This is a genomic window from Sphingomonas sp. 3-13AW (assembly GCF_049311085.1).
Classification (GTDB): domain Bacteria; phylum Pseudomonadota; class Alphaproteobacteria; order Sphingomonadales; family Sphingomonadaceae; genus Sphingomonas.
Genome location: NZ_JASNVZ010000019.1, coordinates 1 through 57671 on the forward strand (window position 1 = coordinate 1; position 57671 = coordinate 57671).

At 64.6% G+C, this 57671-nt stretch carries 47 protein-coding genes and 1 pseudogene (1 of these 48 running past the window's edge); 26 read left to right on the top strand and 22 right to left on the bottom strand.

The window, feature by feature from the left end; translation table 11 throughout:
- The first annotated feature begins 1127 nt into the window (after positions 1–1127).
- A complete protein-coding gene (locus QP045_RS16285; protein WP_422516052.1) occupies positions 1128–2144 on the top strand; it encodes an ABC transporter substrate-binding protein in 1017 nt (338 codons plus the stop codon).
- On the opposite strand, the gene QP045_RS16290 is transcribed toward QP045_RS16285, so the two are convergent.
- Positions 2113–4821 carry a TonB-dependent receptor domain-containing protein gene (locus tag QP045_RS16290; RefSeq protein ID WP_422516053.1) on the bottom strand — a complete coding sequence of 903 codons (2709 nt, stop codon included), beginning with the start codon at positions 4819–4821 and terminating at the stop codon, positions 2113–2115. The genes QP045_RS16285 and QP045_RS16290 overlap by 32 nt on opposite strands.
- 384 nt (positions 4822–5205) lie before the next feature.
- On the opposite strand from QP045_RS16290, the gene QP045_RS16295 reads away from it, so the two are divergent.
- Positions 5206–5676, top strand: coding sequence for a YkgJ family cysteine cluster protein (locus QP045_RS16295; protein WP_422516054.1), 471 nt, complete (start codon positions 5206–5208; stop codon positions 5674–5676).
- 39 nt (positions 5677–5715) lie between these two features.
- On the opposite strand, the gene QP045_RS16300 is transcribed toward QP045_RS16295, so the two are convergent.
- Positions 5716–8610 carry a TonB-dependent receptor domain-containing protein gene (locus QP045_RS16300; RefSeq protein ID WP_422516055.1) on the bottom strand — a complete coding sequence of 965 codons (2895 nt, stop codon included), beginning with the start codon at positions 8608–8610 and terminating at the stop codon, positions 5716–5718.
- 285 nt (positions 8611–8895) lie between these two features.
- Here QP045_RS16300 and QP045_RS16305 point away from each other — a divergent pair, with 285 nt between their 5' ends.
- A complete protein-coding gene (locus QP045_RS16305; protein WP_422516056.1) occupies positions 8896–9885 on the top strand; it encodes an ABC transporter substrate-binding protein in 990 nt (329 codons plus the stop codon).
- Between the two features lie 203 nt (positions 9886–10088).
- Entirely contained in the window at positions 10089–12992 is a 2904-nt protein-coding gene (locus QP045_RS16310; protein ID WP_422516057.1) for a TonB-dependent receptor plug domain-containing protein, read from the top strand.
- A gap of 44 nt (positions 12993–13036) precedes the next feature.
- On the opposite strand, the gene QP045_RS16315 is transcribed toward QP045_RS16310, so the two are convergent.
- Genes QP045_RS16315 through QP045_RS16325 form a run of 3 tightly spaced genes read right to left on the bottom strand, consistent with a single transcriptional unit; the run spans position 13037 to position 15634 of the window.
- Complete coding sequence (locus QP045_RS16315) at positions 13037–13483, bottom strand: hypothetical protein (RefSeq protein WP_422516058.1); 447 nt, start codon at positions 13481–13483, stop codon at positions 13037–13039.
- Positions 13480–14292 carry an amidohydrolase family protein gene (locus tag QP045_RS16320; RefSeq protein ID WP_422516059.1) on the bottom strand — a complete coding sequence of 271 codons (813 nt, stop codon included), beginning with the start codon at positions 14290–14292 and terminating at the stop codon, positions 13480–13482. Before QP045_RS16320 ends, QP045_RS16315 begins: the two co-directional genes overlap by 4 nt.
- Positions 14285–15634, bottom strand: a complete 1350-nt coding sequence (locus QP045_RS16325) for an MFS transporter (RefSeq protein ID WP_422516060.1) — start codon at positions 15632–15634, stop codon at positions 14285–14287. The genes QP045_RS16320 and QP045_RS16325 overlap by 8 nt, the downstream gene beginning before the upstream one ends.
- 181 nt (positions 15635–15815) lie before the next feature.
- On the opposite strand from QP045_RS16325, the gene QP045_RS16330 reads away from it, so the two are divergent.
- The gene (locus QP045_RS16330; protein ID WP_422516061.1) at positions 15816–16337 is read left to right on the top strand and encodes a MarR family winged helix-turn-helix transcriptional regulator; all 522 of its coding nucleotides are present in this window, start codon (positions 15816–15818) and stop codon (positions 16335–16337) included.
- A 9-nt stretch (positions 16338–16346) separates the two neighbouring features.
- Here the strand turns inward: QP045_RS16330 and QP045_RS16335 are convergent, their stop codons facing one another.
- From QP045_RS16335 to QP045_RS16345, 3 genes are all read right to left on the bottom strand, one after another.
- The gene (locus QP045_RS16335; RefSeq protein WP_422516062.1) at positions 16347–17156 is read right to left on the bottom strand and encodes an IclR family transcriptional regulator; all 810 of its coding nucleotides are present in this window, start codon (positions 17154–17156) and stop codon (positions 16347–16349) included.
- A gap of 93 nt (positions 17157–17249) precedes the next feature.
- On the bottom strand, positions 17250–17756 hold the full coding sequence (locus tag QP045_RS16340; protein WP_422516063.1) for a VOC family protein: 507 nt from the start codon (positions 17754–17756) through the stop codon (positions 17250–17252).
- A 71-nt stretch (positions 17757–17827) separates the two neighbouring features.
- A complete protein-coding gene (locus QP045_RS16345) occupies positions 17828–18733 on the bottom strand; it encodes a LysR family transcriptional regulator (protein ID WP_422516064.1) in 906 nt (301 codons plus the stop codon).
- Positions 18734–18837: 104 nt separating this feature from the next.
- On the opposite strand from QP045_RS16345, the gene QP045_RS16350 reads away from it, so the two are divergent.
- The 8 genes from QP045_RS16350 to QP045_RS16385 all read left to right on the top strand — a co-directional run bounded on the left by QP045_RS16350 (position 18838) and on the right by QP045_RS16385 (position 25924).
- On the top strand, positions 18838–19653 hold the full coding sequence (locus tag QP045_RS16350) for an alpha/beta fold hydrolase (RefSeq protein ID WP_422516065.1): 816 nt from the start codon (positions 18838–18840) through the stop codon (positions 19651–19653).
- 19 nt (positions 19654–19672) lie between these two features.
- A complete protein-coding gene (locus tag QP045_RS16355) occupies positions 19673–20863 on the top strand; it encodes an LLM class flavin-dependent oxidoreductase (RefSeq protein ID WP_422516066.1) in 1191 nt (396 codons plus the stop codon).
- Between the two features lie 7 nt (positions 20864–20870).
- Positions 20871–21788, top strand: a complete 918-nt coding sequence (locus tag QP045_RS16360) for an alpha/beta hydrolase (protein ID WP_422516067.1) — start codon at positions 20871–20873, stop codon at positions 21786–21788.
- Positions 21785–22165 carry a carboxymuconolactone decarboxylase family protein gene (locus QP045_RS16365; RefSeq protein ID WP_422516068.1) on the top strand — a complete coding sequence of 127 codons (381 nt, stop codon included), beginning with the start codon at positions 21785–21787 and terminating at the stop codon, positions 22163–22165. The genes QP045_RS16360 and QP045_RS16365 overlap by 4 nt, the downstream gene beginning before the upstream one ends.
- Positions 22155–23297: a 3,4-dihydroxy-2-butanone-4-phosphate synthase gene (ribB, locus tag QP045_RS16370; RefSeq protein ID WP_422516069.1), complete on the top strand. Its 1143-nt coding sequence runs from the start codon at positions 22155–22157 to the stop codon at positions 23295–23297. Before QP045_RS16365 ends, ribB begins: the two co-directional genes overlap by 11 nt.
- Positions 23290–23799, top strand: coding sequence for a flavin reductase family protein (locus QP045_RS16375; RefSeq protein ID WP_422516070.1), 510 nt, complete (start codon positions 23290–23292; stop codon positions 23797–23799). The genes ribB and QP045_RS16375 overlap by 8 nt, the downstream gene beginning before the upstream one ends.
- A gap of 92 nt (positions 23800–23891) precedes the next feature.
- Positions 23892–25199 (top strand): LLM class flavin-dependent oxidoreductase, encoded by a 1308-nt coding sequence (locus tag QP045_RS16380; RefSeq protein WP_422516071.1) that lies wholly within the window; start codon positions 23892–23894, stop codon positions 25197–25199.
- Positions 25196–25924: an SDR family oxidoreductase gene (locus tag QP045_RS16385; RefSeq protein WP_422516072.1), complete on the top strand. Its 729-nt coding sequence runs from the start codon at positions 25196–25198 to the stop codon at positions 25922–25924. The genes QP045_RS16380 and QP045_RS16385 overlap by 4 nt, the downstream gene beginning before the upstream one ends.
- Before the next feature lie 3 nt (positions 25925–25927).
- Here QP045_RS16385 and QP045_RS16390 read toward each other — a convergent pair whose 3' ends face one another.
- Positions 25928–26260: a carboxymuconolactone decarboxylase family protein gene (locus QP045_RS16390; RefSeq protein ID WP_422516073.1), complete on the bottom strand. Its 333-nt coding sequence runs from the start codon at positions 26258–26260 to the stop codon at positions 25928–25930.
- A complete protein-coding gene (locus tag QP045_RS16395; protein WP_422516074.1) occupies positions 26257–27030 on the bottom strand; it encodes an HpcH/HpaI aldolase family protein in 774 nt (257 codons plus the stop codon). Before QP045_RS16395 ends, QP045_RS16390 begins: the two co-directional genes overlap by 4 nt.
- A 114-nt stretch (positions 27031–27144) precedes the next feature.
- On the opposite strand from QP045_RS16395, the gene QP045_RS16400 reads away from it, so the two are divergent.
- Both QP045_RS16400 and QP045_RS16405 read left to right on the top strand, forming a co-directional pair.
- Positions 27145–28101: an alpha/beta hydrolase gene (locus QP045_RS16400; protein ID WP_422516075.1), complete on the top strand. Its 957-nt coding sequence runs from the start codon at positions 27145–27147 to the stop codon at positions 28099–28101.
- A complete protein-coding gene (locus QP045_RS16405) occupies positions 28101–28490 on the top strand; it encodes a carboxymuconolactone decarboxylase family protein (RefSeq protein WP_422516076.1) in 390 nt (129 codons plus the stop codon). The genes QP045_RS16400 and QP045_RS16405 overlap by 1 nt, the downstream gene beginning before the upstream one ends.
- Here QP045_RS16405 and QP045_RS16410 read toward each other — a convergent pair.
- Positions 28484–28963: a heme-binding protein gene (locus QP045_RS16410; protein ID WP_422516077.1), complete on the bottom strand. Its 480-nt coding sequence runs from the start codon at positions 28961–28963 to the stop codon at positions 28484–28486. The two genes, QP045_RS16405 and QP045_RS16410, sit on opposite strands and share 7 nt — an antisense overlap.
- 286 nt (positions 28964–29249) lie before the next feature.
- Positions 29250–29381, bottom strand: a complete 132-nt coding sequence (locus QP045_RS16415) for a hypothetical protein (RefSeq protein ID WP_422516078.1) — start codon at positions 29379–29381, stop codon at positions 29250–29252.
- A gap of 235 nt (positions 29382–29616) precedes the next feature.
- Between QP045_RS16415 and QP045_RS16420 the strand changes: the two genes are divergently transcribed.
- The 3 genes from QP045_RS16420 to QP045_RS16430 are packed head-to-tail and all read left to right on the top strand — an operon-like array spanning position 29617 to position 32619.
- Positions 29617–30942, top strand: a complete 1326-nt coding sequence (locus QP045_RS16420) for an MFS transporter (protein ID WP_422516079.1) — start codon at positions 29617–29619, stop codon at positions 30940–30942.
- Positions 30923–31819, top strand: a complete 897-nt coding sequence (locus QP045_RS16425) for an amidohydrolase family protein (protein ID WP_422516080.1) — start codon at positions 30923–30925, stop codon at positions 31817–31819. The genes QP045_RS16420 and QP045_RS16425 overlap by 20 nt, the downstream gene beginning before the upstream one ends.
- Complete coding sequence (locus QP045_RS16430) at positions 31816–32619, top strand: amidohydrolase family protein (RefSeq protein ID WP_422516081.1); 804 nt, start codon at positions 31816–31818, stop codon at positions 32617–32619. The genes QP045_RS16425 and QP045_RS16430 overlap by 4 nt, the downstream gene beginning before the upstream one ends.
- Here QP045_RS16430 and QP045_RS16435 read toward each other — a convergent pair.
- From QP045_RS16435 to QP045_RS16445, 3 genes are read right to left on the bottom strand one after another with little or no spacing between them, the layout of a single operon-like run.
- Entirely contained in the window at positions 32616–34031 is a 1416-nt protein-coding gene (locus tag QP045_RS16435) for an aldehyde dehydrogenase family protein (RefSeq protein ID WP_422516106.1), read from the bottom strand. The genes QP045_RS16430 and QP045_RS16435 overlap by 4 nt on opposite strands.
- Positions 34032–34033: 2 nt before the next feature.
- The gene (locus tag QP045_RS16440) at positions 34034–34966 is read right to left on the bottom strand and encodes a DUF6282 family protein (protein ID WP_422516082.1); all 933 of its coding nucleotides are present in this window, start codon (positions 34964–34966) and stop codon (positions 34034–34036) included.
- Positions 34966–35880, bottom strand: a complete 915-nt coding sequence (locus QP045_RS16445; protein WP_422516083.1) for a hypothetical protein — start codon at positions 35878–35880, stop codon at positions 34966–34968. The genes QP045_RS16440 and QP045_RS16445 overlap by 1 nt, the downstream gene beginning before the upstream one ends.
- Positions 35881–36118: 238 nt before the next feature.
- Between QP045_RS16445 and QP045_RS16450 the strand changes: the two genes are divergently transcribed.
- The 3 genes from QP045_RS16450 to QP045_RS16460 are packed head-to-tail and all read left to right on the top strand — an operon-like array spanning position 36119 to position 39479.
- Positions 36119–38269: an acetate--CoA ligase family protein gene (locus QP045_RS16450; RefSeq protein WP_422516084.1), complete on the top strand. Its 2151-nt coding sequence runs from the start codon at positions 36119–36121 to the stop codon at positions 38267–38269.
- A gap of 29 nt (positions 38270–38298) precedes the next feature.
- Positions 38299–39150: a p-hydroxycinnamoyl CoA hydratase/lyase gene (locus tag QP045_RS16455; RefSeq protein WP_422516085.1), complete on the top strand. Its 852-nt coding sequence runs from the start codon at positions 38299–38301 to the stop codon at positions 39148–39150.
- 2 nt (positions 39151–39152) lie between these two features.
- On the top strand, positions 39153–39479 hold the full coding sequence (locus tag QP045_RS16460) for a carboxymuconolactone decarboxylase family protein (RefSeq protein ID WP_422516086.1): 327 nt from the start codon (positions 39153–39155) through the stop codon (positions 39477–39479).
- 4 nt (positions 39480–39483) lie between these two features.
- Here QP045_RS16460 and QP045_RS16465 read toward each other — a convergent pair whose 3' ends face one another.
- From QP045_RS16465 to QP045_RS16475, 3 genes are read right to left on the bottom strand one after another with little or no spacing between them, the layout of a single operon-like run.
- Positions 39484–40551, bottom strand: coding sequence for an acyl-CoA dehydrogenase family protein (locus QP045_RS16465; RefSeq protein ID WP_422516087.1), 1068 nt, complete (start codon positions 40549–40551; stop codon positions 39484–39486).
- Positions 40548–41738, bottom strand: a complete 1191-nt coding sequence (locus QP045_RS16470; protein ID WP_422516088.1) for an acyl-CoA dehydrogenase family protein — start codon at positions 41736–41738, stop codon at positions 40548–40550. Before QP045_RS16470 ends, QP045_RS16465 begins: the two co-directional genes overlap by 4 nt.
- Complete coding sequence (locus tag QP045_RS16475) at positions 41735–43339, bottom strand: GMC family oxidoreductase (protein ID WP_422516089.1); 1605 nt, start codon at positions 43337–43339, stop codon at positions 41735–41737. The genes QP045_RS16470 and QP045_RS16475 overlap by 4 nt, the downstream gene beginning before the upstream one ends.
- 202 nt (positions 43340–43541) lie before the next feature.
- Between QP045_RS16475 and QP045_RS16480 the strand changes: the two genes are divergently transcribed.
- The 5 genes from QP045_RS16480 to QP045_RS16500 all read left to right on the top strand — a co-directional run bounded on the left by QP045_RS16480 (position 43542) and on the right by QP045_RS16500 (position 50495).
- Positions 43542–45050: an aldehyde dehydrogenase family protein gene (locus QP045_RS16480; RefSeq protein ID WP_422516090.1), complete on the top strand. Its 1509-nt coding sequence runs from the start codon at positions 43542–43544 to the stop codon at positions 45048–45050.
- A 117-nt stretch (positions 45051–45167) separates the two neighbouring features.
- Positions 45168–46397 carry an FAD-dependent monooxygenase gene (locus QP045_RS16485; RefSeq protein WP_422516091.1) on the top strand — a complete coding sequence of 410 codons (1230 nt, stop codon included), beginning with the start codon at positions 45168–45170 and terminating at the stop codon, positions 46395–46397.
- Entirely contained in the window at positions 46394–47572 is a 1179-nt protein-coding gene (locus QP045_RS16490) for an alpha/beta hydrolase (RefSeq protein WP_422516092.1), read from the top strand. The genes QP045_RS16485 and QP045_RS16490 overlap by 4 nt, the downstream gene beginning before the upstream one ends.
- Positions 47569–48387 (top strand): helix-turn-helix transcriptional regulator, encoded by an 819-nt coding sequence (locus tag QP045_RS16495; protein WP_422516093.1) that lies wholly within the window; start codon positions 47569–47571, stop codon positions 48385–48387. Before QP045_RS16490 ends, QP045_RS16495 begins: the two co-directional genes overlap by 4 nt.
- 11 nt (positions 48388–48398) lie before the next feature.
- Positions 48399–50495, top strand: coding sequence for a PQQ-dependent dehydrogenase, methanol/ethanol family (locus tag QP045_RS16500; protein ID WP_422516094.1), 2097 nt, complete (start codon positions 48399–48401; stop codon positions 50493–50495).
- 546 nt (positions 50496–51041) lie between these two features.
- On the opposite strand, the gene fumC is transcribed toward QP045_RS16500, so the two are convergent.
- From fumC to QP045_RS16520, 4 genes and pseudogenes are all read right to left on the bottom strand, one after another.
- A complete protein-coding gene (gene fumC / locus QP045_RS16505) occupies positions 51042–52472 on the bottom strand; it encodes a class II fumarate hydratase (protein WP_422516107.1) in 1431 nt (476 codons plus the stop codon).
- Positions 52473–52571: 99 nt separating this feature from the next.
- Positions 52572–54176 (bottom strand): annotated as a pseudogene (locus tag QP045_RS16510) (NAD-dependent malic enzyme); the annotation flags it as partial.
- Between the two features lie 547 nt (positions 54177–54723).
- Positions 54724–56952: a xanthine dehydrogenase family protein molybdopterin-binding subunit gene (locus QP045_RS16515; RefSeq protein WP_422516095.1), complete on the bottom strand. Its 2229-nt coding sequence runs from the start codon at positions 56950–56952 to the stop codon at positions 54724–54726.
- A protein-coding gene (locus QP045_RS16520) for an FAD binding domain-containing protein (RefSeq protein ID WP_422516096.1) crosses the window boundary here: on the bottom strand, positions 56949–57671 show its 3' portion. Its footprint extends 165 nt past the window's final position; 723 of the gene's 888 nt are visible here — the last part of the coding sequence; its start codon lies off the right edge, out of view; the stop codon is at positions 56949–56951. The genes QP045_RS16515 and QP045_RS16520 overlap by 4 nt, the downstream gene beginning before the upstream one ends.

Consider the following 57671-nt stretch of genomic DNA (forward strand, 5'->3'; position numbering starts at 1 on the left):
ATCCCAGCCTGCCAGCAGTGCGCCAGGCCATCCTTGACCGCCTGTTCCGCTCACCGCCGCACCACTGCCCTCACTGTGGATGCAGCCTCAACAGACCTCCCCACGCTCTTCTGCCAAAGTAGTGCTAGCAGGTCTGATCTGAGGGCACGGGCTGCGTGAAGCGCTCGGGGTTCCGATGTAGTTGGCGCACATACTATTCGACAAAGACCAGTTCACACCGCGCGGGCTGAACGGCTGACGCCGGGAGGCTCAGGCGACGTGCACCGGTGCAACGAAATTTATCTCTGAAAGCCCGATGTACTAGAGAGAAAACGCTCCCTCCCTCGGTTCCGCCACTGCGCTATTGCAGGTGAGGGCACATGCGATACCTTTAGGACTTCTTCCGCAAGCTCCTTCACCATTAACCTTTCGGTTAAGTAGCGGCATAAGCCCGATAGCCGCGCGCCGCACCGCTTGCTCTTCGTCAGGTGCCGCGGCCACCGGAGCACATCGGGAAGTGTTGGCGCGCCAGCGACGTCAGGTTGCGCGACACCGAAGACATTGGTTCAGTCAGCACGGGCGGACAAGCCGCCGGGAGGTGCTAGCCTAATATGTAAATTCAGCGAGCTACAGTGAGGAAAGCCGCTTGCCTCAAGTAGGCCACCACAAGCATCCGCTAGTCCCCGGCGAAAGCCGCGCCGGCCCGGATATCGCCAGGAATGCATTGTGAAGGGAGATTTGCTCCCGCCCGAGAATGTAGTTGAAGCCATATGCTCGCCGCGGCTGTCCGCCAGCGCCAGCGATCTCTTGACGGAATCGTGGGGCGCAGTGTTATTGGCATCATCGCGCACAAAATGCGGTTAGTGTCTTCGCCAGAGCTGGAATAAGAAGATGTGGCAGTGACTTCCTCCGGAAATGTGCGGCCACGTCGCGTGCATGAAACGTTCGGAAGGTGGCCTCGTTCGCTTTGCATGCTCGCCAGGCCCCGGGCTCGGGCGGGACTTCTCTTGTAAGCGACCTCGGCTGCTCAGAGTGACTCGGTTGATCTGTCACAGAGTTGAATGCCGTTGCGTATTGGCAATCATTTAGCCTAGCATCATTACGGAGAGGGTGATCACCGCCCGAGGTGAGGCCAAGGGGTTATGATCGTGAGCCGTCGAACTGTCGTGACATCCGGCTTGGTCGTCGCAGCGGCTGCCTGTGCTCCACATGTCTCGCGAAATGGTGCCGGGCCAATGACGGTGGAGGCGGCGCTTCGCGTTGCTGCGCGGCCCGACGTGATCGAAGTTGGACCGATCCTTCACGCTGCGGCACAATTGGGCCTAGAGCGAGTTCTTGCGGCCGGCGGCGGGATCCCCAACCTGTTCGCCGGCCGCGTGATCGGTGCCATGGACGGTTTTCCAGGTTTAGCGGACGCGGCCGGGCAGGCGGAAACGCAGTTGCTCAGGCTCTCGGTGACGAACCCGGACCTTCGCATCGTCATGACGGTAGTTGAAGGCGTGTACCGGATCGTCGCGCGGCGATCCGCCGGCGTCGCCCGGGTGGCGGATCTGGCCGGCAAGCGCGTCGGGGTGTTCGAGCGGACCTCCGCCGCCTTCTTCCTTCATCGCATGCTCGGGCAGGTGGGCCTCGCCGACAGCGACATCGTGCGCGTCTCGCTCCGCCCTTCGGAAATGGCAGCGTCACTCGTAGATCGCCAAGTCGATGCGATCGCGATCTGGGAGCCTGAAAGCGAGCGTGCGGGTCAGGCGCTCGGGACGGATGCGGCAATTTTTTCGGATCCGAACCTCTATCGCGAGTTCTATAATCTCAACACGACGACCGTTGTGCTTGCCGACCCGTACCGCCGCGCCGCGCTGGTCGATTTCGTGCGGGCCCTGGCATCGTCGTGCCGAACGAGCGTCGAGACGCCCGCGGCGGTCTGGCCTCTGGTCGCCGCGAGCAGTGGGTTCGAGCCTGCTCTGGTCGAGGCCTCCTGGCGTCATCATCGGTTTCCCGCCACGCTTGGTCCAGCGCTGCTCGACACGATGGTGGTGGAGGAGCGCTGGCTTGCCGCGCAGGATGGGCGGACGCCCCGTCGACGAGGCGAGCTTGCTCGCCTGATCGACCGGTCGATCCTGGCAGAGGCGGGGATCAGTAATTCGCCCGCACTCCGACGGTCATGAACCGCCCGATGCGGTCATAGAAGACCGAGGAGGCGTAGCTTGGCGCCGTGATCGCATTCGGCGTAAGCGGCGGCGCCCTGTTGAACAGATTGTCGACAGTCCCAAAGATCTGGAAGTTGGGTGTCACGCGGTACGAGGCATTGATGTCGACATAGGTGCGGGAGGGCACCCGATTTTTGTCGATATCCACGCCCTCGACGAAGCTTGTGTTGAGGATGCCACCGTCGACGTAGCGGACCTGCGCGCCGAACGATGCGTTCTCGCCACGATAGGTGCTCGAAAGGATGCCGCGCCATTTCGGGATCCCGCCCGCCGGCCCCGGGGTACCGGTGTTTCCGGTTTGCCCCGCGTAGTCGATGGTGACGCCGTTCAGCGTGGTGGACAGCTCGGCCGCGTAGTTGGCGAGGGTGCGCAGATCAATCCGTCCGCTGCCCACGGGGATGCCGTAGCTGACTTCCACGTCGATACCGCTGCTCTGGGCGCCGGCAGCGTTGATGAGGGTGGCTTGCACTTCGGTGATGACGTCGCCGGTGAAAACGATAGCCGGACACAGGTCGGTCTGCTGCCGGACCAGGCAGCCGTCGACGATCTGCTGGCCCGTGAGCGAGGCGATCGCGTTCCTGATGTCGATGGAATAATAATCCACCGCCAATCGCAGGCTTGGCAGCCAGGATGGAGTGTAGACGACGCCGCCCGTCAGGGAGTCGGCCCACTCAGGCGTCAGATCAGGGTTGCCCCCGGTCAACTGGCGCGTGTTGAGGGCGACATTGGTGATCGGGTTGGTGATGTTGTTGAAGAACTGGCTCTGGCCGGAGAACAGTTCGTTGATGTTGGCGGCTCGGATGTCGCGCGACAAGGTGCCGCGCAGCCGCAGGTCCGCAAACGGGCTGTAGTTGACACCTGCTTTCCAGGTGGTGACGCTGCCGCTCGTCGAATAATCGGTGATGCGCACCGCGCCGTTCAGGTCGAGCGCGTCACCGAGACGGGAGTCCTTGAGCAGCGGCACAACGACCTCCGCAAAGGCCTCCTTGACGTTCAGCTTCCCACGTACGGGCTGCGGATTGACCGTCTTGAACCGCCGCAACTGAGAGATTGGATCGCTGTCGGCGCGGACACTCTCGCGGCGATACTCGCCGCCGAAGGCCAGCGATACGGGGCCTGCCCAGGTATCGAACAGGCTTCCATCCATACTCAGCGCATAGACGTCCTGTTGCTGTCGGGAACGAAGCATGGCTGTTCCCTTGTAGTAGTCGAGCGCCGCTTGGCTGATCGATCCGGCGCCGAATGGGTTGACCGGAACGCAGGAGCGGATGTCGCCATACGGATCCTGGGCCGCCGTGGGATTGAGATTGGCGAGCAGGGCCCGGCAGATCGGCTGGCCATTCGCGGGATTTACGACGCTGTCGATCCCGAGCAGGAAGCGGACGTCGTTGCGGTTGTTGCCGTCTTCTCGGTAATATTCATTGCGGCTCAGCTGGACGAAGGCGTTCCACTTCCAGTTTGCGCCGAGCTTGCCGTCGATGCCGAAACCATACCGCTGGATTGTGTTCTCGATCGCGTTGAAGAAGGCGCCGTCCTCGCCCGCCACGCGACCGATGCTGAACGAAGCGAGGTTGTTGGTGACGAGGATATTACGGATTTCGGCCGGCAGGAATGCATTGTCCCGGCGGATCACCAAATTGCCATTGTCGGTCGCCGTCGTGCCGTCCGAGAAGATGTCGGCACGCGAATAGAGGGCGTCTGCGTGGATGCTGATCGTCTCGCCGATGTCGTAGGTGACGCGGCCGTAGCTGGAAACGCGTTCGAGGACGGGCAGGATGTTCGAATTGGCCGACAGTGATGCGCCATCGCCGCCCGTCATGTACGTACTGCCAACGTTGGTGCCGCGGACGAACGGCAGCACCGTGCCGCCGGGGCCGAACTGGATGTTCCGGAGCGCTGGAACGCTATTGAGCGCGGTGACGCCCCCGAACGTCATCTGGGAGAAGCGAGCGTTCGGCGAGGTCAACTGGCGAGGCGCGCCCGGTGTGCCAGGGTAGGCCGGGTTGGTAAGGATCGCATAGTCAGCCCGCGCCCAGGAACGCGACGACTGCGCCAACTGGCCCCCGTTACGGAAGTAATCGGCGGACGCGACGACGTGGAGCCGCCCATCCGCAAAGCCGTGGCCGGCGGTTATGGACGCGCTCGGCGACGCAATGTCACCGTAGGTCGAAATGCCATATTGTGCGTCGGCTTTCACCCCTTCGAACCGATGGTTCAGCACAATGTTGACCACGCCCGAAACGGCGTCAGACCCGTAGGCAGCAGAAGCGCCGCCGGTGACGATGTCGAGGCGACTGATCAACCCAACAGGGATTACGTTGATATCGACACCGCCCGACGGATCAGTCGCCGCGAAGCGGCGGCCGTCGAGCAGCAGCAAGGTTCGGTTCGGACCCAGGCCCCGGAGGTCGAGGTTGCTGGCGCCGACCGGCTGGTTCGACTGCCCCGAATTCTGGTTCGCCTTTAGCGCAGGAACGTCCGCCAGCAGATCCGCGATGTTGCGGACGCCTTTGTCCTGCAGTTCAACCTCGCTGATAGTCGTGACGGGGGTGGGAGCGGTGAACCCGGAAATCCGCGTCCCAGTGACGGTGATGTCGGCATTGTCGGGTGCGTCTATGACTGCAGTATCTTGCACGACGGGGAGAGCTTCGGCGCCCGTGTCCTGAGCCCAAGCCGCCGACGTCAGAGATAGCATGCCAGTAGCGACGCTTAAGACCATTGGACCAAAAGCGAGCGCGTGCGCTTGCGACCGACCTAATTTCCTCATTGCCCCCTCCTATGTCGTCGGTCGTGGCATGCACGCCGACGTTCTAATTCAAACGAGATACGTTTCGTTCGTCAAAAGCAAATGCTATATGTTATTTTCACGCTATCTAATGCCGTTTGGGTAGCAGAGGCGAACTGTTCGGCTATTGGTCACTTCCCGTCCCTTGGTGGCAAAACGCGAGAATACTCCGGGCGCTTTGCAGCTCTTCCTGGCACCTGGGAAATGAATGCACTCATTTGCAGGATATCAGGAATGGAGACGTCGCAGAACCAGAACGCCATACCTTGTGGCGGGTGTACGGAGTGCTGCAAGACGGACCAGGTCATCTTGCGGCCAGAGGCGGGTGACGACCTTTCCAGCTACGCAGTCGAGTATATCGTCAGTGCGCTGTATCCAGGCCGACGGGTCCCTGCGTTGAAGCGCGATCCGGCGACCGGCGCTTGCGTGTACCTCACCCAGTGCGGCTGCGCGATCCACGGGCGTGCGCCGTGGACGTGCCGGCGGTTTCACTGCGCGCGAATGTTCAAGGCGCTAGGCCGGCTGCCGCGATCCAAGCGCGACGTGCTCTGGGCCCGCGGGGATGTGCTGGAAACGGCTATCGTGGAGCGCGGGCGGGATCGGCTCCAGCTGGCCCAGTCGATGGGACTGGACCATTTGCTAGACACCGATCAGCAGGTGGCGGCGTTCGAAAAGATCGTGGCCGCAACCCCGAAGCGGAAGTGACCGGCCGGCACGCGGAACCGCTGCCGACCGGTCGGGCGGTCACAGCCGCAAGCGCCCCCCGACCACGAAGAAGGTGCCGCGCCGGTCAAAGAAGGTGCCGTTCGCCACCGTCGGCTGGGTGATCCCGTTAGGGGTGATCGGAGGGTTCACGTTGAACAGGTTCTCGACACGGCCATAGATCTCGACCTGCTTCGTCATGCGATAGGAGGCGGAGACATCGACATAGCTGCGACCCGAAACATTGTTGTCGGCCAGGTCCAGCGTGGTGGTGTTGAAGCGGGTATCGAACTTGCCGCCGTCAATGTAGCGATAGCCGAGTCCAAACTTGAAATCGTCGATCGCATAATCGACATCCAGGTTGATGCGCCATTCGGGCACGCCAGCCGGCGGCGGCGAAATACCGGCCAGCCCGACGTAATCGTTGGTGACGCCATTGGATGTGGTCGACAGTTCTGCGACATAGTTTCCCAGTCCGCGCAACCGTACGTCGCCGCCCAGCAGGGGGAGCCGGTATAGCAGTTCCACGTCGACCCCGCTTGTCTTGAGCGAGTCCGCGTTGAACGGGATCACGTTCACCTGGGTCAGGATGTTGGTTACCGGATCGCGGATCACGCCCGTGCAGAATTCGGTGCGACCGGCCTCGCAGAAGTCGACGATGCCCTGCGGGGCGATGGTGGAAATCGCCTGGTTGATCTTGATCGAATAATAATCCACCGAGGCGCGGAAACCTGGCAGCCACGACGGCTGGTAGATGACGCCGGCGGTAAGGGTATCGGCCTTTTCGGGCTTCAGCAGCGGGTTGCCGCTGGTGATCTGCACGGTCTGGCGCGAGACGTTGGTACGCGGGTCGATGATGGCATTGATCACCTGGTTGCCGCGCGAGAAGAGCTCGTAATTGTTCGGCGCACGGATGTCGCGCGACGCGGTGCCGCGGAACCGCAGGTCTTCGAACGGCGCGTAGTTGACGCCGACCTTCCACGTCACGACCCCACCGCTGGTGGAATAGTCCGTATAGCGAACCGCGCTGTTGAGATCGAGGTTCTCGGCGAAGCGGCTGCCGCGCGCCAGCGGCACCACGACCTCCGCATAGGCTTCCTTGACGTTGTATTCGCCGGTGAAGGGCTGGGCATTCACCGACCGCCATCGCCGGAGTTCCGAGTCCGCATCCGACGTCTGGATCGTCTGTTCGCGGCGATATTCCGCTCCGACCGCCACTTTCACGTCGCCGGCCCAGGTGCTGAACGGAGCGCCCGACAGATTGGCCGCGAACACGTCCTGCTGCTGCGTGGAATGCAGGTAGGACGAGCCGCCGTAGTAGTCGACGGCGCGGTCGCTGATCGCACCGGCACCGAAGGGGTTGATCGGCTGGCAGTCGCGGATGTCGCGATAGGGATCCTGCGCGGCGGTGGGGCTCGGATTGTTGAGCAGCGCCCGGCAGATCGCCTGGCCGGTGGCCGGGTTGATCACGGAATCGAGGCCGAGCGTCCATCGTGCGTTGATGCGGTTGTTATCGCTTCGCTGCTGATAGCTGTTGCGCCCGATTTGGCCGGAGACGTCCCACGTCCAGTTGCCGGAGCGGCCCTCTACCCCGAACGTGACCCGGCGCGTCTTGGTCGAACTGTCGAAGATCGAGAAGCCGTCTTCGTAGTTCATGCGTCCCATGGAGACGCTCGTCAGCCCCGCCGCACCCATCGCGGTGCGAAGCGGGGTGGCGAGAAAGGCATTGTCGCTGCGGATCGTAATGCCGCCATTGTCGGGGTTTGGCGTCAGATCGGACAGCGTGTCGACCTCGGAGTAGAGCGCGTCGACGAAGACGCTGATGTCCGGCGTGACGTCGAAACGGAGGCTGCCATACCCCGTGTAGCGCTGGATTTCGGGCATGATGTTGCCCTCATCCTCCACCGTGGCGCCGTCTCCGCCGGTCATGAAGGTACCGCCGACGTTGGTACCGTAGGCGAAGGACACGGGATTGCCGTTGCGATCGAACTGGACGCCGGTGCCGCCGACGAAGCCGAGCCGCTGACCAAGCGCAAGCCCCGTCGCCCGCGTCAGCACGCCGCCCGCCGTCATCTGGGTGAAGCGGGAGTTGTCTGCGATGATGAGCCGCGGCAGCCCGTTGGTGGGCGTGTAGGCAGGGTTGGTCAGCAGTGCGGTTTCGTCATTGCCCCAGGGGCGGCTGCCCTGCTCCGTTTGACCATCATTGTGGAGATAGTCGCCGGCAACGGTGACGTGCAGTCGGTCTTCGATCAGGCTGGTACCCCAGGCGGCGCTGACAGATGGGCGATGATGATCGTTGTATGTTGTCTGGCCGTAGGACGCGTCGAGCTTGAACCCCTTGAACTTCTTGTCGAGGACGAAGTTCACCACGCCGGCGACCGCGTCCGAGCCGTAGGCTGCGGATGCGCCGCCCGTTACGATCTCGATGCTGCTGATCAGCGCGGTAGGCACGATGTTCGTATCGATTGTGCCGGCCGGATCTGTTGGGGCGAGACGGCGGCCATCGAGCAGCACCAGGGTGCGCTGGGTACCCAGGCCGCGAAGGTCGGCATTCGAGCCGCCTACCGGCTCGCTCGACTTTCCGATGTTCTGATTGATACGCAGCTGCGGCACATCGTCTAGCAACTCGGCGACTGTTGTCACCGCCTTGGTTTCGAGCTCCTCGGCGCCTAGCATCGTCACCGGCGTCGGCGCGGTGAAGCCGCTGATACGGGTGCCGGTCACGACGATCCCCGGCTGCGATTGTGCGGCGTCCTCGCCCACGACCTCTTCCGCCACCGCTCCGTCCTGCTGGGCCTCGGTGTCGGCCGCAGGCAAGGCTTGGGCATGGGCGGCTGGCATCAGCAGCATCGGCGCGCCGGCAAGCAGCGCGAACAACGTCGTTGCGGGAAACGGGGTGAGCGAGACGCGGGTGCGGAGCGAAAACGCCGCCTGCACAGGCCAAAGGCTTCGCAGGGCGGATTCCACCCCTAACTCGTATTTCGCCATCATCCCCTCCGAGTAGTTTTATTCTTTTTTGGCGAGTGAACTGTGTTCGTCTGTGCTCCACAGTCCAATTCTTTGTCCATCAATATTCGATACTGGAATGCTATCGAACAGCGGTCGCCCATCACTAAAAAATCGCACTGGCGATAGTAGAAGCGTATCACCTAAGCTGATACCTTGTGCCCACGCAGCGCAGCATGGTGACGAGCGGCGGGAAGGGGCGAGAGCATGAGGAGTGTGGAGGGGCTGAACCTCGGAGCGGGGATGGTGTTTGCGCTGCTGATGGCCGGCTGTGCTCCTAAGTCCGACGTACCTCCCGTCCGCAACGTGCCTCCGCCGCTCTCCATCTATGGCAGCACTGCGACGATCGAGATCGCGCCCGTGCTCGTTGCTGCCGGTAACCGCGGGGTTGCGGAGGTGACCGTTCGTAATGGCGGCATTGCCGATTTAGTGGGGGCCGCGGGCGCGGACCTGGCGACCCACGCGGAGACGCAGGCACTGCGGTACTCCGTCGACCACCCTGATATCCGGATCATCCTGACGGTCACCGAAGGCCGGTATCGGATTGTCGCTCGACGCTCAGCCGGGATCCGCGCGCTCGGTGATCTGAAGGGCAAGCGTATTGCCACCCTGACGAGTACTTCGGCGGGTTACTTTCTGGCCAAGATGCTTGGGACCGCCGGGCTCTGCCTCGGCGATGTGGTGCCGGTCCGGGTCTCGCCGCTTGAAGAAATGCCGGCGGCGCTTGCCAGGGGTGATGTTGATGCGGTGGCGGTCTGGGAGCCACACGCCGGAACTGCCGCGCTGGCACTAGGACCCGACAGCGTCGAGTTTCCGGGCGACGGCGTCTATCGTGAGCGGTTTAACCTGAACACCCGAGCCGCCAGTCTCTCCGATCCCGTGAAGCGAAAGGCAATCGTTCGCTTCGTGCGCGAGATCGTCGATGTTTCTGCGGCGATAGGCCACGACGCTGCCGAAGCGCGGGCGCTTGCGGCGGAGAGCGCGGGCTTCTCTCCGGCGGCCGTGGCGCGTGCTTGGCCCACACTGGCGTTTCCAGCCGCGTTGCCCGCCGATTTGCCCGATGTCTTGTCTGAGGAAGAGCATTGGCTGGCGGGGCAGGAGGGGCGGGCGCCGCGTTCCCGTGCTGAACTGAACAGCCTCATCGACCCGAGCGTACTCGCAGAGGCGCTGGCACTTGAGCCTCCCATAAGTGCAGTCCGCCACTAGCAAACGTCGTTTGTGAGAGTCACATTACGGCTTGTAAGCCAAGCTTATGTGTCATAAGCAAGTGCCGTTCGTTAATCCGTAATAATGCGTCCACCGAAAGCGTACCGCCGACCTCGCATGGGAGGCGGCGCTTGCCCGGTTGCTCGCGAGACCGGTGGGAGAGCGGCGCAAACGTCGCCTCCGGCAATCGAGGGGAGGATGACATGGCAGGATCTGCAAACCGCCGTTCCGCGACGTGGCTGCGCCGCATGCTGGTGACGAGCGCATTGACGACCGGGACCTTCATGGGGGTGGCGGCACTCGCCCAGGAAGCGGTCTCGCAGGATGTGGTCGCCGAAGATGCCGTGGCGCAAGAGCCACAACCTGCGCCGGGCAACGAGATCGTCGTCACCGCCTCCCGCACCGCGACGAACGGGTTGCAGGCGCCTACGCCAACGCAGGTCATCGGCGGCGAAACCATCGAGAGACAGGCCGCCACCACCGTGATGGAGGTGCTCAACCAGAACCCTGCGTTCAAGGCAACGCGGTCTCCGGGTGCCAACGCCACCAACACGTCCAGCCCTGCACAGGCAACCGCCGACCTCCGCGCCCTGGGCGGACAGCGCACGCTGGTGCTGGTCAACCAGTCGCGCGTGGTCCCCTTCGCGCCTGCCAGCAACCTGGGCGTGCCGACCACGACCGACCTCAACCTGTTCCCCACGATCATGATCGAACGGGTGGACGTAGTGACCGGCGGTGCCTCCGCCCTGTACGGCTCGGACGCCGTGTCCGGCGTGGTCAACATCATCATGAAGAAGCGGTTCGAGGGCGTCGAAGTCACCGGCCAGGCCGGGATTTCGCAGCGCGCCGACTATGCGACCCAGCGGCTGGGCATGATCGCCGGTACCAGCTTCAACGACGACCGCGGACACCTGGTGATCAGCGGCGACTATTCCAACAACGACGGCATGGACGACATCTACACGCGCGACTGGGGTCGCGACGAGTGGATGATCGTCAGCAACGCACAGCGCACCGTGCCCGGTGCCCCGGGCTTCGGGCAGCCGGCCTTCATCATCTCTCCAAATGTTCACAACAGCCTAGGCGCGGGCGGCGTCATCACCAGCAACATCCCGGGGCTGGCGAACATGACCTTCAACCCCGACGGCTCCATTCGCCCGTTCCAGCGGGGCAGCATCTCGGGCGGGCAGGTGATGGTCGGCGGCGAGGGCGAGTCCATCATCAAGGGTGTCGCGCAGGTGCCCGATGTCAGCCGCCTGACGCTGTACGGCAGCATCTACTACGACTTCTCGGACTCGGTTACCGGGTATATCGAGGGTGGTTTCTCGCGCTCACGCGGGTTCCTGGACGGCATCGCGATCCGGCTGGCCAATCAGGCGATCGCCCGGGACAACGCCTTCATTCCCGCGCAGGTGCGATCGCTGCTGCCGGCGACCACGCAAACGTTCAACATCAGCCGCATCGCCTATGACATGGGCAAGAACTACTATGACATCGTCAATGAGACGCCGCACGGAACGGCGGGGCTGGAAGGCAAGCTCGGCGGATCGTGGAAGTGGGACGCGCATGTTTCCTATGGCGTGAATAACTATTCCGCGGTCACTCTCGACAACCCGGTTTCTGCAAATCTGGCCTTTGCGATCGACGCGGTGCGCGACCCCGCAACCGGAAACATCGTCTGCCGCGGGGTGCTGTCGGGTAACCCGGCTGCCGCCGGATGCCAGCCGCTGAACCTGTTCGGGGAGGGCAATGTCAGCGCGGCGGCGCGCGACTATGTCCTGGGGCGGGGCGAATCCAAGGTGAAGTATGACCAGGTGACGGCTGCGGCGAACCTCGTCGGCGAGCCCTTCTCGACCTGGGCCGGACCGGTTTCGGTCGCTGTGGGCGGCGAATATCGCCGCGAGACCGAGAAGCTCACGGCCGACGCGATCGGGGCGGCAAACGGCTTCCTCACCGCCGGCAACGCCGTGCCCTACGATGGCGAATTCAAGGTCAAGGAGGGCTATGTCGAAGTGACTGTGCCGCTGGCAAAGGACGCCACCGCGCTCCACAGCCTCAACCTGAACGGCGCCTACCGGTACGCAGACTACAGCACCGTCGGCGGGCAGAGCGCCTGGAAGATCGGCGGTACCTGGGAGCCGGTCGAAGGGCTCAACGTGCGCGTCGCGCGCTCGCATGACATCCGCGCACCTGCGATCAACGAGCTCTATAGCCCAGGCAGCAACGTTCGCAATGCGGTGACGCTGGTGGTCGACGGCCTGACCAAGAACGCCAACATTCCGCAGAACACCAGCATGGGCAATCCCGAGGTCGGCCCGGAATTCGCGGACACGCTCACGGCCGGCTTGGCCTATCGCGGCACCGGAGCGCTGCGCGGATTCGGTTTCTCCGCCGATTACTACAAGATCAAGATCAAGGACGCGATCACCAACCTTTCGACGGTCAACATCGCCAATCTGTGCAGCGCTGGCGACACCTATTTCTGCGGCCTGTTCAGCTATGGCCCGGATGTTTCGACGCCGGACCCCAACGATCGCATCCATACCGGCCTGACTGCGGGTTCGCTGAACGTTGGTGCGTTTGAGCAGGAAGGCGTCGACATGACGCTGTCCTATGGGACATCGGTCGGGTTCCTGGGCGATGGCGGGCGCTACAGTCTTACCGGGAGCGGAACCTACATCTTCCACGCCTTTGTCGATTCAGGGACCGGCGCGCCGCCGGTCGACCGCGCGGGCGAGAACGGCTGGACCAATCTCGGCTCGATCCCGCGGTTCCGGGGCAACCTGTCGCAGACGATCGGCAACAAGGGCTGGGAACTCACCCTGCAGACGATCTTCATCAGCAAGGGTGTTCAGGACGTCACCTACAACACGCTGCCGACCAACACGATCAACGACAACCGTGTGCCGGCAGTCGCCTACCTGAACCTGTTCGGGAAAATCTTTGCTGGAGAGAACCGAAAGCTCGAATGGTTCTGGGCGATCAACAACCTGCTCGACAAGGATCCGCCGCCGACGCCCTACTCGATCCTGAACTTTCCGACTAACGGGCAGTATTATGACAAGGTCGGCCGCAACTTCATGATCGGAGCGCGTGCCCGCTTCTGACGGGGGTCACGGGGTGTTCGGAACGGGCGCCCCCGTCAGCTTGCCTAACTGAAGTTCAGCTGTGCGCCGCCCTTGAACAGGTTAACGAGTTCGCGCCGCGTGCACAGCCAGCGCTGTTCGCCGTCGTCCCAGCGGAAGCTTTCGGTCGCGCGGCTGATGCGGGTTGGCGGCTCGCTGGGGCGCGGTGCGGCACCGTCGGCGCCCCACAGCAGCATGTACCAGGTCGCGGTCGCGCCACCTTCGCCGTCGAACTCCGCGCGAAAGTTGCTGAATGCGTGCACGGCGACGCGTTCGCCACGTGCCTCCCGCCAGCCATAGAACCCCTGAATCGCCTCGCGCCCTTCCAGGTGCAGCTTGCCGGAGTGATAGACACCTTCGGGAGCGTAATAGCTGCCGGCATGGCGGCCCCAATTCACATCCACATCGTGCCAGAAATCGGTGAGCCCCATCTCGAGCTCGGCGGTGGCGATGGCACGCTCGGTCCGGTTCATTGGCTTCCTTCATCGAAATAGAGTGCGAGTGCGGTGCGGTCGATCGTGGCGCGGTCCTGCGCATCGGGGACCAGCACGCGGTAGAGATCGAGCGTGTCGGGATAGGTCGTGCCAGCTTCGTGGTTCACGAACGGAGCGTCGCTGCCCCAGAGCAGCCGTTCCGGACCGGCCGTGAGCAGGCGCGCTGCGACCTCGGCAACGACTTCGAAGGGCAGCCGGAACCCAGCCGACAGCTTCACCCAGGTGCGGCCGGTATCGATGGCGCGCAGGAGCGCTTCGGTCCCCACGGCGCGCTTGGCGCCCTCGCGGGAGGGGACGCCGAAATGATCAACCACCACCGTGACGCCTGCGTCCAGAAGCTTGGGCAGCAGGATCGGCAATTGTGTGCTGCCAGCCAGCAGCTCGATATGCATGCCGCAGTCGGTCAGGCGGCGCAGGAAGCCACGCCAGGGTTCCGCGCCAAGATCCGGCAGTGCTGCCATCCGGCGCCAGGTGAGGCGTACGCCCGCTACCCCGAGGTCTCGCATGTCACGTAGCGCGGCCCGATTGGTGTCCAGCGGCGCCAAGACGGTGGCGCGTAGTCGGGAATGCGCCGCCAGCGCGGCGAGCGTATAGGCATCGCCGTCGTCGAATAGGCTGACGGCGGCGATCACGCCGCGTTCGATTCCTGCGCCGTCGAGGTCCGCGAGCCACGCCTCCACCGGATACTCGTAGTCGGGCCGGGAATGTGCCTCCCGTGCGAAGGGCATCGCGCGCGTGAAGACATGCGCATGGGTATCGACTGCCGGCGGGGCCGGCGCTTCAGCCATGGCTGGCACGGACCACCTGCGGCGCGCCCTTGAGGCTCATCAGCCAGAAGGTGAGAATGCCGGCGGAGGCGAGTGGCACGCCCAGCATTGTGAAAATCCCGATCGGTCCGAAGCCGCCTGTGAGCACGAAGGCGCCAAAGTACGGCGCACCGACCGAGGCGACGCGCGCAGCGCCATAGGTCCAGCCGATTCCCGTGGCTCGGCTGCGAGGCGGATATAGCGCAGCGGCGAGCGCGGGAATGCTCGCTTGGCCGCCGTGCTGGCACATCGCCATTGCGAACACCGCCGCGTACATTGCTGCGCTCGGCGCGGTTAGCCCGATCATCACCGATCCCAGGGCTGCGAGGAGGAAGGTGCCGGTCATCACCCGCTTGAAACCCAGCCGGTCGATGAAGAAGCCGATGCTGAGCATGCCGATGAACCCGGCCACGGTGTTCGCACCGTTGATCAGCGCGACCTGCTTCCACGGAAGCCCCACGACATCCTTGAAGATCGTCGTCTTCCAGACGCCCGCCGTGATGAAGATAAAGCTTGATATCGCAATGCCCCACATCAGGAAGGTCCTGAGTCGGCGGCCAGGTCCGAACACGTCAGAGAGCATCGTCGCGGTTGCGGTGCGCTCGGCCCTGGGTGGAGGCGAAAGCGTGATCGGAACCGAGTCGTGCGGCTGCATTCGCTCAACCAGGGCAGGGATGGCCGGGTCTTGAGGGTTGCGTGCCACCATCGCGCGCAGCGATTCAGGCAAGAAGAAATAGATTGCCGGCAGCATGAGGGCCGGCAAGACGACCGCAATCCAGAAGGCCCCGCGCCAGCCGAAAGGCTCCAGGACTAAGCCCTGCATCAGCGCGCCGAGCAAAGCGCCGATCATCGTGCCGCTGACGGTGATCGTGCTCATGGTCGAGCGTAGCCGGCGAGGGGCGGTTTCCGAGGTGAGGGTGACCAGGATCGGGATCATCGCCGTGCCGCAGAAGCCCGCGAAGAAACGGCAGATCGTGAAGGGCAGCAGTGCGTCCGTCATGATGATCGCAAGGGCGCTCAGCATCATGCCCGTATAGCAGAACAACAGCAGCCTTGGCCGACCGATCCGGTCCGCCAAGGGCGGGATCACGAAGCCGCCGAGCAACATGCCAACCTGCTGCGCTACCATCGCGCCGGTGATCGCCGTACGCGCGACCCCGAAGTCCTCGGCCAATTCGGGAAGCACCCAGCCGACCACGTAAAGCTCATAGCCGTCGATCGCCGTCAAAGCGGTGCACAGGATCAGAATGCCTAGGTGAAAGCGGCTGAACTTCAGCCCGTCGAGGAAGCTGTCGACGTCTGTATTCTGGGTTGCGGTGGCCATCTTCGCATTCTCCCCTGCTCGACGTCGGATGCAGCCTCATGGAAGCCGGGTCGCGCCGCGCTTGCTTTTGACGGACAGCGTTCGCTATAAGCAAACAAATGGCAAGGGGTATTGTGTCAGTGTAGCTGAGAAACGCTGCGGCATAGCTGGACAGGTCACAGGCGTTCGGACATCAGGGAGCATGGAACACGCTGCACAGCCGACGTCCGACGGGGGCACGACCTCCATTCTGCATCTCGTCAAGCAGGTGCAGTACAAGGCGTATGTGCGGCTTGAATCGATCCTGAGCCCTCTCGGTGTCACCGCGGTTCAGTTCCGCATTCTCACCACGCTTGCGACTCGGCCCAATCTGTCGTCGGCCGAGCTGGCGCGGCTTTACGACGTTAAGCCGCAGACCATGATCAAGCAGATCGCGCTGCTTGAGACCAAGCAGCTGGTCGATCGGCGGGTGAGCGATGCTAACAGGCGACTCCTGGAACTCAGCCTGACGGACGCGGGGGAGCGCGTGCTGGCGCAGCTTCGTACAGATTCCCGCGCGTTGGAGGCCGAACTGCTCGCGCCGCTGAAGGACGCCGACCAAGTGCGCCTGCGCGCATTGCTCACCACGTTGCTCGAATCGCTCAGCAGCGTGCCGGTCGTCGAGCAGGACGAAGTCGAAGAGCTCACGGACGACTATCGACGACCCGGCGTACAACGCCTGTAAGTCGAGCCCTTACCGAGTCGATTCCGCCTCCGGCTGGCCCGGCGCGGCTCCCATGCGCTGGGACACGGTCTGCGTCGCGTCGACCAGGAGCTTTACGAACTCCTTGTGCCGCGCCTTGCCCAGGAACTCGCTATGGCCGAGCAGCGTCAGCGTCGCCGCGATCCGCCCGCTATAGTCGAGGATCGGCGCCGCGATGCCTGCGAAGTTGCGGTTGAGCATGCCGACCGTTGAGGCGTAGCCGAGCTTGCGGACCTTCTTGAGACTGGCGGCCAGATCTTCAGGGGAGGGCGGGCGAGCGCTGCCCTCGCCATCATAGGCTTGCTGCGCCTCTAGCGCGCGCTCAGTATCATAGGGCGGCAGGTGGGCTAGAAAAACCAGGCCTGTCGCGGTGGTGGTCAAGGGCAGGATGTAGCCCAGGCGCACCGAAAACGATCCCTGCATCCGCCCGTCGGCCTTTGCGACGATGCACGGGCCACGGTCGCCCCAAAGGGACAGATAGACGGCGCAGTCGGTCCTGTCGCGCAGGCCCGTCAGCGCATCGGCAGCGAGGCCGACGACGTCCAGCTGGCGGATCGCGGCAAGCCCAAGCTGGATCGCGAACGAGCCCAGCCCATAGTGACCGTTCTGCGGGTCCTGATAAGCCATGTTCTCGCGCAGGAAGCTGACGAGATAGAGGTGCACCTTGCTGGGCGGCATGCCGGCGCGCGCCGCAATCTCGCGCAGCGGCAGCGGTCCTTCCGCCATGCGCAGCACGCGCAGGACGCGAAAGCCGACTTCGATCGACTGCACCCGTCGGCGCGATTGTTCCTTGTCCGACATGTGCCCTCGTCGCCGTGCCCCCGCTTCCTGCCAAAGGCACGGTCCGCTGTCCAGAATTCGTTCATGACGAACGAGGGTAGAAAGGGAGAGGCATCACCCGTGCTTGCGCTGATTCCACGCTGCTAGCGTCCCGTGTGCCTCACGCGCTGCCTCCTGCAGGAAGCCTGGAGCTTCAGTCCGGGCGGCGATTTCGAGCCGCAGGCCATTGGGGTCAAAGAAATAGATCGAGCGGACGAACTCATGGTCGACGACCGGAGTCGTCTTCACGCCATGGTCGGCAAGACGCTGGCGCATGCCCTCGACATCCGCCACCGAGTCGGTCTCGATCGCGAAATGCTGCACCCAGTCGGGAGTGTTGGGCGAGGGCGCCGGCATCTCGGTGCCGCCCAGGTCGAAGAAGGCGATGTAGGATCCATCGCCCAGCTGAAAGAAGAAATGAACATAGGGCGTTTTCTCGCCCGTGCTCGGCACTCGCTCCGACATCATGCAGTTCACCAGCGGAAGGCCCAGGATGTCCTCGTAGAAGTAGCGCGTTTCCTCCGCGTCGCGGCACGGATAAGCGAAGTGGTACAAGCCCTTGAGCGGTCGAGCGTCGGTCATGGCGAATTCCTTTCAGTCGCCAGACTAGCAGGTGCGGGGCAAGCCTCCGTCCCCCCGCCGGGAGGACGCCGTCAAACTGCGCAGGCGGCGTGCTGAACCATCATCTCGACAAAGCGGCGCAGCGCGGCCGAGCGATCGAGTGCCCGCCACACCAGCAGTACTTCGAACCGCAGTCCGAGATCGGCGATGGGGACGAGCCGCACGCTGGGAACTGGCGCGCGGGATCCTGCCGTGGTGACCAGCCCGACGCCCATGCCCACGGACACCAGGCTGAACAGGATCGAGTTGGTCGTGCATTCCTGGACGAAGCGGGGCGCGCTTCCGCTTTCAATGCAGGCAGACATCAGACGATCATGATAGCCGCGCGCGGTGGCGCGAGCGGGGCCGAGCACCGGCTGGTCGGCGATATCGGCCATCGTGACGGAATCGCGCGCAGCGAGCCGGTGGCTTTCATGCACCGCGAGCATCGTCTCACCGAAGCCGAGCGGCATGCGCTCCAGGCCTGCGGCATCGCGCTCGTCGATATGGGCGTCGTAGACGATCCCGACGTCCAGCGCGCCGTCTTTTAGCGCGGCGATCTGCAGCACGGATCCCATTGACCGCAGGTCGAGCGCCACTGCCGGTTCGTGCTCTCGGAAGTGGAGCAAGCCGCGCGAGATGAAGTGGTACGCGGCGATGATCTCGCTCAGGCCGATGCGGATCGTCCCGAGATGACCGCTGCCCATCCGACGGGCGCGGTCGACCGCGCGGTCCACCTGCGACAATATCTCCTCGACCTCGTCCAGGAATGCGCGACCGGCGCTCGAGAGGCGTACGCCCCGTGGCAGCCGCTCGAACAACTCGACACCGAGTTCGGTCTCGAGATCGCGGATCTGCCGGGTGAGGGCGGGCTGGGCGACACGCAGCGCGATCGCGGCGCGTCCGAAATGCTCCTCGCGGCCGATTGCCCGAAAATAGCGGAGGTGTCGCAGTTCCATCTCTAACTAATACTCACGAGGTATCGATTTCACAAGAACAAAGAATTGGACCTATCAGTCTCTGCGAAACACTGTCTGAACAACAGGTGGGTGAGTGGAACGTGATGGAAATCGAAGGTCTTGGCGATTTGCGCTTCGGCGCGCTGTCCACGCTCGACGTACTCGGAACCGAGATCGAGCTGTTCACCGCCGGACGCGGTGCGCCGTTGCTCTTCCTTCACGGACTGGACGGGATCGAGGGTGCCGCGGCGCTGCTTGAGGCGCTCGCCGAGGATTTCACGGTTTATGCGCCGTCGCACCCGGGTTTCGGCAACTCGGCGAGGCCTGCGCGGCTGAACCGCGTCGACGACTTGGGCTATTTCACACTCGACGTGATGGACTCCCTAGGGCTTGCCAGCGCGGTGGTCGTCGGTGTCTCGTTCGGCGCCTGGGTGGCGGCGGAGACGCTGACCAAGGCATCGGAGCGGGCCACGCTGCTCGTGCTGGCCTCGCCGTTGGGACTGCCCACGGCGGACCGGCGCGAACAACATGTCGCCGACGTCTTCATGCTCTCCCGCCAGGAACTCGGCGCCAGGATGCAGCTGGGCCCACCGGGTCCGGGAAGCGACATGGCCGTGCTGACGAAGCTGCCCGAGCCGCACATCCGCCGTCTGATGCGCAATGACGAGGCGGTCAGCCTCTATGGCTGGACACCCTATATGTCGAACCCCAAGCTTGGCGACCGACTGCACCGGATCGCCGTCCCGACGCTCGTCGCCTGGGGTGCGGAGGACGCCATTGTGCGAGCGCCCTACCGGGAGGCATGGCGCAGCGCGCTGCCCCAGGCGGATGTCGAGCTCTTCGCCGAAGCCGGCCACCGGATCCATGCCGACCAGCCGCAAAAGCTCGCCTCACGCATCGTCGCGCTCGCCGCCCGCTGACGCATTCCGGAGACATTCCATGAAGATCTGGCAATTCAGCGAGCAAGCCTATCATCCCGCCTTTGACGCGCCGGGCGCGATGCGCGTCACGCTGCCACAGCATCATTGCGACCCGGCGGAAGCGGGCAGGCTGCTGAACCGCTACCTCGACGAGTATCTGCTTGCGGACGAACTTGGGCTCAACATCATGGTCAACGAGCACCATGCTGCGGCGACCTGCATGTCGACCTCGTGTATGACGACACTTGCGATCCTCGCACGGCAGACCAGCAAGGCCCGGCTTCTGGCCCTCGGCATCCCGCTTGCCAACCGGTCCAACCCGTTGCGCGTGGCCGAGGAGATCGCGATGGCCGACTGCCTTTCGGGCGGTCGGCTGGAAGTCGGGCTCGTGAAGGGCGCGGCATACGAACTGTTCATGTCGAACCGTCAGCCGACCGACTTCATGGGCCGGTTCTGGGAAGCGCACGACCTGATCCTCGATGCAATCACCAACCAGGGCGAGAACTTCTCCTGGGAAGGCGAGCATTTCCACTATCGCACGGCCAGCCTGTGGCCCCGCCCGGTCCAGCAGCCGCACCCGCCGATGTGGGGGACTGCCTCCAGCGCCTTCAGCGCGCGTGAATATGGGCGGCGGGGCTACACTTGCGCAACTTTCCTTTCCGGCGCCGTCGCGCGAGCGGTGTTTGCGGGTTACCGCGAAGCCTATGCGGAGGCGCACGGACGCCAGGCCGGGCAGGACAAGCTGGCCTATCTCGCCTTGGTCGCGTGCGCGAGCGACACCGCGACCGCCTTCCGCCGCGCAGAGGCGATGAAAAGCTATTTCACCACGGCCGCCCGGCTCGACCCGCAGTTCCGCAATCCGTTGGGCTTCAACCCGGTCGAAGCCAATGTGCGCATGCTTCAGGCGGGCCCGGCGGCGATGCGGCCCAGGATGCGCAATGGGCAGCCATTGCCGGTCGACGGCACGATCGAGCAATATATGGATGCTGGCCTGTTCTTCGTGGGCACCCCCGACGAGGTTCACGCTCAGCTTGTCCAGTTCCACGCCGACACTGGCGGCTTTGGTAACCTGTTGATGATGGGGCAGTCGGGCGAGCTCGACCATGCCGACACCGCCGACAATCTGACGCTGGTTGCGCGCGAGGTCGCGCCGCGACTGGCCGAACTGACAGAGATCCCACTTGAGGTCCGCTATGAGGCGGTTGGTTGAGCCGAGGATGACAGGCGATGCCGCGCCCGCGCTGGCAGACGGGATCGCGCGCTATGTGGAGCTGTTCCGGGCGCAGCCACTCGCTAAAGACCTTGAGACGATGCGGCTGCTGGGTGACCTGACCGCAGAGCGCCTCGCTCAGGGCTACAGTCCCGCCGTCGATCGCTACGACACCTATATTGCGGCACCCGGGCGGGAAATACCCGTCCGCGTGTTCGATCCCGGCGGCGAAGAGGACCGCCCGGCGATCTGCTATTTCCACGGCGGCGGCTTCTCGATGGGCAGTATCGAGAGCTTCGACATCGGCTGTGCCGCCCTCGCGGAGGCAAGTGGGGCGGTGATCGTCAGCGTTCACTATCGGCGGCTGCCGGAGGTGACCTATCCTGCTGCACAGGACGATTGCGACCGCGCCTTCGCATGGCTACGTCGGCAAGCGGATGCACTCGGCGTCGATGCGCGGCGACTTGCCGTCGCAGGCGATAGCGCCGGCGCGCTGTTCGCACTCGCGACCGCGGCACAGGCACGCGACGCGGTGTGCTGCCAGCTCCTATTCTACGGTACCTTCGCGATGGATCCGGCCCGGCCCGCATACTCGGCGAGCATCGACCCGCTGTTATCGGGCGAGAGGGTGCGGGCCTATATCGAGTTGTTCAGCCGCTGCGGCGGGCACTCGGCCCCGATCGGCCGGAGCGACCTTGCCGGTCTTCCGCCCACACACATCGTTGCCGCCGAACTCGACCCGCTGTGCGGTGAGGGGCTGGAACTCGCGGAGCGGCTGCGGGCGGCGGGAGTGCGGGTATCCCTGCGGCATGCGGACGGCATGATTCACGGCTTTTTGCGCGCTGTCGGCGTGTCGGCAGCTGCGCGGGTCGAACTCGCGCGCGCGGCGATTGCGGTGCGCCCGTATCTGGAGAGGGCAAGATGAAGAAAGACGACAGCTACGAGCGTGGCAGGGCGATGCGCTTTGATATGTTCGGCGAGCCCGGCGTCCGCAGTCTCGACGCTAGCGACGATTTCAACGAGCCGCTGCAGGATCTGGTGACCCGCATGTGCTTCGGCGATGTCTGGAGCAGGGACGGGCTCGACCGGAAGACGCGGTCGATGCTCACCATCGCGATCCTGGTCGGTCAGTCGCGACCGGACCAACTGCGCAATCACATCAACGGCGCCCTCGCGAATGGCGTGACCAAGGACGAGATCCGCGAGATCCTGCTCCACGCCACCATCTATGTCGGGCTGCCGGCGGGTACCGACAGCTGGCGCCACGCCCGCGAAGCGCTGCAGGATGCCGATGCCTATTGAACCGGCCGCGGCCCCTGCCGCAGACCGCCTGCATGCGGCGATCTCCCCGATCGAGGAGATCATCGAGGCGGCGCGGAACGGGCAGCCTTACATCCTTGTCGATGCCGAGGACCGCGAGAACGAGGGGGATGTCATCATCCCCGCGCAGTTCGCGACGCCGGCGCAGATCAATTTCATGGCGCGGCACGCCCGCGGCCTGATCTGCCTGGCGATGACCGAGCAGCGTGCCCGGGAGCTGCGCCTGCCGCCGATGGTGGCGGAGAACAACTCGGGCCATCGCACCGCCTTCACGATTTCAATCGAGGCCCGCGAAGGGGTGACCACGGGTATCTCCGCGCACGACCGTTCGCACACGATCTCGGTTGCGATCGATCCGTCAAAGGGGTGCGACGACATTGTCTCCCCGGGGCATGTCTTCCCACTGGTGGCACGCGCTGGCGGCGTGCTGGTGCGCGCGGGCCATACCGAGGCGGCGGTCGACGTATCGCGGCTGGCGGGACTGATGCCGTCGGGCGTGATCTGTGAAGTGCTCAACGACGACGGCACGATGGCGCGCTTGTCCGATCTGGTCGCCTTTGCCCAACTCCACGCGCTCAAGATCGGCACGATCGCGGATCTGATCGCCTATCGCCGGCGGACCGAACGCTCGGTCGAACGCGTGCACGAGGAAGCGTTCGACACCATTCATGGCGAAGGGTTTCGGCTCTCCGTCTTTCGCAGCACGATCAACAACGTCGAGCATGTCGCGCTCTCTCGCGGAGTGATCGATCCGCATGTTCCGACGCTTGTGCGCATGCACCGGCTGGACTTCGTCTCGGACATGCTGGGACCGCCGACGGAACGGCGCAGCTATGTGCAACGTGCCCTCTCGCGGATCGGCGAGCACGACGGGCCCGGGGTGATCGTGTTCATCCGCGACCCCTCGGGAAGCGCGATTTCCGAACGGCGGGCGGCAGGTACGGGGCCCATGCGGGACCAGCGCATCCGCGACTATGGCGTCGGCGCGCAGATCCTCCTCGACCTGGGCGTGGGCGACCTCGTGCTGCTGACGGACAGCGAGGCCCGGCTGTCCGGCATCGAAGGCTATGGATTGCGGATCGTCGGCAGGGAAGGACTGGGCGGATATGAATGAGATCACGAGCGCGCCGCTGACGATCGCGGAGCAATTGCGTGCGGGGCTCCGCCGGCTCGGCAAGGCGGTGGTGGTCATCACCTGCTGGCACGAGGATCGTCGCTGGGCGATGACCGCAACGGCGGTCAGCGAGCTCAGCATGGATCCGCCGTCGCTGCTGGTGTGCGTCAACAAGACCGCCAGCCTGCACGGCCCCCTGACCGAGGGCGCGAACTTCTGCGTCAACATCCTCCATGCCGATCACCTGCACGTGTCGCAAGCGTGCAGCGGCAAGGCCAAGGGCGAGGCGCGTTTCAGCGAGGGCGGGTGGGACGCGGCACCCGACGGGACGCCCTATCTGAACGATGCGCAGGCGAGCTTCTTCTGCCGCTACGAGACTCACGTCGAATATGGCACGCACGCCGTGGTGATTGGGGCGGTGACCGCGGTCTCCTGGTCCGGTGAGGTCGATCCGCTGATCTACCTCGATGGCGGCTATGCCCGTGCCGCGCGGATCGGCTGACGGGGCCTCTTTCAAGTTATAAGCCTCGCTGCTATAAGCATGGCTGTCACCAAGCGCGACAACGCGCTGGGAGAGGAAGCGGAGGGTACCCCATGCAGTTCGGCCTGTTCTACGAACATCAATCGCCTGCGCCATTCGATGCCGAAAAGGACCGCGTGATCTTCCATAATGCGCTCGACGAACTCGAGCTCGCAGACAAGCTCGGCTATGACTATGCGTGGCTGGTCGAGCACCACTTCCTTGAGGAATATTCGCACAGCTCCGCGCCGGAGGTATTCCTCGGCGCGCTAAGCCAGCGGACCAAGCGCATGCGCCTGGGCCACGGCATCTGCGTGATGCCGCCCAAGATCAACCATCCGGCGCGCGTGGCCGAGCGGATCGCCACGCTCGACCTGCTTTCCAACGGCCGCATCGAATGGGGCACGGGGGAGAGCGGCACCGCGGTCGAGCTGGAGGGCTTTGGCGTCGATCCCGATCTCAAGAAGGGCATGTGGCGCGAAGCCACCGAACAGACCGCCAACATGCTGACGATGACGCCGTATCCCGGCTTCGACGGCGAGCATTTCTCGATGCCCACGCGCAACGTGGTACCCAAGCCGATCCAGGCCCCGCACCCGCCCCTGTGGGTGGCCTGCTCGCGCCGCGACACCATCCTCCACGCCGCCCGCAACGGGATGGGCGCGCTGGTGTTCGGCTTCGCGGCGCCCGAACAGGCCGGCAAATGGGTCGAGGAATATTATGACATCATCCGTTCCGAGGAGTGCGTGCCGATCGGCCATGCCGTGAACGCCAATTTCGCGATCGTGACCGCGCTTTCGGTCAACGAGGACGCCCAGGAGGCGATCGCACGCGGTACCGAGGGCTTCAAATATTTCGGCTATTCCCTGGGCTTCTACGCCTCGTTCGGTCGCCATGTGCCCGGCCATTCGACGGTTTGGGAGGGTTTCAAGCAGGCCGAGGCCGGGATCGAGGACAATCACGGCAATGGCGGCATCGGCACGCCCGATCAGGTCTATGAACACTGCAAGGCCTACGCCGACGTGGGCGTCGACCAGATCATCTTCGTCCAGCAGACGGGACCTGCGAACCACGACCATATCTGTGAATCGCTCGAGCTGTTCGCGACGACGGCGATGCCGCGGCTGAAGGTCGGCGAGGAGGAACGGCTGGCCCAGAAGCAAGCGGATCTCGCCCCCTATATCGAGGCGGCATTGGCCCGAAAGCCCCGAATGGCGCCGATTGCGCGGGAGGAGATCGAGCCGGTTCGTTCCTATGGCCTGCGCAAGAAGGAAGCGGGCACGTTCGAGAACGTGCGCTCCGACCGCGGCGGCGGCGTTGCTGTCGTGGCGGACGACCCGCTCGCACTGGTGTCCAACCAGGCGGAAAAGGCGACGCGATGAGCATTCTCGCCGGCCGGGTCGTGGTGATCACCGGTGCGAGTTCGGGCATCGGCCAGGCTTGTGCCATGGCCTTCGCCGTCAAGGGAGCCAAGGTGGTGCTGGCAGCGCGTCGAACCGAACGGTTGGAGGCGCTGGTGACCAGGCTAACCGCGGCGGGCGGTGAGGCGCTCGCGGTCGCGACCGACGTGACCGAGGAGGCCGCGGTCGAGCACTTGTTCGCCACGACGATGGCCCGCTTCGGCGGCGTCGACGTGTTGGTCAACAACGCAGGGATCGCCGACAGCACGCCCGCGGAAGAGGCCGCACTCGCGCTGTGGCGCCGCGTCATCGACACCAACCTGACCTCCGCCTTTCTATGCGCCCGCGCGGCGATCCCCCTCATGAAGGAACGGGGACATGGGCGGATCATCAACGTAGGCTCGATTTCCGCGCGCGTGCCCCGGGCCAACAGCCCTGCCTACACAGCGAGCAAGTGGGGCCTGGACGGGCTGACCCGTGCCTTGGCGATCGACTGCCGTGTACACAACATTGCGGTGTCGATCTTCCATCCCGGCATCGTCGCGACCGAGCTTGGCGGCGGGCTCAGTAGCCTGCCTGACGATCTGGTCGCGACGCCCGAGGATGCCGCCGACGTCGTCGTCCATATGGCGGACCTGCCGGACCACCTCAACTTCTACGAAGCGCTGGTCGTACAGAATAAAATCCAGTTCCTGGGACGCGGATAGCCGCTACGCCGGCGTCGCCGCCTGCGCATCCACCAGCGTCTTGAGCTTGCGCGCGGCGCTGATGGCCACCGGCCAGCCCGCGTAGAAGGCGATGTGGGCGATCGCCTCCCCGAGTTCCTCCGCCGTCAGCCCGTTTTCGAGACCCAGCTCCATGTGCCCCTGCGCTTGATCACGGCCAAGTGCCACGAGGCATGTCACCGTAATCAGGCTTCGGTCGCGCGCGCTGAGCTGCGGGCGTTCCCAAACCCGGTCGTACAGGACATCCTGCGTGATCTCGTCCAGGAGCGGCGCGACGCTCGCGAGTTCCCGCCCCCGGCCGCCGGAGGGGCGCTTCACCTCGCGCTCGCGCGATAGGGCGCGAAGTTCGCCGCAGCGGCGTTCAGCGCGCCGCGCATCAGACCCAGGTCGTTGAGCCAGGCGAAATAGCGAACGCCGCGTGCGCTATAGGATTCGAGTTGGGCGGCATTGGCGACGACGGTGCCGATATGCTTGCGCCCCTTCGCCACCTCGATCACGCGATCGATCGCGGCTGCGACTTCAGGATGGCTCGCATTGCCGGGGTGGCCGTAGGAGGCGCTGAGGTCGCCCGGGCCGATGAACACCACGTCGAGCGCCTCGATCTCGCACAAGGCCTCGATGTCCTTGACCATCTCGCGGTTCTCGACATGTACGGCCACGAGCGTGTCGGCATTCGCCCGCGCCTCGTAATTGGGCATCGTGCCATAGCCGGCGGCGCGGCAAGCGCGGGCCGAACCGCGCTTGCCCAGCGGCCAGTATTTGGCGCGCTGGATCACCTCGCGAACTTCCGCTGCACTACGCAGCGAGGGCACCTGGATCCCGCTGGCACCGCTGTCGAGCACGTGGAGCAGGTTGGCTTCTGCCGCGTCGGGTGTGCGGATCACGGTGCTCATTCCCATCCGCTCGGACGTGCGGATGATGTTCTCGATCTGGCTGTGCGTGAAGCAGCCGTGCTCCGCATCGACGATCAGGAAGTCGAAGCCGGAAAGTCCGAACAGCTCCGCGATTTGCGGCGAATCCACCTTCAGGAAGCTGCCGAACACGGTTCCGCCCGCTGCCAGCTTCCGCTTCACGTCCGCATTGAACACAGCATCCCCCTTGCGTCTTAGTTGCCATTTACAAACACCATTCAACATGGCACCGCTTCGACGATAAGCCAAGCGGTGATAGCCGCCGCGGTCCAGGTCACGACAGGAGAGGGTGTGCACGAGACCCGAGGGCCTCAGCCTGAACTCGCGGACGGGCTGGCGGCCTATCTCGCGGCCGTGCGCCGCCCGATCGGCTCGCCTCTGCCGCTTGAGACCGTGCGGTTGCTCGCGGACCGCGACGCCCACCGCGTCGCCTTTCCCCGCGCGGCGGGAATGACAGTCGCCAGCAGCTTCGCTCCTGGGGGAGGGCAGGAAACCCCGGTGCGGATTTATCGCCCGTCCGGCGCGGGGCGGCAGTCCGCGATCCTCTATTTCCACGGTGGCGGTTTCACGACTGGCAGCATCGAAAGCTATGATGGCCTGGCGACGGCGCTTGCGGAAGCGACCGGTGCGACGGTGATCAGCGTGCAGTATCATCGCCTGCCGGAGGCGACTCCGCGGTCGGTACTGGAGCAATGCCGGTCGGTACTCGGCTGGATCGTGCGCACGGCGGACACGCTGCAAGTCGATCGGACGCAGCTGGCCGTTGCGGGAGACAGCGCGGGAGCCTTCCTCGCGACCCAGCTGGCGGTGGTTGCGCGCGATGCGGGCGGCCCCCGGCTCACGTGCCAGTTGCTCTGCTATGGTGCGTATGCCCTCGACCCGGGCCGCGCCAGCCTGGTTGCGACGCACGACGCCGGGTTGCCACAGCCCGCGATCGAAGCGATGATCGCCACCTACCGAGAATGCAGCGCCCGCGACGTCGCCCCGCTGGCGTCACCGCTTTCTCTTGACGATCTCTCGGGACTTCCGACCGCCCTGATCCTCTCCGGCGAGCACGACGCGCTGCTCGAGGAGGGCCGCGATTATGCCGCACGCCTGCGTGCCGCGCGCGTGTCGGTTGAGGAGCGGATCGCGCCGGGCATGTGCCACGGATTCCTGCGCGCAGTCGCCTTCTCGGAGCCAGCCCGCGCCGAGATGCGCTGGCTGGGCAACGCCTATCGCAACCACCTCCAGGCAAGGATGAACTGATGGCCCTCAAGACCCACGATCCCGCATTCCAGGCAGGGCGCGAGATGCGCAAGGAGCTTTTCGGGGCCGCCAGCATCGAGCGTCTCGATGCCGCGGACGACTTTCACGAGCCGTTGGAGAACTACGTCACCTCTGCTTGCTTTGGCGAGACATGGACGCGGCCGGGGCTGACGCTGCGGGAGCGGAGCCTGATCACCATGGCGATCTGCGCCGCTCTGAACCGGCACACGCCGCTCAAGCGGCTGGTGAAATGCGCTATCGCCAATGGCGCGACCAAGGAGGACGTTCGAGAGGTACTGCTCCAGACCACACTCTACATCGGCGTTGCCGGCGGAGTCGAAAGCTGGGGTCTGGCGGCGGAGGCGTTGAAGGAGATCGACGCCTATTGAGCGGGCGGCGCGGGTCTGGCCGCCTTCAGACCCGCCGCCTCGACCCCCGCGGTGGCGCAGGCGGCATCGTCGGCCGGCTTGCCGCCCGACACCCCGACACCTCCGAGCAAGACACCGTCGGCAGTGTAGATCGGGATGCCGCCCGCCAATGTGGCGACGTTGGGCATGCCGGCCGGCGGATTGAGTGCGGCCATATCCGCCGTGGCGCGCCCGAACTTTGCCGCGGACACCGCCTTCCAGCGTGCGATTTCCCCGCCAGCGACCGACACGTCATCCATGTGCGCGAGCGTCACGGGCATGCCATGCGGTTCCAGCACGACGATCGCCACGCGCAGCTTCCGCTCCGTGGCCCAATGGAGACAGGTGTCGCGGATGGTGGCGGCGTTCGCATAGTCGAGACGCGGCCGAGCAGTCTGTGCGCCCAGCGGCATCGCCGGCAGGAGCAGGGCTACGGAAAGGGCGAGGCGGACCAAGCTGCGTGCTCCCGGAAATTATTTCAGGTTTGCCAAGTGGGCCACGATCGCCTCGCGCTGTGCGGGTTCCTTACTCCGTAGATCGCATTTTCGTGCCGGGCACCAGCGCCCTTGGGCTCGCGAGATAGGGATCCAGCTTCGCCTTGTCCGACCGGATCGGGGCGCCCTTCATAGCTGCCGAATAGGCAGATCCGGGCTTCGATCCGGCAGGCGCATCGAGAATGCCGAACAGGTTCGGACCGATGCCCGGCGCACGATCTCCGGTTATCGTGTGGCAACCCCGGCATTATGCAAAGGCCGCAGGGAATGCCGTATCCGCGCCGGTCGCGGCAGGAGCGGCACCATGCGCGATGAACGGGGTGGACAGCAGCGCAACCGCGTTCATCGCGAAAATCGCCGGGCTGGCTTGCAACCACATGTCTCTCTCCTGCTTGGCGACCGTCCAACGGGATTCCAAGCCTGGTTTTGGGGCGAAACGGACTCATTACGCAATAGGGAGACGCATACTGCTGAACGCCATTGTATATAAACGTATTGCAGCGAGCGCCCGGGGGCTGCACTATCCCCGCAGAAACGACGCACGGAAAATTCGGCGTAGGAGAGCGGTTGTGGCGGCTATGAATCACGAACGGGCGATTGATCCGCCCGCAACGATGAGCGTTTACCAGTGGGCAGTGGTGGCGCTGTGCTGCGTCATCAATATAGCCGATGGTTTCGATGTCGTATCGCTCGCGGTGGCCGCGCCGGTATTGACCAAGCAGTGGCACGTCGACCCGGCGATCCTTGGCACGATGTTCAGCGCGTCCGCGGTGGGCCTGGTGATCGGCGCGTTCGTGATCGGGCCGATGGCCGACAAGGTGGGCCGCCGGCCCGTGATGCTCAGCGCGCTGGGCACGCTGGCCGCAATGCTCCTGCTCAGTGGCCTCGCAACGGACATCTGGCAGTTGTTCGTGTTGCGGACAATCACCGGCATCGGCCTCGGGACACTCGTCGTCTGCCTCAACACCACGGTGGCAGACAATTCGAGCGCCAAGGCCCGCAACATGTCGCTTGCCGTTCTCCACATCGGCTTCACCTTCGGGATGATGCTCGGAAGCGCGATTGCCGCCTATGTCCTCCAGAGCGGCGGGTGGCGCCTGATCTTCATCGCTGCCGGCTCGCTCAACCTCTTCACGCTGGCCTGCGGGGTGCTGCTGCTCAGCGAATCCCGCGACTTTCTGGTCCGGCGCCAGGCACCGGGCGATCTGGCCCGGCTGAACCGCATCCATCGTCGCATGCGGATCGCCGAACTGGCAGTCATGCCGCCAAAGCCGCCCGCTGCCGCCCAGCGGGGCGCAGCCATGCGCGCGATGCTCTCCCCGGAACTGCGCAGCTGGACGATCCTCGTCTGGGTCGCCTCCGCTACGTACGCGATCGTTGGCTATTTCCTACTCAACTGGAAGCCCACGATCCTCGCCAACGCCGGCCTCTCGCCCGCGCTCGCCGCCGCCAGCGGAGTCATCACGGGGGCATGCGGGACGGTGGGGCACCTCACCATGGGCATGCTCGGCCGCCGGGTCGGGGAGGGGAGGCTGACCGCGATATACTTCGCCTGCGCGGCAGTCACCTTGGTCGTCTTCGGCATGATGCCGCCTGCGCCGATCCCGCTGCTGGCGGTCGCGGGTGTCACGACCTTCTTCGTCGTAGGCGCTTATACCGGGCTCTTCCTGGTGTCGGTGACGATGTACCCACCCGCGATCCAGAATGCCGGCGTCGGATATGTCGTGGGGTTCGGCCGGATCGGCGCCATTATCGGTCCATCGATCGGCGGCTGGCTGCTCAGCGCAGGACTGAGCCGAATGGACACCTATTTCGTCTTTTCCGCCATCGCCGTGATCCCGGTGATCGCCATGTATCTCGCCAACCAGGTTGCCGCTCGGGGCCCCCGCCACCGCGACGCGACCGGTTCAGGAGCTTTCGATGCCGAACCCGCAGTTTAGATTGTTCGACACCCACGCCCACTTCTTCACCAACGACATTGCGCGCTACCCCGCCGACGCAAGTGGGGCTCGCGAAGGCCGGGACGTGATGATGGCGCGGCTGGAGCGCGATCCGGCAACGGCTGAGCGGGTGCTGGCGCTATGGAATGCGTGCGGCGTCGCGGGCGGTGCGGCGGTGCAGTACAACACCGTCTACAAGACGGACAATCGCTACACGATCGACGTGGCCGATGCGCACCATGACCGCGTCTCGGCAGTGCTCATCCTGGATGCCGCGGCGCCGGAAACGCCCGAGCAGCTCCGCGCCCTTACCGGGCGGCACAATGTCAGCGGACTGCGCCTGTTCGGCTATCCCGATGCCGCCGGTGAATATCCCTGGCTAGACTCGCCGGCGGCGCTGAAGACCTGGGATGTGGCCGCGGAGATGCGCCTGAACATGGTGGTGATGTACGCCCCGGGCGCGCCCTCTTTCGCGGCGCTGCGGCGCGTGGCGGCGTTGGCGCGGCGCTATCCGCAGACCGTGATCGCGCTCGATCATTGCGGCTGGCCGGGCCCGCACGGCGGAGCCGCAGGCACGATCGGGCCTGAGCATCTTGAGCTGGTCGACGTTCCGAACATCCATTTCAAGCTCACCCAGATCAATCTGAACCGCTTTGCGGAAAGCGCGATCGATCCGGCCGACTTCGTCCGGCGGATGGTCGAAACGTACGGAGCCGGCCGGCTGATGTGGGGATCTGACCTCGGCAACACCAAGGTAAGCTATGCAGAGATGGCCGAACAGGCGATCGCCGCGACGCAGCTGCTTGCCGAAGCCGACCGGCACCGGGTGCTGCACGACAATGGCGCGCGACTGTTTGGGGATCGGCTCGGATCGTGACTGCCGCGCCCGAGCCGCCCGCCATCGACGCGCACGCCCACGTGTTTACCCGTACCATGCCCTTCACGGACACGGCCTGGACACGGCCGGACTATGACTATCCGGTCGAGGCTTATCTCGCAGATCTCGACGCGCACGGGATCGCGTTCGGCGTGATCACCGCGGCGAGCCTGTTCGGGGAGTATAACGACTACACCCTGGCTGCACTGGCCCAGCACAAGCGCTTGCGCGCAACAGTGATGCTGGATCAGGACACTGCGCCGGCGGAGCTGGCGTCGCTTCGTGCGCAGGGTGTCTGCGGCGTGCGTTTCCAAATCCCGCTGAAGGTCGCGCTGCCCGACCTGCAGGGCTACCGCTTCCGCCGCTTCGTCACGCGGCTTGCGGACGCGGGCATGCACCTCGAGCTGAACCTGGGTGGGGAGCAACTCGCACAGATGCTGCCGGCGCTGGCGGACGCGCGGGTGCCCATCGTGGTCGATCATTTCGGCCTGCTGCGAAGCGAAGGCGAACTGGAGGGGCCGGGATTCACGGCCTTGCTCCATGCGGTTCAGGCAGGGCGGACCTGGGTCAAGGTCTCGGCCGGGTTCCGCCTCCCTCCTGAGCGGCTGGAGGCTTATGCACAGCGGCTGCTCGGCAGTGCGGGGCCCGACAGGTTGTTCTGGGGCAGCGATGCGCCCTTTGTCGGCGCCGAGGACCGGGTGCGCTACGCCGACACGCTCGACACCCTCTACCGGATCGTCCCCGATCCGCGGGACCGGAGACGCATGTCGGACGCGGCGTTGCGCTTCTACTTCTTCTAGAGGTTCAGCGGCATGGCGTGGATCACCTGCGCCTGGGTATATTCCTCTAGCCCTTCCAGGCCCATTTCGGTGCCAAGCCCGGACTGCTTAAGCCCGCGGAAGGGGATGCGGGGATCGATCGCCACCAACTGGTTGATCCAGACGGTGCCCGACGTGACACGGCTGGCGACGTCGCAAGCCCGTTCCAAGTCGCGGCCCCAAACCGTACCACCCAAGCCATAATCGGTGCCGTTGACCCGTTCGATCAGCGCGTCCACGTCATCGTACTTGAGCACGGGCAGAACCGGGCCGAACTGTTCCTCGCGAACGAGCGCGGCATCATCCGCGATGTCCCGCACGATCGTCGGCGCAATGAAATAGCCCGGGCGGTCGAGCGGCTCGCCGCCGGCGATGACGGTGCCATGCTCCTTGCTGGCCGCGATCAGGGCGGAGACCTTCTCATACTGCTGCCGGTTCTGAACCGGGCCGATCTGCGCACCCTGGTTTGCGCCATCATCCACCACCATCTCGCGCGCCAGCCTGGCAAGCTCGTCGCAAAACGCATCGTACATCGGCTCCGGCACATAGGCGCGCTTGATCGCGACGCAGATCTGCCCGGCGTTGCGCATCGCGCCCTCGAACACCTTGCCCGCCACCGCGGTCGGATCGACATCGTCAAGCACGATCGCGGCATCGTTGCCGCCCAGCTCCAGGGTAACCCGCTTCAGCGTGTCGGCAGTTCCGGCGAGGACCTTCTTACCGGTGGCCGTCGATCCGGTGAACGCGATCTTGGCGATCCCCGGATGTGCCGTGATCGCGCGCCCCAGCTCATTCTCGTCGCATACGACATTGATCACGCCCGCCGGGAGAATGTCGCGGCAGAGCTCTCCGAACAGGCAGGTGGTAAGCGGTGTCGTCGGCGCCGGCTTGCACACAAGGGTGTTACCCGAAACCAGCGCGGGTCCGACCTTGTTGACCAGCAGCATCAGCGGGAAGTTCCACGGGGTGATCGCCGCCACCACGCCAAGCGGCGTCCGATGCTCGATCACGCGCACTGCCCCGTCTTCGCGGAGCACCCGCGGTTCGAGGCGCATTGCGGCAAAGGTGCGCAGCACGAAGGCGCTGCCGCGCACTTCCTTGACGGCTTGATCGAGCGGCTTGCCCTGTTCGGCGGTGAGCAGCGCCGCGAACTCGTCCGCGCGCGCTTCCAGCGCCGCGGCGATCTCAAGGATCTTGTCCGCACGCCCTCCGACCGGCGTTGCCGCCCACCCGCCAAAGGCACGCTGCGCCGCCGCCACCGCCGCGTCGAGCTGCGCGGCATCCGCCTTGGGGCAGCGGGCAAAGGCCCGCTCCGTCGCCGGATTGATCACGTCGAAGCTTGCGGCGCCCGCATGCAGCTCGCCGCCGATCAGCAGGTGATAGTCGCGCTCCATGCTCATGCCCTCGCGACCACGCGATCGACGTCCGCCGGATCGGTGTGGGGCGCGACATCGTCCAGTCCCATCAGCTTTGCTGCATTGCCGCCGATCATCGCGCGAATCTCGACGTCGTCATAGCCGATCTCGATCAGCATCTGGATGACAAAGCGCAGGCCCTCGACCGGAGTGGGGTTGCCGACCTGGCCCAGGTCGGATCCAATGATGGTGTTGGGCACGCCGCCGGACTCGATGCACATCTTCAGGCTGTCGTGGCTGTAGGTCTTGCCCTGAACCCCGGCCCACATGCAGCAGCTGTGTTCGAGATAGGCGCCCATCTTCGCCAGCTCCGCCATGTCGGGAGGCGTGCAACCGATCAGGAAGGTCGGATGATTGACCAGCAGCCGGGTGATGCCGCGCGCCTTTGCCTCGTTGAAGAGCGGCCAGATCTCGCTGATGTGGAGATGCCCGGCTGACAGGACGGCGTCATATTCCGCGATCTGGTCGAGGACGGCCTTGACCTCATCCTTCAGCGTACCGCGATCGTCAATCACCGTAAGCATGATCGGGTCGAGCATCCTCTCCTTGGTGGGAAGGAACTGCTTGCGGTGAGAATGGCGGATATGATTGGCAGCCGAGAAGGTCGGCATCCACACCAGCCGCGCACCCAGCTTGAAGCCGTGCTCGACGGCATAGGGGTTGATGCCGCCCGTCGTGTTGTTGCAAGGCACGCCGCTTAGCAGCTGGACCTTGCCCGGCATCACCTCATCCAGCAGGGCCGTGACGGGGGTCACCGAGTAATAGTGGTCCTTAAACAGGATCGCGCGCAGGCCTGCGGCCTCCCCCTCCTTGATTGCTTCAACATGATTGAGGCGGCGCGGCATCACCGAGGGGCCACTGTGACAATGGAGGTCGATCGCGCCCTTCAGCAGTTCGGTGATCCGGTCGGTCATTATGCTTCATCCTCGGTCACAGGCAGCGGGTAGTCGGCGGCGTTGAGCACCCAGCCGGGCTTGGCCGAAAAGTCGCGGCGCGGCGGGCAAAAAGCGTCGAGCAGGCGGTTGAGCCCGGGGGCGACGCCCTGCGAAGTGTGGGTCGCCGGCGGCGGGATCACGGCGACCGATGGTGCCGCGCAACGCGCATGGTGGTCCTCGATCCACTGCGTGGAATCGCTGATCCACGGCCAACGAAGGTGGTGGATGTAATCGCCGTCGAGCGCGATGGAATATTGTTCGAAGTCGTCGTGGTGGTGCGGCGACAGATTGTCCGCGGCACGCGGGCCGACGCGGCCATCGCCGAAGTTCACCATGATAGTCTGTCCGCGATAGATCCGCCCGAAGCGGCCCTGCTCTGGCGCGACATCGCCGGGATAGACGCGAACCTTGCGACCACCGATCGGCTCCGGCCATTCCTGGAGTGGAGGAACATTGGGGTCGGGCGAGGCATAGTCGCGCGCATTCGAGCATTTGGCGGCGAGGTCGGCTGCGCGCGTGGTGAACAGCCGCAGGACGCGACCACCCTTGCGCACGGTGACCTTACTGTTTCCCGCCGGCACGAAGACGACGCTGCGGCCGCGGGCGACCTCGGTACCCTCAGCGATCTCGATTGCGATCTCAGCGTCGTCGTCGGGAAGCACGATCGCATATTCGTCGGGCTGATCGGCGCGGGAGAGCACAGCGCCTTCCTTGGCCGCCGTATAGGCGACGATCATGGTCTGCCCGCGGGCGTACCAGGTCTCCGCCTGCGGATCGGCATCCTGCGGAGCTTCTTCGTAGAAGCGTCCATAGCTCGCTTCCTTGAAGCTCGTCGGCGTCGGCGCCTTGGAGGGAGGTGCGAGGCTGGTCCGAAGATCGTCACGCCCGTACATCGGCTCTCCTCCAGGTTCGCCGGTTTTCCGGCCTTTGTCGCGCCGCAATCTAGAGCGGCGCGGAGGCGGGCGTCTAATCCCGATTTGAAGAAGCCCCGATGCCTTGAAAGTATCGATACCGGCGAAGTTCATCGATATCGCGATCCTATCGTTCGCCGCCGAAATTGGCATTGGACCCCGAAGTGCGCCGGCCCCCAACATGAGTGCGAGCCGAATTCGGCCATGAGGGGAGGCGCGATTGCCGGGAGACAAGGAAGCCGATGCCGCCACGCTGCCGGACGATCATCCGCCCGATCCGGCGCTTGGACCGGCGCTGGCGCGGCTGTTGCAGCCGCGTTCAATCGCGATCGCTGGCGCTTCGCCCGATTCGGCAACCATGGGCGGCGTTATCCTGGCCAATTGCGACCGGTTCGGCTTTTCAGGCGATCTTCATCTGATCAGCCCCACGCGCGACGACATTGGCGGCAGGGCTTGCGTCCGCTCCGTCGACGACCTGCCGGAGCGTGTCGATGCGCTGGTCCTCAATGTGCCGCGCGCGGCGATCCTTCCCGCGATCCAGGCAGCCGCCCGGCGCAAGGTCGGCGGCGTCATCGTGTTTTCGTCGGGGTTCGCCGAGGCTGGGCCGGAGGGGCAGCGGGAGCAGGACCAGATCGCCGCCATCTGCCGCCGCGCCGGCATGGCCCTGCTCGGGCCCAATTGCATGGGCTTTGTGAACTACGCAGGCGGCATCGCGCTCAGCTTTGAGCCCGTCACGCCGCAACCACTGGGTGCGCGCCGCAGTGTGGCGGTCATCGCGCAGAGTGGGGCCGCGGCTTCGGGGATCCGCAGCGGCATGCAGGGGCGCGGGATTTCGGTCGCGCTCCAGGCGGCCCTCGGAAACGAGGCGGTGGTGCGTGCGAGCGACCTGGTCGACCGCATCGTTGCCGAAGGCCGCGCCGACGCGATCGCCCTTTATGTGGAGCAGATCCGCGACCCCGCAGCCTTCCTCGCCGCCGTCCGGCGCGCGCGGGAGGCCGGTGTTCCGGTGATCATGATGCACCCCGGGCGCAGTAAGCGCGGCCAGGAAGCCGCGCAGTCGCATACGGGTTCGATGGTGGGCGACTATGCCTTGATGCGCACGTCGGTCGAAAACGAAGCCGTGGTGGCGGTGGATACGATGGACGAGCTCTTCGACACCCTGGCCATCCTGCATCGCTATCCGACGCCGACCCGTGGGGAGATCGGCGTCGTCACGAACTCGGGCGCGATCCGTGGCATGGCATTCGATTTTGCCGAGGACATCGGCCTTCCGATCGCCCAGGTGTCGGACGTAACGCTGGAGCGACTGGGCGCTCTGCTGCCGGCCGGCATGGAAATTGACAATCCGCTCGACGTCGGTACGACCGGTTTTGCCAAGGCCGACATCTTTGGCCTCGCAACGGCGGCAATGCTGGCCGACCCAGGGGTGAGCGCCGTGCTGCTGCCCATGGCTGGTGGAGGCCCATCGCAACAGCGCGCGAAGGCGGAGGCGATCGTCCCCGAGGCGCTCGCCTCCACAAAGCCAGTGGTGGTCGCCATTACGGGCGACGAGTCCGTCCTCGATCCTGAATTCCTTCTGGCGATGCGTGCCAGTGAAACCCCGCTGTTCCGTTCCCCGGAGCGGGCGATGCGGGCGCTTCGTCTGGTTCGGCGCTATGCCGCGGCCTTGCATGCGTCCGCAGATCGAACCCCGCCCGCCGCGGGGCGTGCGCGCTGGGCGGAGCCCGGGGTGAAGCCTGAATATCAGGGCAAGGACTTCCTCCGCAGCATCGGGGTACGTGTGCCCGAGGGTGCGCTTGCCGCGACCGTGGACGAGGCGGTCGCGATCGCCGCGCGCATCGGTTTCCCGGTAGTCCTGAAGGCGCAGGCCGCAGCGCTCAGCCACAAGAGCGACGCCGGCGGCGTGGCACTCAACCTCCGCGACGAGGCGGCGCTGCGCAAGGGCTGGACCGGAATGATGGACCGGCTGGACGGCACCGTGCTCGACGGGGTGCTGGTGGAGCAGATGTCGGCGCCCGGGCTCGAACTGGTCGTGGGCGCGCGCAACCACCCGGAATGGGGGCCGTCGGTGATGGTTGGCCTGGGCGGAGTGCTGATCGAGGCGCTCGATGCGGCAGAACTGCTGCCCGCAGACATCTCGCATGCCCGCGCGGTCGAGCGGATCCGTGCACTGCGCGGCGCTAAGCTTCTGGGCGAATTTCGCGGCCGGCCGCCGCGCGATGTCGATGCGGTCGCGGACGTGGTGGTGAAGGTAGGCGCCGCAATGCGGGCCGGCACCGGCATCGAGGAAATCGACATCAATCCGCTCATGGTGCTGGCGCAGGGTGAGGGCGCAGTCGCCCTCGACGCCCTGATCATCACCGGGGCCTGAACAGGGAAACTGGCAAGATGGAAACGACGATGGCGACCGACGAAAGCAAGCCCATCCCCGGCGGCAATACCGTGCTGGTGGAATTCGACGAGGGGATCGCCTGGGTCCACCTCAACCGGCCCGAGAAGCGCAACGCGATGAGCATGGAACTTGCGCGCGAGATGAACGCCGTGCTCGACGCGCTGGAAACCGACGATCGCTGCGGCGTGATCGTCCTGACCGGCAAGGGCGAGGCTTTCTCCGCAGGCATGGACCTGCAGGGCTTCTTCCGTGCATCGGACGCGGTCAGCGACGTCGAGCGGCATCGCGCCTATCGCGAGACCCGTGCGTGGCAGTGGCGCACGCTGATGCACTATGCGAAGCCGACGATCGCCATGGTGAATGGCTGGTGCTTCGGCGGCGCCTTCACCCCGCTGATCTGCTGCGACCTGGCGATTACCGACCAGGACGCGGTGTTCGGCCTGTCCGAGATCAACTGGGGGATCATTCCGGGCGGCGTGGTTTCCAAGGCGATCGCGACGCTGATGGGGGACCGCGAAGCGCTCTATTATGTGATGACCGGCGAGAAGTTCGACGGCCGCCGTGCCAAGGAGCTTCGCCTCGTCAACGAGGCAGTGCCGGCCGCCGAGCTCAAGGAGCGCACCCGCGCTCTTGCGCAAGTGCTGCTCACCAAGAACCCGACCGTCCTGCGGCAGGCGCGCATGGCGTATAAATATGCGCGCGAGATGGATTGGGAGCTTGCCGCCGAATATCTGACAGCCAAGGTGGATCAGACTACCTTCGTGGATCGCGAGCGCGGCCGAGAAAAGGGCCTCGCGCAGTTCCTCGACGAGAAGAGCTTCAAGCCGGGGTTCGGCCATTATAATCGGGATGCGGAGTAACCATGCAGCGACCCAGTGCAGCCAAGGGCAGCGAGCTTTCGGAGGTCGCTCCCGGTTTCGTCGAGATGACCGACCGCATTCTTTACGGCGAGGTCTGGGAACGCGGTGGCCTGTCGAAGCGTGACCGCTCGCTGCTGACTGTCGCGTCGCTGATGACCGCCAATCGGCATCAGCAGCTTGAGGCGCATCTGGGGCTCGCCCTCGACAATGGGGTGACCAAGGAAGAACTCGGCGAGGCGCTGCTCCACCTCGCATTCTATTCTTCGTGGCCGGCGGCGGTGACTGCATCGCGGACCTTGCTGGACGTGGTCAAGAAGCGCGAGGATTGACCGGTCAGGAGGGCAGGGGCGGCCCAGCCTCCACCTGCTCGAGGAGATGGTCGGTGTCCCCGAGCATCGTCTCGAGCACGGTCAGTCGCTGGAAGTAACGGCCGGCAGGGTATTCCGCAGCCAAGCCCATCCCGCCATGCAGCTGGATCGCCTCGCTTCCCACGAAGCGGGCGGCGCGATTGACCAGCGCCTTGGACGCGGCGACCGCGACCTGGCGCTGCGCGGGCGGCGCATCAAGCATGGAGACCGCGTAAAAGGTCATCGAACGGGCCTGCTCGACCGCAACCAGCATGTCGGCCGCGCGATGCTGGAGTGCCTGGAAGCAGCTCAGCGGCACGCCGAACTGGTGGCGGGTGTTGAGATAGTCGGCCGAGAGCGAAACCAGCCGCTCCATCGCGCCCACCGCCTCCGCACAACAGGCCACAATCCCGCCATCAACCGCCTCCCCAAGCATGGCCGGATCGCCGATCGCGGCGTCATGCGGGAGCATGACATCGAACGTCAGGTTGGCCGCCCGGCGGCCGTCGGGTGTCGGGTGGATCTGCACGGAGAGCCCAGGTGTCGCCGCCGGCACTAGGAAAATAGCGAGGCCCTCGGCCGTGGTGGCGGGACAGAGGATCAGATCGGCGCTGTCGGCGTCGAGTACGGCGACCTTGGCGCCGCGGAGGGTCCAGCCTGCGTCCGTCCGCACCGCCTGGGTTGCCGGTATGTCCCAGCGGTATCGCATCCCGGGTTCGTGAAGGCAGAGCACCGCGTGCAGCCCGCCATCGAGCAGATCGCCGAGCGCCGGGTGCCCCGTCCGTGCGAGGATTCGGCCGGCGAGCAGCACCGACTGCAGATACGGAGCCTGAGCCAGGGTGCGGCCATAGGACTCCATCAGCAGCATGATCGTCTCACGGCTGCCGTCGAGGCCACCTTGCTCCGCCGAGAAGGGGAGGGCGATCAGGCCGAGATCCTGGTAGGCGCGCCATTCGGTCGCGAGATCGTGCGTCTCGGCGGCGGCTTGGGTGTCAAACAGCCGGTCGATCGCGTCGCGGACCAGGATTTGCTCGTCGTCGAGGTCGAAGTTCATGCGGTGCGCCCCAGCCCGAGAACCGTCTTTGCCAGGATCCCGCGCTGGACCTCGCTCGATCCGCCGAAGATCGAATATTTGCGCGAGCTGAAATAGGCCGACAGGATTGCCGGGTCCGACGCAAGCCCTTGGAACGGCGCGCTCTCCGCATCACGAGGGAATCCCGCGGTCAGGACCTCAGGTCCCAGCGTTTCTACCAGCAGCGCCGCTGCCGTCTGCAGAAGTTCGGCGCCCTTGATCTTCAGCATCGAAACTTTCGGATCGACGCCGGCGTCGGCTGCCCCCTCGCTTGCGACGACGCGCATCTGAATGATCTCCAGCGCCTTCAGCTCGATCTCGGCCAAGGTGAGGCGCCGCCGAAAAGCGGGGTCGGCGAGCAGTCCTGCAGCTTCGGCATGGCTGCGCGCGCGCTCCAGTCTGCGGCGTGCGAAGCCGACATTGCCCATCGAGGTGCGTTCCTGGCCCAGCAGGAACTTGGCATAGGCCCAGCCGTGCCCTTCCTCGCCTACCAGGTTCGCTAAGGGCACCTCGACATTGTCGAAAAAGACCTCGTTCACGTGATGATAGCCGTCGATAGTGCGGATCGGCCGAACATGTATTCCGGGCGTGGCCATGTCGATCAGGAGAAAGGAGAGGCCCTGCTGCTTGCGGCCGCTGCTGTCTGTGCGGACGAGGCAAAAGATCCAGTCGGCTTCGTGGGCATAAGTCGTCCAGATCTTCTGCCCAGTGACCCGGTAGACATCGCCGTCACGCACCGCCGCAGTTCGCACGGCGGCGAGATCGGAGCCTGCGCTGGGTTCCGAAAAGCCTTGGCAGAACCACAGGTCTAAATTGGCGATGGCAGGCAGGAAGCGGCGCTTCTGCGCCTCGCTCCCGAACGCAGCGATGACTGGCCCCACCAGTGCGACGTTGAACGCGAGCGGCTTTGGGACGGCGTTGCGGTCGATCTCCTCCGTGAGGATCGCACGCTGAACGGCGGACCAAGGCCGGCCACCATATTCCAGCGGCCAGTGCGGCACGGCATAGCCCGCCCGGTTCAGGATCTGCTGCGCCTCCACCACCCATTCGCGCGGCAGTGGCTTCTCCTCATAGACCGCTCGCCGGATCCGTTCCGGCACATCGGCTAGAAGGGTGGCGCGAACTTCGGCACGGAACTGCCGCTCCTCCGCGGTCACGGACAGCTTCATGCGGGGTCCGCAGCGAGTGGCGGAATGCCTCGGATGAGGTCGGCGGCGCGTTCGGCGACCATGATCACTGGCGCGTTGATGTTGGCGCCAGGCACGGTCGGCATCACCGAAGCGTCGACCACGCGAAGTCCGCGGACACCGCGCACGCGCAGTGCGCTGTCCACGACCGCGGCCGGATCCTCACCCATGCGGCAGGTGCCGGCGGGATGCTGGGTGATCTTGAGGTTGTCACGGATGAAGTCGTCCAGCGTCGCGTCGGCGCCCGGGCTGATCTCCGCCTCGACCAGCTCGCTGAGCGGCGATTGCGCGAAGATGCGGCGCACTGCCGCGATCCCGCTGCGGATGTCCGCGAAGTCGCCGGCAGTCGAGAGCAGGTTGAGGTTCACACGCGGCTTGTCGAGGGGGTCGGCCGATCGCAGCGTCACGGAGCCGCGGCTTTCGGGGTGGAGTTGCATCACCATCACCGACAATACGTGGCTCTGGCGCTTGCCGAACGGATGCCAGAGCTTGGCATCGAGACGTACCGGAAGGAAGACGAGCTGGATGTCGGGCCGCGCAAGCTCCGGCCTGGTGCGCAGCATCAGTACACCGCTGGTGATCTGGCTGGCGAAGGAACCTTTCCCGGTGAGCGCCCAGCGCAACACCGAGAGCGCTGCGCGATCCGAACGCAGGGCGTTTAGGAAGCTGGTGCTCTCGCGGGCGGCAAAGCTCATGTAGACCAGCGGATGTTCGGAAAGGTCGCGGCCGACGCCTGGCAGATCCTGTACCACCGGGATGCCGAGCTCGGCCAGTTGCGGGGCTGAGCCAATTCCCGACAGCATCAGGAGCTGAGGCGAGTTATATGCGCCACCGCTCAGGATTACTTCCTTGCGCGCCGGTGCTTCGCCACGCACACCATCGCGTTGATACTCGACCCCGGCCGCGCGACCCTCTTCGATCAGGACGCGAGTGGCTTGTGCATTGGAGAGCACCGTCAGGTTCGGCCGACGCAAGGCCGGGCGAAGATAAGCCGCCGCCGTGCTCGCGCGGCGGCCGTGCCTGTCCACGGTGACTTCGCAGGTCGAGAAGCCCTCTTGTTGGGTGCCGCTCAGGTCCGCACTTTCCGGGAACCCCGCCGCAAGGACCGCCCGGCGGATCGGCTCCGTCAGCAGGTGATCGCCGCGCACCGGAGTGACCGCTAGCGGACCATCGGCCCCGTGGTAGGGGCCAGCGCCGCGCCAGCTCGACTCCATCCGGCGGAAATAGGGAAGCACGTCGGAATAGGACCAGCCAGCGGCCCCCATCTGGCGCCACCCATCATAGTCGCTCAAATGCCCGCGCATGTAGATCATGCCGTTCACCGACGAGGATCCGCCGTACACGCGCCCGCGCGGCAGCGCTAGAGACCGGCCTCCCAGCTTGGCGTCCGGCTCGCTCGCATAGCCCCAGTCATAGCTGGGGTTGGCGGCAGTCATCATGAAGCCGAGCGGCATGCGGAACAGCCAGTGGTCGTCGCTCCCGCCAGCCTCGATCAGCAGGACCGAGTCCTTGCCGCTCTCGCTCAGTCGATTGGCGAGGACGCAGCCAGCGGAGCCGGCGCCGACGATGATGTAGTCGAACATGTCCAGGACCTCAGACATGCTGTGCCCGGCTGGCAAATGCTGCGGATGCCCCTGCGATTTCCGGCATTTCCCCTCCCAGCCACCAGTTGGACAGCGTTGTGGCATGGCAAATAGCATTCGACAACATATAACGCTGTTGGTTATGGTGCGTCTCACTGGAGGTGACCGGCACGCAAGCCGGCACCGAGACGAGGGGTAGAGGATGGCGGGCGCGGCAGTTCTGGATCGACCCGAGGTTGCTTCGCTGGACAAGGCGCGTGCCTTTGTCGCGAGCCGGCACCAGCTGTTCATCGGCGGTCGTTGGGTCGAGCCGCTCGACGGGGCACGGTTTGCGACCCATGACCCGGCCAGCGGCGCCGAACTCGCCCAAGTCGCGGAAGCGCGCGAAGCCGATGCCGATGCTGCCGTAGCGGCAGCGCGCAGGGCGATGGAGAATTCCGAATGGACGGACATGAAGCCGGCGGCACGTGCCCGGCTGCTGAACCGCCTTGCTGATGCCCTTGAAGCGAATGCCGATGAGTTCGCCGCGCTCGAAACACTCGACAATGGCATGCCGGTCCGCGACGCCCGCTTCTTCCACCTCGCGCATGCGATCGAGGTGCTGCGCTACAATGCCGGCTGGGCGACGAAGCTCAACGGCGAGACGATCGCGCTTTCGGGCATGGGCACCTGGCACGCGTATACGGTGCGCGAACCCGTTGGGGTGGTCGCGCAGATCGTGCCGTGGAACGCTCCGCTCGCCATGGCGGTGGCGAAGATCGCCCCGGCGCTCGCGGCCGGCTGTGCGGTGATCCTGAAGCCGGCTGAGGAAACCCCGCTGACGGCATTGCGGCTCGCGCATCTGGTGGCGGAGATCGGCTTTCCTGATGGCGTGTTCAACCTGCTCACCGGTTTCGGCGAGACGGCTGGCGCAGCGCTGACGGCGCACCCGGGTGTCGACAAGGTCACCTTCACCGGATCGACGGAGGTCGGCCGGCTGATCCTTCGCGCGGCGGCCGCGAACTTCAAGCGCGTGACGCTCGAGCTGGGGGGCAAGACACCGGTGATCGTGCTGCCGGATGCCGATCCCGCCCGCGCGATAGAGGGCGCGGCGCGGGCTATCTTCACCAACGCTGGCCAGGTCTGCAACGCGGGCTCGCGGCTGTTCGTCCACGAGCGCCACTTCGACCAGGTGGTCGAGGGCGTCGCCCGGATCGCGGAGGGCATGAAGCTCGGCTCCGGGTTTGACGCCGACACCCAGATGGGGCCGGTCATCTCCGACATTCAGCGCGACCGGGTCCGCGGCTATGTTCGCCAGGGTATCGAGGCCGGGGCGACCCTGCGCGCGGGGGGACGTGCGGTCGACGACAGCGGCTTCTTCGTCGCGCCTGCCGTCCTCACGGGCACCGATCCGACCATGTCGGTCCGGCGCGAGGAGATCTTCGGGCCAGTGCTGTGCGCCATGTCATTTGCCGACGTCGATCTCGATCGCATCGCCGCGGAGGCGAACGCTACCGAATATGGCCTGGGCGCGGTGATCTGGACCAACGACCTCTCCGCCGCTCACCGGCTGGCGCGCACGCTCAAGGCGGGCACGGTGCGCGTCAATGGCGGCGGGCTAGACCCGGCGCTGCCCTTCGGCGGCTTCAAGCAGTCGGGCTGGGGTCGCGAGAACGGCCGTGAAGGCATCGACGCGTACACCGAGACCAAGGCGGTCGCGATGGCGCTCTAGCGCCGTCAGCACACCGAAACGAATACGACATGGCGCAAGAGCCTGACGCTCGACCATCTCAATCGTGACGAACGGCATTCGTCATGTGCAGTCGGCCGCGAAGGAAGGGGAACAATTTTGAGAAACACTCCGGGGACCGGGATCGTCGGCGGCGGCATCGGCGGATTGACCGCGGCCCTCGCGCTGCTGCGCAAGGGGCATGAGGTCACCGTCTACGAACAGGCGAACGCGCTTCAGGAAGTGGGAGCCGGTCTGCAGATCAGCCCCAACGGCGTCCGCGTGCTGTTTGCGCTGGGCCTCGAGAAGGAGGTTCGCGCGGCCTGCTTCGAGCCGGAGGGCAAGGAGATCCGTCTGTGGAACACCGGCGACCGTTGGAAGCTGTTCGACCTGGGCGTGGAATCCCAGACTCGCTACGGCTTTCCCTACATCACCATCCACCGCAACGACTTGCACCAGATCCTGGTTAAGGCCGTGGAGGAGGCGGCGCCGGGTTGCATCCGGCTGGGGCATCGCTTTGTCGACCTACGCCAGACCGCCGCTTCCGCGACCCTGGAGTTTGTCGACAAGCCATCGGCGAGTTTCGACGTGGTGATCGGGGCCGACGGCGTCCACTCGAAGATGCGCGAACTGCTGTTCGGGGCCGGCCCGGCCAGATTCACTGGAATTGTCGCCTGGCGCGGCGTTATCCCCGCCGAACTGCTGCCGGAGCGACTGACGCAGCCGATCGGCTACAACTGGGTCGGCCCAGGGGGCCATGTGATCCATTATCCCATCCGCCGGGGCGAGCTGATCAACTTCACCAGCGTGGTCGAGCGGCAGGATTGGGCGATCGAATCCTGGACGTCGCCGGGTACGAACCGGGAATATCACGACGATTACCCCGGGTGGCACGCCGATGTGCACGCCTACATCGCGGCCATCCCGCAGCCGTTCAAATGGGCGCTTATCGCTCGGCCTCCGATGCAGGAGTGGGTGCGCGGCAGGGTCGCATTGCTAGGGGACGCCTGTCATCCTTCGCTGCCGTTCCTCGCGCAGGGCGCCACCCAGGCCATCGAGGACGCCTGCATCCTCGCGCGTGCCTTCGCCGAGTTCGACACCGTCGAAGAGGCGCTCGATCGCTATCAGAAGGCACGCATCCCCCGCACGACGCGAGCGGTGCAGGGGGCGAACGCGAATGCCGAGCGCTTCCACAACCCGACCCTCGCCGATCCGGCGGGCGCGCAGAAATATGTTGATGAGCAATGGGCCGCGGACAAGGTCGTGGCCCGCTATGAGTGGCTGTTCCGCTACGATGCCACTCGGGTGCCACTCGACGATGCCTCCACTGGCGCGGGAGACGGCGCATGACCGAGCGGCAATGGACGCGTACGCCGCTGATCCTGTCCTTTCCGGACAATCCCAACTTCACTGAGACTTATGGGTTCGCCGGCAATTCCGGCCATGTGAACCTGGAAGGGCAGTTGATGCGGCTGCCGTCATCGACGTCCCGCACCGTCTATATCTTCATGCATCCCACTTCGGTGCTGCATCTCCTCCCGATGCCGGTTGCCCTCGCCGACGCCGGGCTCGATGTGTTGTGCGCAGCCAGCCGATACCCGCGCAACGACAGCGCGCTAATCCAGGAGAAGGTGGCGATCGATCTGGGCAAGTGGATCGCGCACGCCCGAGAAGCCCTTGGCTATGAAAAGGTCGTGCTGCTCGGTTGGTCCGGCGGGGGCTCGCTGTCGCTCTTCTACCAGGCGCAGGCGGAAAGCCCGAGCATCACCCACACTCCGGCCGGCGATCCGGTAGATCTGGTCCATGCAGGTCTGCAGCCGGCAGACGGCGTCATCTTCATTGCGGCGCACCTGTCGCGCGCCGAGACGCTGACCGAATGGCTTGATCCTTCCGTGACCAACGAGCTCGATCCGGACGACCGAGATCCGGAGCTCGACATCTATTCGCCGGATTGCCCCAACCAACCGCCCTACAGCGCCGATTTCGTCACGCGCTTCCGTGAGGCGCAGCGGGCGCGCAACCGAAGGATCACGGCCTGGGCGACGGACCAACTCGCGCGGCTGAAGGCAGCGGGCGGCGTCGAGCAGGAGCGCGCGTTCGTTGTCCACCGTACGATGTGCGACGTGCGCTGGTTCGACCCTGCTGTCGATCCGTCCGAGCGCCGGGTCGGCTGGAGCTACATGGGCGATCCGCGTGCGGTGAATGTCGGTCCGGTGGGGCTGGCGCGCTATACTACCCTGCGTTCCTGGCTGAGCCAGTGGAGCTATGACAAGTCGAACGCCAAGGGCCCGCTCAACGCGGCGAAGATCCACCGCACTCCGGTGCTGCTGATCGAGAACACCGCCGATGAGGCGGTTCCCGCGACACACAATCCGGCGATCTACGAAGCCCTGGCGACGCCTGACAAGGAATATGTCCGCCTGGAGGGCGCGACCCATTACTATCTCGGCCAACCGGAGTTGCTCGCGGCGTGCATTGCCTCGGTCACGGGGTGGAGCCAGCGAAAGGGCCTGCTGGAGGAATGACACCTCAGGACCCTGACCATGCGATCGCCCAGGCGCTGGCTAGGCTCGTCGGCGCGATCGGTAGCGCAGGCTTTCCTGCCGGCTTTCTGGAAGCACTCCGCGTGCTGGGGGATGTCGAACTCTGTTCGGTGTTCCGGCGTACCGGCCGCGGCGTGGAACTGCTGTTCGCGCAGGGGCGCGCGCTGCAACAGGCTGAATTCGCGCTTGATGCCTCCCGCGAATACGCCCGCGCACACTGGCGCTCGGACTTGCAAATGATGCGGCTTGCCAGTGCGCGAGGGGGCGGACCGCTGATCCTGCGTCGGGGGGCCGCGGAGATCTCCAATTCCGCCTACCGCGCTGCGTGCTACGATCGTGCCGGCGTGGTCGATCGCTTGTCGATCTGCTGGCCCGGCACGATCGATCTCGTCGCCAGTGGGTATCGCACGTCGGCATCTGGTCCCTTTGCTGCGTCGGAGGTCGCGCGGATCCGAGTCTATGCGAGCCTGCTCCACGCCGCGCTCGTCCAGCACCTGCGCGCCGATGCCGCGACCGGCCTGGTGTTCGATGAGGGTGCGCTCGTGGAGAAGCTGCTGGCGCTCGACTGTCGGTTGAGCGCGCGTGAGGCGGAGGTCGCGGCCGGATTGATGCTGGGCGAGACGCAGGAGCGGATTGCCCAGGGCCGGCGCCTCTCACCGACCACGGTCGTGACCTACCGCCGCCGTGCCTATGGCAAATTGGGGGTGGCCAATCGCCGGGACCTGCAGGCGCTGCACCGGCGACTGCTGGCCGAACCGGGCATCGCGCAAGCGCGCAGTGATAGCGGGCGAGATTGAAGGGGAGTGGCATGAGGTTAAACTTGTGGCGGGCCGCGCTCGTGCTGAGCTGTGCGAGCCTCACGGTGCAGGGCGGCGCACAAAGCGGCAAACCTGCAAACGTGGATGATGCCCGACTGCGCACGGCAGACCGCTCTCCCGGCGAATGGATGGCGCCTGGACGCACCTATGACGAGCAGCGGTTTAGCCCGCTCCACCGGATCAACGACAGCAATGTCGCCGATTTAGGGTTGGCCTGGTTCGCCGATCTGAGCGCCGATCGGGGCGTTGAGGCCTCTCCGTTGATGATCGGTGGCGTGCTGTACAATATCGAACCTTGGAACGTGACCGTCGCCTATGATGCGAAGACGGGGAAGGAGCTGTGGCGCTACGATCCGAAGGTCGATCGCGACACGGGCAAGCTGGCCTGCTGTGACATCGTCACCCGAGGACTGGCCGCGTGGAAGGGCCGGATCATCCTGGCGACGCTCGACGGCAGGCTGATCGCGCTGGACTCGAAGACGGGGAAGCCGACCTGGAGCGTGGACACGCTGGAGCCGGTCTGGCCCTATACGATCACCGGCGCGCCGCGCGTGTTCGATGGTAAGGTGTTAATCGGCAACGCTGGCGCCGAAGGTGCCGCGCGCGGCTATGTCACAGCCTATGAGGTGGCGACCGGCAAGCAGCTCTGGCGCTTCTATACCGTTCCTGGCGATCCGTCGAAGCCCCAGCACAACAAGGTCTTGGAAATGGCCGCCAAGACCTGGAACGGCGAATGGTGGAAGGTCGGCGGCGGGGGCACCGTCTGGGACTCGATCGTCTACGATCCCGATCTCGACCTCGTCTACATCGGCACCGGCAACGGCGGGCCCTGGGCTCAGCGCTACCGCAGCCCGGGTGGTGGCGACAATCTGTTCCTCTCCTCGATCGTCGCGCTCCGCGCCGACACCGGTGCATATGTATGGCACTATCAGACGACCCCTGGGGACGAATGGGATTATACCGCCACCCAGTCGATGATCCTCGCCGACCTCACGATCGGTGGAAAGCTCCGCAAAGTGTTGATGCAGGCGCCCAAGAACGGCTTTTTCTACGTGCTCGATCGGGCGACGGGGAAGCTGATCTCCGCCAAGCCATTCGTGCCGATGAACTGGGCTAGCGGCATCGACCCAGCCACCGGACGACCCAACGTCAATCCCGAGGCACGCTACGGCGAGACGCCGGTACTGCTCACCCCGGGACCGGGTGGCGGGCATAACTGGAATCCGATGGCGTTCAGCCCACGGACCGGGCTCGCCTATTTTCCGGTGACGGAGATGTACATGGCGTTCTCGGTCAATCCGAACTTCCGCCAGTCGCCGGGCAACATGAGCCAGCTCGGCATCTCGACGACCGGATATGATCTCACCCGAAAGGCAGCAGCGGCGTATGCAGCGGCCAACAACAAGGCTTGGCTCACGGCTTGGGATCCGGTGAAGCAGGAAGAGCGCTGGCGCGTGCCTTATCCCACGCGGGGCAGTGGCGGCGTGCTCGCCACCGCGGGCAACCTCGTCTTCCAAGGTACGGTGGGCGGAACGTTCGCCGCCTATCGTGCGGATACCGGCGAAAAGCTTTGGGAAATGCCTGTCCAGCAGCTGCCGATTGCGGCGCCGATCGCTTACAGCATCGATGGCGAGCAATATATCGCAGTGAACGCGGGCTGGGGCGGGGGGCTCGCACATTCGAGCACGGCCAAGACGCTCGGCTTTCCGATCTCCGTGCCCCGGTTGCTGGTGTTCAAGCTGGGCGGCAAGGCACAACTGCCGAAACTGGCGGATGCCGCGCCGGAACTCGTGCGACCGGACGATGCGAGCGTTGGCGCAAGTGTGGTTTCCCAAGGGGAGCAGCTCTATGCGCAGCATTGCGCTACCTGCCACGGGGAGGCCGCTCGCGGCGGCATCAAGGACCTGCGCCGGATGTCCCCGGCGACGCACCGCGAGTTCCTCGACATCGTGCTGCACGGTGCTCGCCGCGAAAAGGGCATGGCGAGCTTCGACGACCTTTTGAGCGAAACGGATGCAAAGGCGGTCCACGCCTATCTCGCGCGCCGCGCGAACGAGGATTGGAGCGAGATTGTCAAGGGTAACTGATCGTGCTGCGCTCGGCTTCCGTGTCGGCGTCGATCTTGGGCGAGAGACCCGACGATGCCTGGGGCGAGCGACAGATCGCTTTGATTGCCGTACCTGCCTTTGGCGTCGAAGGCTAGAAGGATAGCCGTCTGATAAAGTCCACGACCGCGCGATTTGCGCTGCTTTCGCTCATGGGACCATAGCGAAGCCGAGAAGCGCAGGTCGGCCCTGCAGACCATCAGGAATATTTGAGCAGGGGTGCTGCGGGCTTAGTCACCACTGGCGCCCGTACAACATGGCTGAGCAGACGTGGCGGCATAGGTCGCACAGGGCCGGACTAGATAATCCTTAAATGGTGAAGGCTGTCGGCACTCAACAGTTGCATAAATTTGTCATGCGGCAGCTAGGCTGCTGCTGCAGCCGCGACCTGGCTGGCCAGCGCATATTCCTTCCTTGCGTATGAAGGCGACGACCTCGTCGTGCTTGGTCTGACTGAGCCTTCGGTCGCAGCGGCGAACGGATAGCCACGTGCTTCGTCCCGCGTTCTCGAAAGGCCAGCCTCTGCGCTCAGGCGCCTTGAACGCCTTTTCCTGCAAGCTTTCTGGGATCAACCATATCGTCAAACGTCTTCTCGTCCACCTTCCCGGACTTCAAAGCCGCCTCTTTCAATGTAGAACCATCGGCGTTCGCGAGCTCCGCGATGTGCGCCGCATTATCATAGCCGACGACCGGCGATAGCGCCGTAACAAGCATCAGCGATTGCCCGACTGACGCATCGATGCGCCCGCGATTGAGTTGCGCTCCTTCGATGGAATAGGTGCGCATCCTGTCGCACATGTCACCGATGATACGAATTGAGTGTAGAGCGTTGTTGATGATGATGGGGCGCATCGCATTCAGCTCGAAATTGCCCTGACCGCCCGCGAGGGTGACTGCGTTTTCTTCACCGATCACCTGGATGCAGACCATCATCATCGCTTCGCACTGGGTCGGGTTGACCTTTCCTGGCATGATCGAGCTTCCAGGCTCGTTTTGCGGCAACAGCAGTTCGCCCAACCCACACCGCGGCCCGGAAGCCGCCCAGCGCATATCGTTCGCGATCTTCATCAGCGCGACCGCTAGACCCTTCACACCGGCAATAGTTGCCACCATCGCGTCAAGGGACCCTTGCGCCGCGAACTTGTTGGGGGCCGTCACGAAAGCTTTTCCTGTGAGGTCGGCGATGCTCTTGGCGATGTCCACGGAGAAGCCTTCAGGGGCATTTAGCCCAGTGCCAACTGCGGTGCCGCCGCAGGCGAGCCGGTACAATCCGTTAAGAGAGCAACGGACGACTTCCATCGCATCCCGCACTTGTGCCGCGTATCCCGACCATTCTTGTCCAACGGTGAGGGGCACCGCATCCTGCAGATGCGTACGCCCGGTCTTCACGACGTCCATCCAGTCGTTGGCCTTTGCCTCTATGGCTGTCGCGAACCTGTCCAGCGAGGGTAGCATCTCGTCATCGATCGCCAACACGGTGGCAATGTGCATGGCCGTCGGAAAGCTGTCGTTCGACGACTGCCCCAGATTTACATGCTCGTTCGGGTGGATTGGATCCTGCTCGCCAAGCGCTCCTCCGAGCAGTTGAATAGCCCGGTTCGCGATCACCTCATTCACGTTCATGTTTGACTGAGTTCCGGAGCCCGTCTGCCACACGTAAAGGGGGAAATGCGCGTCAAGAGCGCCCGCGATGACCTCGTCGGCTGCCTTAATGATGGCTTCAGCCCGCCATTGCTCAAGCCTGCCACCTTTGGCGTTTACGAGCGCTGCCGCCTTCTTCACATACCCGTAGACGTGATAAAGCGGCTTCGGCATGCGGTCGTCGCCAATTGAGAAATGTTGCAACGAGCGCTGGGTCTGAGCGCCCCAGTACCGGTCCGCCGGCACAACGACAGTACCCATTGAATCGAATTCCTTGCGCCCTCCCGTCGCGCCGATACCGATCGGGACGTCCTTCATGACGGGGACGCCTCCCGCCTTCTGCGCACTGGTCATTTCTGCCTCCTCAAGCTCGTAGAGAGGTCGATTCCTTTGCGGCGGCTCGGCCGTATATTGGGGCGTGTAGGTCAGCCCCCTGATCCAAGCCCGGACGTCCCTTGGCCGTGACACGGTTGCGAGGCCGCGATCGAAAATGTGCTCCGCGATCCGCGCCGCGGTGGTGATCTCGGTGTCGAGGATATCGGCCTGCCCGGGAAACAGCATGCCTCTATCGCGCGCGGCTTGATCGACCTGGCCGGCCGAACCTTCCGCGGCGGCGATCCACATTCTGTCGTCGATGCTTTTGGGTCTGGTAGCGTAGACGGCAAGGCCCATCGCCGGGAAGATGTAGAAATTGTTAGCCTGCCCCGGATGGAAGGCCTTTCCATTTAGGACGACATCCGGGAACTGGACACCCGCCGCGAAGAGCACCTTGCCGTTTGTCCACCGGAAAGCCTGCTGCGCCGTGCATTCAGCCTTATTCGTCGGGTTCGACAGCGGAAACACGATTGGGCGATCCGTATTGGCAGCGACGGCTTTAACCACCGCTTCGGTAAACAGACCCTGCGTAGTGCTAACGCCGATCAGGACCGTGGCGTTGAAAGACTTCACACACTCGGTAAGATCTGTCGTCGCGCGCAGGTTCTTGGCGTAAACCTTCTGCGAAGGGCTGAGACCATTCCGCCCCGCATCGAGCAGGCCGCTGATATCAAACATCGCGATACGATCACGCGCATCGTCTCCGCTGAGGCCCTCGGCCACCATCGCTTCAACGATCATGTTGGCGATGCCGATACCTGCCGAGCCCGCGCCGGCGAACAGTATCTTCTGATCTGCCAGCTTCTCGTTCTTGATCTGCAGGGCTGTGGTCAGGCCGGCAATGGTCACGCTCGCCGTACCCTGGATATCGTCGTTGTAAACGAGATAATCGTCCTTGTAGCGTGCCAGCAGTCGGATGGCGTCCGTGCCCTTCCAGTCCTCAAAATGGACGCAGACTCCGGGAAAAACCTTGTTCGCGGCTTCCATGAACTCGTCGACCAGTGCGTCCACTTCGTCAGGCGGCGGTGGCTCACTACGCAGCCCCGTGTAAAGCGAGTCCTCTCGGAGCGCGGCATTCGTTGTGCCGATGTCGAAATGAATTGGAAGAAGGGCCTCAGGCGGTACGCCGGCACACGCTGTGTAGAGCTGGAGCTTGCCGATCGGTATCGGAGCGCCATTTGCTCCAATATCGCCCAGGCCGAGAATGCGGCCTCCTGAGGATATGCAGATGAAGCGGATCTCGCGCGTCGGCCAGTTCGCCAACACTTCGGCAAAGCGACCCTTCATCTCCTTGGTCAGATACATTCCTTGCGGTCGGCGAAATATGTGGCCGTACGTCAGACATGCATCTGCGATAGTTGGATCGTACACGATCGGCACGAACCGAGCCGGATCGCGCATCAGGACCGCATAATACAGCGTCTCGTTCCGATCGGCGAGTTCCTGGAGGTAGACATATCGCTCGAGGTCGTCGGGCTTGGCCGACAAATGGCCCAGCACACGCCCGACCTGCGTCTCCATGTCTTCGATGACGGCTGGCAGAAGACCTTCCAGCTTCTTGGCCGATCGCTCTGCAGCGGTGAACGCGGTCGCCTTATTGGCCTTAGGATCCTGCAGCAATTCCATGCCGACGCTCTGCTTTGCCATGGCAATCTCCGTTGACAAGTCCCGCAGCGCTCACTCCACGGCAGCAGCTCCAGCGGAATCTGGATCCCTCGATCACTCGGAAGCGGGACTATTCAGTTTCATCTCGAAGGCTCCCTCAAGTGCCGAGGGCGACGGCGGTGCTTTTCACCGATGTAAAGATGGCACCGACGGCGACCGGAGTCCGGTAAAGCCGAGTGAACTCACGTCTAGAGAATGCGCGTCGATGCACAAGCAACTTGCATCCTGAAGCTTTGCCGGCGCAATTCAGATACCCAGGCGGCGGGGACAGACTTGAGCCAGTATCTGGCGGTGGCGAGGTAAACCATGCCGAGGAGACTGTTAAACAATTGGCCGTGCGGGTGGCAATGGCACGGTTGATCAAAACGCGTCCTCAGATGCTATCCTACCCTGAAGTTATACCAAGCCAATTTGTCCACGCCGCCGCCTAGTCAGTTTTGAGACTCGCTAGCGGTCGAAGCATGCACCAGACAGATGAAGTCCTGCCTGATACCGCACCTCGCCGACTTCAAAGTCGAATTGCAGGCGCTCAGGCCAGAAGCTTATCCATGAGGATCGGCAGATCGCGAATACGCTTGCCCGTCGCATGATAAACCGCATTCGCGGCTGCTGCCGCACCGCCGACAATCCCGATTTCCCCAATGCCTTTGACACCGAGCGGATTGATCTCGGTATCCTCTTCGGGGACAAGGATGACGTCGACCTGGGGAGTATCTGCGTTCACAGGCAGGAGGTACTCGGCGAGGCCGTCCTTCACCCAGCGACCCCGCTTTTCGTCGACGCCCGTCGCCTCCAGCAGCCCGGAGGCCATTCCCCAGATCATGCCGCCCATCAACTGACTGTGGGCAGTACGGGTGTTGACGATCCGGCCGGCTGCGAAGGCGCCGGTCAGGCGCGGAACGCGGATCTCATGCGTCAGTCGGTGGACCCGCACTTCAACAAATTGCGCGCCAAAGGCGAACATCAGCGGCTTTCCGTTCTTGGATTCGTCACCGCGCGCTTGGTTCGAGGCGGGCACTTGCCCCTTGCGCAGCATATCGAGAGCCTTGGGCTGCGTGCCAGGCGGCAGGAACTCGCCCAGCTCGCTCACTTCGCTCACGCCCAGCCGGGCGAACGCCGCTGCACGGCCATCCCGCGACGGGATTGTACCGCCAAACCGAGCACGGATTTTATCGGTCGCTAGCTTTACAGCCGATCCGATCGATGCCGTTCCCAGGGAATTGCTGGATGCCGGGGCCGCGGGGAGTTTCGAATCTCCCATGATCACCCGCACCTGCCTTGGATCGATCCCCAGTTCGCGTGCGGCGATCTGCGCCAGCACCGTATAGGTCCCCTGACCCGAGTCCTGTCCGGAGGATTCGATCCGCACATCACCGTTCGAGTTCATGGTCACCCGGGCAATGGCAGGTCCCATATGGGTGGGGTACGCGGCCGTCGCGCAGCCATAGCCAATCAACCAGTCACCGTCGCGCATCGAGCCCGGCTCGGGATTACGCTTGCTCCAGCCGAAACTCGCTGCCGCCTCGTCGTAGCATTTCATCAGCGAGCGGCTGGTGAAGCGCGCGCCATCGACCGGACTCTCGCGCATATCGTTGATCCGGCGCAGCTCGATCGGATCCATCCTGAGCGCCACCGCAAGCTCGTCCATCGCGCTTTCGAGCGCATACATGTACGGCATTTCGATCGGCGCGCGCATAAATCCGGAAGCCTGGCGATCCGCCTTGACCAGGTTTGCGCGCGTCTGGATGGCCGGCTTGCCGTACATCGAAGTCGTGACGCCAAAGCCCGCGAGCGGATAATCGTCGTGGCGTGACTGCAACTCCCAACTCTCGTGATGATAGGCCACGAGGCGTCCTTGATGGTCGGCGGCGAGGCGGACGCGATGCTTGGTTTCCGCACGGTAGGTGGCGAGGGTGTAGCCCTGATCCCGGGTCACGACGTTGCGAACGTCCCGCCCAAGCTCGCGTGCGGCGCCGGCGATCAGCGCCGTTCGTTGGGTCATGAAGCCTTTCCCGCCGAACGCGCCCCCCATGAAGGGATTGATGACGCGCACCTTTGATGGACCGACCCCCATCATCACCGCCGCGCCGTGCGCGAGCTCGACCACGAACTGACTTGGCTCATGGATGGTTAGTGCATCGCCCTTCCACGACGCGGTTGTGGAGTAGAGCTCGATCGCGTTCTGATGTTGCGCTGGCGTGGAATACTCGCCCTCGATCTTCACTGGAGCTGCAGCAAAGGCAGCGGCGAAATCGCCGACGTTCTTCTCCTTTTCCAGGAGAGCGTCGGGGTGGATCGTGTCTGCCCCGGGCGCACCGATGACGACGGCAGGCTGAGCGCGCGCATACCGACACGCGATCCGATGTGCCGCGTCCCGTGCGACCTCATAGCTTTCGGCGATGACCATCGCGACGATCTGGCCATCGTTGAAGATCTCGGGCCCCGTCAGGGGCATATTCGTATCGGAAGCGTAGCCGCCCTTCTGGGTATATGCGGTCGCAACTCGCGCGGGCGCATTGTGATGTGTGTAGACTTTCACGACCCCCGGAAGCGCCTCCGCGGGTGAGGTGTCGATCGAGACGAGCTGGCCGCGCGCGATCGCGCTAGTCAGGAAATAGGCTTCCAACGGCTTCTTTCCGTGCACGTCGGCGGCGTAAGGTATCCGTCCTGTAACTTTGGCGGCGGACTCGGTGCGGGCGAGGGGGGGGCCCATGTTCTCACCGGGAACTGGGGCTGCGCTGCTGTTCTTTTTCATCATGCCACCTCCATCGCTTGCGCTTCAAGAAGCGAGCGGACGAGCGTCGCCTTCCCGAGTGGTACCTTGTAGAGGTTCTGCTTGCGGGTGCGCGCGTCTCTGAACTCCGCGTCTGCTGCCGCCCTTGCGCTGGCTTCGTTCAGGCGCGCTCCCAATAGCGCCTTCTCGGCCTTGCGGGCGCGCCACGGGATCGTCGCGACACCGCCCAGACCGATCCGAACGTCGCGGACGACGTCACCCTCTAGTTCCAGGGCGACAGCCGCGCTCGCATTGGCAAACTGGTAGCTCTGCCTGTCCCGAATTTTGCGGTACAACGACCTACGTCTGGGGCCGCCGGGTACGATAATTGCGGTGATCAGTTCTCCGGGTACGAGATTGGTCTCAATATGGGGTGTTTGGCCCGGAAGCCGGTGCAAATCAGCGACATCGAGAGTACGCAATCCGGTCCGCCCTAGGATTTCGACCCTGGCGTCGAGCGCAACGAGCGCGGGTGCCCAATCTCCAGCGTAGAGGGCGATGCAATGCTCGCTCGTACCCAGTATTGCGTGTCCGCGGTTCGCTCCGTCCAAGGCTGCGCAACCGGACCCCGGCACTCGTTTATTGCACTGCTCGAAGCTTGGATCGCGAAAGTAGCTGCATCGCGTCCGTTGAAGCACATTGCCGCCCAGCCGTGCCATATTGCGCAACTGCTGCGAGGCAGCCTGCCAGAGGCTTTCAATAAG

Bases quoted from the DNA above. Each gene is read 5' to 3' on its own strand.
- fumC (WP_422516107.1), bottom strand. From the start codon at position 52,472: ATGAAGGACGTCCCGATCGGTATCGGCGCGACGGGAGGGCGCAAGGAA.
- QP045_RS16405 (WP_422516076.1), top strand. From the start codon at position 28,101: ATGGCCCTCAAGACCCACGATCCCGCATTCCAGGCAGGGCGCGAGATG.
- QP045_RS16380 (WP_422516071.1), top strand. From the start codon at position 23,892: ATGCAGTTCGGCCTGTTCTACGAACATCAATCGCCTGCGCCATTCGAT.
- QP045_RS16310 (WP_422516057.1), top strand. From the start codon at position 10,089: ATGGCAGGATCTGCAAACCGCCGTTCCGCGACGTGGCTGCGCCGCATG.
- QP045_RS16440 (WP_422516082.1), bottom strand. From the start codon at position 34,966: ATGACCGACCGGATCACCGAACTGCTGAAGGGCGCGATCGACCTCCAT.
- QP045_RS16495 (WP_422516093.1), top strand. From the start codon at position 47,569: ATGACACCTCAGGACCCTGACCATGCGATCGCCCAGGCGCTGGCTAGG.
- QP045_RS16340 (WP_422516063.1), bottom strand. From the start codon at position 17,756: ATGACCGACGCTCGACCGCTCAAGGGCTTGTACCACTTCGCTTATCCG.
- QP045_RS16415 (WP_422516078.1), bottom strand. From the start codon at position 29,381: ATGTGGTTGCAAGCCAGCCCGGCGATTTTCGCGATGAACGCGGTTGCG.
- ribB (WP_422516069.1), top strand. From the start codon at position 22,155: ATGCCTATTGAACCGGCCGCGGCCCCTGCCGCAGACCGCCTGCATGCG.
- QP045_RS16500 (WP_422516094.1), top strand. From the start codon at position 48,399: ATGAGGTTAAACTTGTGGCGGGCCGCGCTCGTGCTGAGCTGTGCGAGC.
- QP045_RS16515 (WP_422516095.1), bottom strand. From the start codon at position 56,952: ATGATGAAAAAGAACAGCAGCGCAGCCCCAGTTCCCGGTGAGAACATG.
- QP045_RS16375 (WP_422516070.1), top strand. From the start codon at position 23,290: ATGAATGAGATCACGAGCGCGCCGCTGACGATCGCGGAGCAATTGCGT.
- QP045_RS16335 (WP_422516062.1), bottom strand. From the start codon at position 17,156: ATGTCGGACAAGGAACAATCGCGCCGACGGGTGCAGTCGATCGAAGTC.
- QP045_RS16490 (WP_422516092.1), top strand. From the start codon at position 46,394: ATGACCGAGCGGCAATGGACGCGTACGCCGCTGATCCTGTCCTTTCCG.
- QP045_RS16350 (WP_422516065.1), top strand. From the start codon at position 18,838: ATGGAAATCGAAGGTCTTGGCGATTTGCGCTTCGGCGCGCTGTCCACG.
- QP045_RS16385 (WP_422516072.1), top strand. From the start codon at position 25,196: ATGAGCATTCTCGCCGGCCGGGTCGTGGTGATCACCGGTGCGAGTTCG.
- QP045_RS16295 (WP_422516054.1), top strand. From the start codon at position 5,206: ATGGAGACGTCGCAGAACCAGAACGCCATACCTTGTGGCGGGTGTACG.
- QP045_RS16365 (WP_422516068.1), top strand. From the start codon at position 21,785: ATGAAGAAAGACGACAGCTACGAGCGTGGCAGGGCGATGCGCTTTGAT.
- QP045_RS16425 (WP_422516080.1), top strand. From the start codon at position 30,923: ATGCCGAACCCGCAGTTTAGATTGTTCGACACCCACGCCCACTTCTTC.
- QP045_RS16455 (WP_422516085.1), top strand. From the start codon at position 38,299: ATGGCGACCGACGAAAGCAAGCCCATCCCCGGCGGCAATACCGTGCTG.
- QP045_RS16445 (WP_422516083.1), bottom strand. From the start codon at position 35,880: ATGTACGGGCGTGACGATCTTCGGACCAGCCTCGCACCTCCCTCCAAG.
- QP045_RS16460 (WP_422516086.1), top strand. From the start codon at position 39,153: ATGCAGCGACCCAGTGCAGCCAAGGGCAGCGAGCTTTCGGAGGTCGCT.
- QP045_RS16315 (WP_422516058.1), bottom strand. From the start codon at position 13,483: ATGAACCGGACCGAGCGTGCCATCGCCACCGCCGAGCTCGAGATGGGG.
- QP045_RS16325 (WP_422516060.1), bottom strand. From the start codon at position 15,634: ATGGCCACCGCAACCCAGAATACAGACGTCGACAGCTTCCTCGACGGG.
- QP045_RS16465 (WP_422516087.1), bottom strand. From the start codon at position 40,551: ATGAACTTCGACCTCGACGACGAGCAAATCCTGGTCCGCGACGCGATC.
- QP045_RS16475 (WP_422516089.1), bottom strand. From the start codon at position 43,339: ATGTTCGACTACATCATCGTCGGCGCCGGCTCCGCTGGCTGCGTCCTC.
- QP045_RS16360 (WP_422516067.1), top strand. From the start codon at position 20,871: ATGACAGGCGATGCCGCGCCCGCGCTGGCAGACGGGATCGCGCGCTAT.
- QP045_RS16320 (WP_422516059.1), bottom strand. From the start codon at position 14,292: ATGGCTGAAGCGCCGGCCCCGCCGGCAGTCGATACCCATGCGCATGTC.
- QP045_RS16420 (WP_422516079.1), top strand. From the start codon at position 29,617: ATGAGCGTTTACCAGTGGGCAGTGGTGGCGCTGTGCTGCGTCATCAAT.
- QP045_RS16330 (WP_422516061.1), top strand. From the start codon at position 15,816: ATGGAACACGCTGCACAGCCGACGTCCGACGGGGGCACGACCTCCATT.
- QP045_RS16355 (WP_422516066.1), top strand. From the start codon at position 19,673: ATGAAGATCTGGCAATTCAGCGAGCAAGCCTATCATCCCGCCTTTGAC.
- QP045_RS16345 (WP_422516064.1), bottom strand. From the start codon at position 18,733: ATGGAACTGCGACACCTCCGCTATTTTCGGGCAATCGGCCGCGAGGAG.
- QP045_RS16470 (WP_422516088.1), bottom strand. From the start codon at position 41,738: ATGAAGCTGTCCGTGACCGCGGAGGAGCGGCAGTTCCGTGCCGAAGTT.
- QP045_RS16480 (WP_422516090.1), top strand. From the start codon at position 43,542: ATGGCGGGCGCGGCAGTTCTGGATCGACCCGAGGTTGCTTCGCTGGAC.
- QP045_RS16435 (WP_422516106.1), bottom strand. From the start codon at position 34,031: ATGGAGCGCGACTATCACCTGCTGATCGGCGGCGAGCTGCATGCGGGC.